This is a genomic window from Phocaeicola plebeius DSM 17135, from assembly GCF_000187895.1.
Lineage (GTDB): Bacteria > Bacteroidota > Bacteroidia > Bacteroidales > Bacteroidaceae > Phocaeicola > Phocaeicola plebeius.
In genome coordinates this window covers 1-57,671 of sequence record NZ_DS990130.1, presented here as the reverse complement: position 1 = coordinate 57,671, position 57,671 = coordinate 1, and the positions used below count along the sequence as shown (strand labels likewise).

57 protein-coding genes, 1 tRNA gene and 2 rRNA genes (1 of these 60 running past the window's edge) are annotated in these 57,671 nt (G+C 45.7%); 14 read left to right on the top strand and 46 right to left on the bottom strand.

Features of this window, described 5'->3' with window-relative positions:
• The 9 genes from BACPLE_RS08475 to BACPLE_RS08430 form a co-directional block, all read left to right on the top strand.
• A protein-coding gene (locus BACPLE_RS08475) for a DUF4141 domain-containing protein (protein ID WP_007560883.1) crosses the window boundary here: on the top strand, nt 1-16 show its final stretch. Its footprint begins 614 nt before the window's first position; only the last 16 of its 630 coding nucleotides appear in the window; its start codon lies beyond the left edge, outside the window; the stop codon is at nt 14-16.
• Between the two features lie 3 nt (nt 17-19).
• Nucleotides 20-1,033 (top strand): conjugative transposon protein TraJ, encoded by a 1,014-nt coding sequence (gene traJ / locus BACPLE_RS08470; protein WP_007560881.1) that lies wholly within the window; start codon nt 20-22, stop codon nt 1,031-1,033.
• Nucleotides 1,034-1,065: 32 nt separating this feature from the next.
• Nucleotides 1,066-1,689: a conjugative transposon protein TraK gene (gene traK / locus BACPLE_RS08465; protein WP_004326315.1), complete on the top strand. Its 624-nt coding sequence runs from the start codon at nt 1,066-1,068 to the stop codon at nt 1,687-1,689.
• A gap of 252 nt (nt 1,690-1,941) precedes the next feature.
• The gene (traM, locus tag BACPLE_RS08455) at nt 1,942-3,246 is read left to right on the top strand and encodes a conjugative transposon protein TraM (protein ID WP_085930677.1); all 1,305 of its coding nucleotides are present in this window, start codon (nt 1,942-1,944) and stop codon (nt 3,244-3,246) included.
• A gap of 46 nt (nt 3,247-3,292) precedes the next feature.
• A complete protein-coding gene (gene traN, locus BACPLE_RS08450) occupies nt 3,293-4,207 on the top strand; it encodes a conjugative transposon protein TraN (RefSeq protein WP_005776862.1) in 915 nt (304 codons plus the stop codon).
• A complete protein-coding gene (locus BACPLE_RS08445; protein ID WP_007560874.1) occupies nt 4,204-4,761 on the top strand; it encodes a conjugal transfer protein TraO in 558 nt (185 codons plus the stop codon). The genes traN and BACPLE_RS08445 overlap by 4 nt, the downstream gene beginning before the upstream one ends.
• 6 nt (nt 4,762-4,767) lie before the next feature.
• Nucleotides 4,768-5,628: a toprim domain-containing protein gene (locus BACPLE_RS08440; RefSeq protein WP_007560872.1), complete on the top strand. Its 861-nt coding sequence runs from the start codon at nt 4,768-4,770 to the stop codon at nt 5,626-5,628.
• Nucleotides 5,625-6,128: a DUF3872 domain-containing protein gene (locus BACPLE_RS08435; protein WP_007560870.1), complete on the top strand. Its 504-nt coding sequence runs from the start codon at nt 5,625-5,627 to the stop codon at nt 6,126-6,128. The genes BACPLE_RS08440 and BACPLE_RS08435 overlap by 4 nt, the downstream gene beginning before the upstream one ends.
• Nucleotides 6,129-6,175: 47 nt before the next feature.
• A complete protein-coding gene (locus tag BACPLE_RS08430; protein WP_007560868.1) occupies nt 6,176-6,631 on the top strand; it encodes a glycoside hydrolase family protein in 456 nt (151 codons plus the stop codon).
• A 44-nt stretch (nt 6,632-6,675) separates the two neighbouring features.
• Here BACPLE_RS08430 and BACPLE_RS08425 read toward each other — a convergent pair whose 3' ends face one another.
• From BACPLE_RS08425 to BACPLE_RS08300, 26 genes are all read right to left on the bottom strand, one after another.
• A complete protein-coding gene (locus BACPLE_RS08425) occupies nt 6,676-7,023 on the bottom strand; it encodes a hypothetical protein (protein WP_007560866.1) in 348 nt (115 codons plus the stop codon).
• Nucleotides 7,023-7,328, bottom strand: coding sequence for a helix-turn-helix domain-containing protein (locus BACPLE_RS08420; RefSeq protein ID WP_004326306.1), 306 nt, complete (start codon nt 7,326-7,328; stop codon nt 7,023-7,025). Before BACPLE_RS08420 ends, BACPLE_RS08425 begins: the two co-directional genes overlap by 1 nt.
• A complete protein-coding gene (locus tag BACPLE_RS08415; protein WP_007560861.1) occupies nt 7,312-7,647 on the bottom strand; it encodes a type II toxin-antitoxin system RelE/ParE family toxin in 336 nt (111 codons plus the stop codon). Before BACPLE_RS08415 ends, BACPLE_RS08420 begins: the two co-directional genes overlap by 17 nt.
• A 56-nt stretch (nt 7,648-7,703) precedes the next feature.
• Nucleotides 7,704-8,462, bottom strand: a complete 759-nt coding sequence (locus BACPLE_RS08410) for a hypothetical protein (RefSeq protein ID WP_007560859.1) — start codon at nt 8,460-8,462, stop codon at nt 7,704-7,706.
• Nucleotides 8,463-8,464: 2 nt separating this feature from the next.
• Nucleotides 8,465-10,399, bottom strand: a complete 1,935-nt coding sequence (locus BACPLE_RS08405) for a hypothetical protein (RefSeq protein WP_007560857.1) — start codon at nt 10,397-10,399, stop codon at nt 8,465-8,467.
• A complete protein-coding gene (locus BACPLE_RS08400; protein WP_004326298.1) occupies nt 10,396-10,989 on the bottom strand; it encodes a hypothetical protein in 594 nt (197 codons plus the stop codon). Before BACPLE_RS08400 ends, BACPLE_RS08405 begins: the two co-directional genes overlap by 4 nt.
• 43 nt (nt 10,990-11,032) lie before the next feature.
• A complete protein-coding gene (locus BACPLE_RS08395) occupies nt 11,033-11,299 on the bottom strand; it encodes a hypothetical protein (protein WP_007560854.1) in 267 nt (88 codons plus the stop codon).
• Nucleotides 11,300-11,385: 86 nt separating this feature from the next.
• Complete coding sequence (locus tag BACPLE_RS08390) at nt 11,386-12,276, bottom strand: hypothetical protein (RefSeq protein ID WP_007560852.1); 891 nt, start codon at nt 12,274-12,276, stop codon at nt 11,386-11,388.
• 25 nt (nt 12,277-12,301) lie between these two features.
• Nucleotides 12,302-13,021: an N-6 DNA methylase gene (locus tag BACPLE_RS08385; RefSeq protein WP_007560850.1), complete on the bottom strand. Its 720-nt coding sequence runs from the start codon at nt 13,019-13,021 to the stop codon at nt 12,302-12,304.
• A 21-nt stretch (nt 13,022-13,042) separates the two neighbouring features.
• The gene (locus BACPLE_RS08380; protein ID WP_007560847.1) at nt 13,043-13,855 is read right to left on the bottom strand and encodes a DUF4121 family protein; all 813 of its coding nucleotides are present in this window, start codon (nt 13,853-13,855) and stop codon (nt 13,043-13,045) included.
• Nucleotides 13,852-14,121 (bottom strand): hypothetical protein, encoded by a 270-nt coding sequence (locus BACPLE_RS08375; RefSeq protein ID WP_004294953.1) that lies wholly within the window; start codon nt 14,119-14,121, stop codon nt 13,852-13,854. Before BACPLE_RS08375 ends, BACPLE_RS08380 begins: the two co-directional genes overlap by 4 nt.
• Nucleotides 14,118-15,056, bottom strand: a complete 939-nt coding sequence (locus tag BACPLE_RS08370; protein ID WP_007560843.1) for a hypothetical protein — start codon at nt 15,054-15,056, stop codon at nt 14,118-14,120. Before BACPLE_RS08370 ends, BACPLE_RS08375 begins: the two co-directional genes overlap by 4 nt.
• A 299-nt stretch (nt 15,057-15,355) precedes the next feature.
• Complete coding sequence (locus BACPLE_RS08360) at nt 15,356-15,649, bottom strand: DUF4120 family protein (RefSeq protein WP_004326290.1); 294 nt, start codon at nt 15,647-15,649, stop codon at nt 15,356-15,358.
• A 33-nt stretch (nt 15,650-15,682) separates the two neighbouring features.
• Nucleotides 15,683-16,660, bottom strand: coding sequence for a hypothetical protein (locus BACPLE_RS08355; RefSeq protein ID WP_007560836.1), 978 nt, complete (start codon nt 16,658-16,660; stop codon nt 15,683-15,685).
• Between the two features lie 18 nt (nt 16,661-16,678).
• Nucleotides 16,679-17,023 (bottom strand): hypothetical protein, encoded by a 345-nt coding sequence (locus BACPLE_RS08350; RefSeq protein ID WP_007560834.1) that lies wholly within the window; start codon nt 17,021-17,023, stop codon nt 16,679-16,681.
• A gap of 15 nt (nt 17,024-17,038) precedes the next feature.
• A complete protein-coding gene (locus BACPLE_RS19440; RefSeq protein WP_004326287.1) occupies nt 17,039-17,194 on the bottom strand; it encodes a hypothetical protein in 156 nt (51 codons plus the stop codon).
• A 15-nt stretch (nt 17,195-17,209) separates the two neighbouring features.
• Nucleotides 17,210-17,827 (bottom strand): DUF4313 domain-containing protein, encoded by a 618-nt coding sequence (locus tag BACPLE_RS08345; protein ID WP_235777915.1) that lies wholly within the window; start codon nt 17,825-17,827, stop codon nt 17,210-17,212.
• Nucleotides 17,828-17,883: 56 nt separating this feature from the next.
• A complete protein-coding gene (locus BACPLE_RS08340; protein WP_040312726.1) occupies nt 17,884-18,765 on the bottom strand; it encodes a hypothetical protein in 882 nt (293 codons plus the stop codon).
• 3 nt (nt 18,766-18,768) lie between these two features.
• A complete protein-coding gene (locus BACPLE_RS08335; RefSeq protein WP_007560826.1) occupies nt 18,769-19,938 on the bottom strand; it encodes a hypothetical protein in 1,170 nt (389 codons plus the stop codon).
• 225 nt (nt 19,939-20,163) lie between these two features.
• Entirely contained in the window at nt 20,164-21,384 is a 1,221-nt protein-coding gene (locus BACPLE_RS08330; RefSeq protein ID WP_004326283.1) for a site-specific integrase, read from the bottom strand.
• Between the two features lie 243 nt (nt 21,385-21,627).
• Nucleotides 21,628-21,700: transfer RNA gene (locus BACPLE_RS08325), tRNA-Lys, on the bottom strand.
• A gap of 124 nt (nt 21,701-21,824) precedes the next feature.
• Complete coding sequence (locus BACPLE_RS08320; protein ID WP_007560820.1) at nt 21,825-23,468, bottom strand: ABC-F family ATP-binding cassette domain-containing protein; 1,644 nt, start codon at nt 23,466-23,468, stop codon at nt 21,825-21,827.
• A 62-nt stretch (nt 23,469-23,530) separates the two neighbouring features.
• On the bottom strand, nt 23,531-24,490 hold the full coding sequence (locus BACPLE_RS08315) for a hypothetical protein (protein WP_007560818.1): 960 nt from the start codon (nt 24,488-24,490) through the stop codon (nt 23,531-23,533).
• Nucleotides 24,487-26,328, bottom strand: a complete 1,842-nt coding sequence (locus tag BACPLE_RS08310; RefSeq protein WP_007560816.1) for a peptidase U32 family protein — start codon at nt 26,326-26,328, stop codon at nt 24,487-24,489. The genes BACPLE_RS08315 and BACPLE_RS08310 overlap by 4 nt, the downstream gene beginning before the upstream one ends.
• A complete protein-coding gene (metA, locus tag BACPLE_RS08305; RefSeq protein WP_007560814.1) occupies nt 26,328-27,251 on the bottom strand; it encodes a homoserine O-acetyltransferase MetA in 924 nt (307 codons plus the stop codon). The genes BACPLE_RS08310 and metA overlap by 1 nt, the downstream gene beginning before the upstream one ends.
• A gap of 101 nt (nt 27,252-27,352) precedes the next feature.
• The gene (locus BACPLE_RS08300) at nt 27,353-28,246 is read right to left on the bottom strand and encodes a LysR substrate-binding domain-containing protein (protein ID WP_007560812.1); all 894 of its coding nucleotides are present in this window, start codon (nt 28,244-28,246) and stop codon (nt 27,353-27,355) included.
• Between the two features lie 212 nt (nt 28,247-28,458).
• On the opposite strand from BACPLE_RS08300, the gene BACPLE_RS08295 reads away from it, so the two are divergent.
• Nucleotides 28,459-28,893 carry a hypothetical protein gene (locus BACPLE_RS08295; RefSeq protein WP_040312893.1) on the top strand — a complete coding sequence of 145 codons (435 nt, stop codon included), beginning with the start codon at nt 28,459-28,461 and terminating at the stop codon, nt 28,891-28,893.
• 18 nt (nt 28,894-28,911) lie between these two features.
• Complete coding sequence (locus BACPLE_RS08290; RefSeq protein WP_007560808.1) at nt 28,912-30,366, top strand: catalase; 1,455 nt, start codon at nt 28,912-28,914, stop codon at nt 30,364-30,366.
• 77 nt (nt 30,367-30,443) lie between these two features.
• On the opposite strand, the gene BACPLE_RS08285 is transcribed toward BACPLE_RS08290, so the two are convergent.
• The 9 genes from BACPLE_RS08285 to BACPLE_RS08245 form a co-directional block, all read right to left on the bottom strand.
• Nucleotides 30,444-31,619, bottom strand: a complete 1,176-nt coding sequence (locus BACPLE_RS08285; protein ID WP_007560806.1) for a TolC family protein — start codon at nt 31,617-31,619, stop codon at nt 30,444-30,446.
• Entirely contained in the window at nt 31,616-34,729 is a 3,114-nt protein-coding gene (locus tag BACPLE_RS08280; RefSeq protein WP_007560804.1) for an efflux RND transporter permease subunit, read from the bottom strand. Before BACPLE_RS08280 ends, BACPLE_RS08285 begins: the two co-directional genes overlap by 4 nt.
• Before the next feature lie 12 nt (nt 34,730-34,741).
• Complete coding sequence (locus tag BACPLE_RS08275; protein ID WP_040312888.1) at nt 34,742-35,896, bottom strand: efflux RND transporter periplasmic adaptor subunit; 1,155 nt, start codon at nt 35,894-35,896, stop codon at nt 34,742-34,744.
• Nucleotides 35,897-35,977: 81 nt separating this feature from the next.
• Complete coding sequence (locus BACPLE_RS08270; protein WP_007560800.1) at nt 35,978-36,400, bottom strand: DUF6769 family protein; 423 nt, start codon at nt 36,398-36,400, stop codon at nt 35,978-35,980.
• A gap of 409 nt (nt 36,401-36,809) precedes the next feature.
• The gene (locus BACPLE_RS08265; protein WP_007560796.1) at nt 36,810-37,484 is read right to left on the bottom strand and encodes an FKBP-type peptidyl-prolyl cis-trans isomerase; all 675 of its coding nucleotides are present in this window, start codon (nt 37,482-37,484) and stop codon (nt 36,810-36,812) included.
• Between the two features lie 14 nt (nt 37,485-37,498).
• Nucleotides 37,499-39,040 carry a glycine--tRNA ligase gene (locus BACPLE_RS08260; RefSeq protein WP_007560794.1) on the bottom strand — a complete coding sequence of 514 codons (1,542 nt, stop codon included), beginning with the start codon at nt 39,038-39,040 and terminating at the stop codon, nt 37,499-37,501.
• A gap of 108 nt (nt 39,041-39,148) precedes the next feature.
• Nucleotides 39,149-39,946 (bottom strand): MBL fold metallo-hydrolase, encoded by a 798-nt coding sequence (locus BACPLE_RS08255; RefSeq protein WP_007560792.1) that lies wholly within the window; start codon nt 39,944-39,946, stop codon nt 39,149-39,151.
• Nucleotides 39,943-40,968 (bottom strand): UDP-N-acetylmuramate dehydrogenase, encoded by a 1,026-nt coding sequence (gene murB / locus BACPLE_RS08250; protein WP_007560790.1) that lies wholly within the window; start codon nt 40,966-40,968, stop codon nt 39,943-39,945. Before murB ends, BACPLE_RS08255 begins: the two co-directional genes overlap by 4 nt.
• A gap of 6 nt (nt 40,969-40,974) precedes the next feature.
• The gene (locus tag BACPLE_RS08245; RefSeq protein ID WP_007560788.1) at nt 40,975-41,829 is read right to left on the bottom strand and encodes a DUF4348 domain-containing protein; all 855 of its coding nucleotides are present in this window, start codon (nt 41,827-41,829) and stop codon (nt 40,975-40,977) included.
• A 145-nt stretch (nt 41,830-41,974) separates the two neighbouring features.
• Here BACPLE_RS08245 and pheS point away from each other — a divergent pair, with 145 nt between their 5' ends.
• Entirely contained in the window at nt 41,975-42,994 is a 1,020-nt protein-coding gene (gene pheS / locus BACPLE_RS08240) for a phenylalanine--tRNA ligase subunit alpha (RefSeq protein ID WP_007560786.1), read from the top strand.
• Between the two features lie 111 nt (nt 42,995-43,105).
• The gene (locus tag BACPLE_RS08235; protein WP_040312722.1) at nt 43,106-44,305 is read left to right on the top strand and encodes an MFS transporter; all 1,200 of its coding nucleotides are present in this window, start codon (nt 43,106-43,108) and stop codon (nt 44,303-44,305) included.
• Nucleotides 44,306-44,311: 6 nt separating this feature from the next.
• Here BACPLE_RS08235 and BACPLE_RS08230 read toward each other — a convergent pair whose 3' ends face one another.
• Nucleotides 44,312-45,451: a hypothetical protein gene (locus tag BACPLE_RS08230; RefSeq protein WP_007560779.1), complete on the bottom strand. Its 1,140-nt coding sequence runs from the start codon at nt 45,449-45,451 to the stop codon at nt 44,312-44,314.
• 78 nt (nt 45,452-45,529) lie between these two features.
• Complete coding sequence (locus BACPLE_RS08225; protein WP_040312721.1) at nt 45,530-46,351, bottom strand: tetratricopeptide repeat protein; 822 nt, start codon at nt 46,349-46,351, stop codon at nt 45,530-45,532.
• Nucleotides 46,352-46,459: 108 nt separating this feature from the next.
• Here BACPLE_RS08225 and msrA point away from each other — a divergent pair, with 108 nt between their 5' ends.
• A complete protein-coding gene (msrA, locus tag BACPLE_RS08220) occupies nt 46,460-46,945 on the top strand; it encodes a peptide-methionine (S)-S-oxide reductase MsrA (protein ID WP_040312719.1) in 486 nt (161 codons plus the stop codon).
• Between the two features lie 61 nt (nt 46,946-47,006).
• Here the strand turns inward: msrA and leuB are convergent, their stop codons facing one another.
• The 9 genes from leuB to BACPLE_RS08175 form a co-directional block, all read right to left on the bottom strand.
• Complete coding sequence (gene leuB, locus BACPLE_RS08215) at nt 47,007-48,068, bottom strand: 3-isopropylmalate dehydrogenase (RefSeq protein ID WP_007560772.1); 1,062 nt, start codon at nt 48,066-48,068, stop codon at nt 47,007-47,009.
• Nucleotides 48,069-48,080: 12 nt separating this feature from the next.
• A complete protein-coding gene (locus tag BACPLE_RS08210; protein WP_007560770.1) occupies nt 48,081-49,613 on the bottom strand; it encodes an alpha-isopropylmalate synthase regulatory domain-containing protein in 1,533 nt (510 codons plus the stop codon).
• A gap of 18 nt (nt 49,614-49,631) precedes the next feature.
• The gene (leuD, locus tag BACPLE_RS08205; RefSeq protein ID WP_040312887.1) at nt 49,632-50,228 is read right to left on the bottom strand and encodes a 3-isopropylmalate dehydratase small subunit; all 597 of its coding nucleotides are present in this window, start codon (nt 50,226-50,228) and stop codon (nt 49,632-49,634) included.
• A gap of 12 nt (nt 50,229-50,240) precedes the next feature.
• A complete protein-coding gene (gene leuC / locus BACPLE_RS08200) occupies nt 50,241-51,638 on the bottom strand; it encodes a 3-isopropylmalate dehydratase large subunit (RefSeq protein ID WP_007560766.1) in 1,398 nt (465 codons plus the stop codon).
• Between the two features lie 19 nt (nt 51,639-51,657).
• Entirely contained in the window at nt 51,658-53,154 is a 1,497-nt protein-coding gene (locus BACPLE_RS08195; RefSeq protein WP_007560764.1) for a 2-isopropylmalate synthase, read from the bottom strand.
• A gap of 310 nt (nt 53,155-53,464) precedes the next feature.
• The gene (gene pncB / locus BACPLE_RS08190; RefSeq protein WP_007560762.1) at nt 53,465-54,637 is read right to left on the bottom strand and encodes a nicotinate phosphoribosyltransferase; all 1,173 of its coding nucleotides are present in this window, start codon (nt 54,635-54,637) and stop codon (nt 53,465-53,467) included.
• 97 nt (nt 54,638-54,734) lie between these two features.
• On the bottom strand, nt 54,735-56,057 hold the full coding sequence (locus tag BACPLE_RS08185; protein WP_007560760.1) for an alpha-L-fucosidase: 1,323 nt from the start codon (nt 56,055-56,057) through the stop codon (nt 54,735-54,737).
• A 118-nt stretch (nt 56,058-56,175) separates the two neighbouring features.
• Nucleotides 56,176-56,284 (bottom strand): 5S ribosomal RNA (rrf, locus tag BACPLE_RS08180).
• Nucleotides 56,285-56,389: 105 nt separating this feature from the next.
• A 23S ribosomal RNA gene (locus BACPLE_RS08175) occupies nt 56,390-57,671 on the bottom strand; the annotation flags it as partial.

Genomic DNA, 57,671 nt, shown 5'->3' with positions numbered 1-57,671 from the left:
CTCCAAATACTGGTAGCCTATGGTATTGTTATCCGTGGATTTCTCGAATCTCCATACCATTCTGGAGAGCCTTTACAATGAAATGATGCCCCTTTGCGGAGATATGCTGGATGTGGCCAAGGGACTTGCCGGACTCGGTGCCCTGTTCTATGTGGCCGTCCGTGTCTGGCAGTCGCTTGCCCGTGCCGAACCGATTGACGTGTATCCGCTTCTGCGCCCGTTTGCGATAGGCATCTGCATCATGCTTTTCCCGACTCTGGTACTCGGAACGATGAATACGGTGCTGAGTCCGATTGTGCAGGGAACCCACAAGATGCTTGAGGGGCAGACGATGGACATGCAGCAGTACCGTGAGCAGAAGGACAGGCTGGAACGGGAAGCCATGCTCCGTAATCCGGAAACGGCCTATCTGGTCAGCGATGAGGAGTTTGACCGTCAGCTGGACGAGCTCGGATGGTCGCCCGATGCCATGGCAACCCGTATGGGCATGTATCTGGAAGTGGGCATGTACAATCTGGAAAAGAATATCCGTGACGCTTTCCGCAGTCTGCTGGAACTGCTTTTTGCCGCGGCATCCCTGCTGATAGATACGGTAAGGACCTTTTTTCTGGTGGTATTGTCCATCCTCGGTCCCATTGCCTTTGCCTTCAGCGTGTGGGACGGTTTCCAGTCCACGCTCAGCCAGTGGTTCACACGTTACATTTCCGTCTATCTGTGGCTTCCCGTGAGTGACCTTTTCAGCTGTATGCTGGCCAAGATTCAGGTACTTATGCTGCAGAACGACATCCTGGAGCTCCAGAACAATCCGAACTATTCGCTGGACAACTCCAATTCGGTATATGTGATCTTCATGCTGATAGGTATCATCGGATACTTTACCGTGCCGACCGTGGCCGGATGGATTGTGCAGGCAGGCGGTGGCGGAAACTACAACCGAAACATCAACCGTACCGCGACCAAGGCCGGAGGATTTGCAGCCGGTGCCGCAGGTTCCGGACTGGGAAATATCGGAGGGCGTCTGCGTGGAAAATAAACAGAACAGGAACATTAAAATCATGAAAACAGATGGAATTCAAATCACTGACCAATATTGAAAGCAGCTTCAGACGGATACGCCTGATGCTTGCGGTCTTTGTCGGATGCTGCACGCTCGTGACCGTCTTTGCCCTGTGGAACTCATACCGCTTTGCGGAGAAACAGCGTGAGAAAATTTATGTACTCGATGGCGGCAAGTCACTGATGCTTGCCCTCTCACAGGATCTTTCACAGAACCGTCCGGCTGAAGCCAGGGAGCATGTAAGAAGGTTCCATGAGCTATTTTTCGGGCTGTCGCCGCAGAAGGATGCCATCGAGCACAATATCAACCGTGCTCTGCAGCTGGCGGACAAAAGCGCCTATCATTACTATGTGGATTTTGCCGAGAAAGGATATTATAACCGTCTCATTTCCGGTAATATCAATCAGGTGGTACGGGTGGACAGCGTGGTCTGCGACTTTTCCGGATACCCCTACAGGGCCAGGACGTATGCCCGCCAGATGATTATCCGTGAGAGTAATGTGACGGAACGTTCGCTGGTGACTGACTGCCAGCTTCAGAATACGTCCCGTTCCGATGACAACCCCAACGGCTTTATCATCGAACATCTGACCATACTGGAAAACAAGGACATAAGGAGCGTAGAGCGATGAAAAGGAACCTGACGAGACAGGCAGACCTTCAACTCAGGAGGTTCTGCCACAGACTTACCGTTAAACAGCGCAAGGCCGTTCTCTGGATACTGTTTGTCCCGTTTGCCGCCGCATGTGTCTATACGGCATGCAGACCGTTTATAGGCAGTAAGAACAGGGAGTCCGGAATGGAATTTATGGAAAAGGATTCACTCCGTATGGAGTTCATTCAATCTATTGTAAGAAATGGAGAAAGAAAAAGTCAAGAAAGTAATGGAACGGCTGATGAAACCGTTCAGGCTCCGGTCCTCAAAGGACAGGAAGCCGCTGAGTGAGGAACAGAAACGCAAACGCGCCAGATTTGTTGTGTATCCTCTGATGTTCCTGCTGTGTCTGGGAAGTTTCTATCTGATATTCTCACCTTCCGGGCAGGAACGGGAGCGGCAGGATAAAGGACAGGGATTCAATACGGAAATCCCTTCTCCCGAGGACAGCCGCCTGGAAGGAAACAAGAAGGATGCCTATGAAAAGGCTCTGATGGAACAGGAAAGCAGGAAAAGGAAGACATTCTTTGAAGCTGCGGAGTCCATGTTTGCCAAAGAGGAACGGAAAGACAGTGTCCGTCTTCCCGATAACATTCCACCGGAGAGGCAAACAAACACGGAAACGGAAACAGAAAAAGGCAATGCCGGACCGGTCAGTTCCTCGGCCGGAGCCTACCGTGAGATGAACCGTACGCTGGGAAGCATCTATGAACCGCGGACCGATCCGGAAAAGGAAAGGCTTCTGGAAAGGATTGAGGAACTGGAGCGTATGCAGCAACAGCAGCAGAAACAGGAGCCACTGTCAGGCATGGAGGAAAAGATGGCCCTGATGGAAAAATCCTACGAACTGGCCGCCAAATACAATAACCGTCAGGCAGTGGAGACTCCTTCTCCCGTCAGAAAAGCGGAGGACAAAAAAGCCATACCGGTGAAACAGGTTCACAATGAGGTGGTATCCTCGCTTTCCAGACCTATGAGCGACGAAGAGTTCATATCCGCTTTTTCGGGAGAACGCAATGCCGGTTTCAATACGGCTGTCGGCAGGAAGACAGTAACGGAAGGCAATACCATTGCTGCCTGTGTACACGGTACGCAGACCGTATCCGACGGACAGGCCTTGCGCTTGCGGCTTACCGAGCCCATGTCTGTTGCCGGACGTTTCATACCGAAAGGGACTGTACTGGTAGGTGGCACACGCATACAGGGTGAACGGCTGGAAATCATGGTCAATGCCGTGGAATACAAGGGAACTATCCTGCCGGTGGAACTGGAAGTCTATGATCTGAACGGACAGCAGGGAATCCTGGTGCCGGGTTCACTGGAATATGACGCTGCCAGGGAGATTGCCGCCAACATGGGAACCTCGATGAACAGCAGCATCAACATTTCCACCGATGCCGGGGCGCAGATTGCCTCCGATCTGGGAAAAGGTGTGATACAGGGCGTTTCCCAGTACATATCCAAACGGATGCGTACGGTAAAGATTACTTTGAAGGCCGGACACCGGGTACTGCTCCATTCACCGGAGAAATGAAATACAGGAAACTATGAAAGAAAAGACAACCATTAAACAAAAGCACATGAAGAAGATTCTGATGATGTTTGCCCTTTTACTGGGCGTATCGGCTGCCTGGGCGCAGCAGAGTAGCGGTGATTATTATGAGGGGCTGACCCGCAAGATCGGTTTCAGCCAGATGATTCCGCCGCACGGACTGGAAATAACGTATGACAAGACCGTCCATGTCATTTTTCCGGCTCCGGTCAAATATGTGGATCTCGGTTCTACAAACCTGATAGCCGGCAAGGCCGACGGTGCCGAGAATGTAATCCGAGTAAAGGCCACGACACGCAATTTCAGGGAGGAGACCAATATGTCTGTAATAACCGAAGACGGGAACTTCTATACCTTCAACGTGAAGTATGCCGATGAGCCGTTACTGCTGAATGTGGAGATGTGTGATTTTATCCATGACGGAGAATCGGTGAACCGTCCCAACAATGCCATGGAAATCTATCTGACCGAGCTGGATAACGAGTCACCCCGTCTGGTACGTCTTATCATGAAATCCGTGTATGAGAATGACAAGCGCCGTATCCGTCATATCGGCTGCAAGCGTTTCGGTATCCAGTATCTGCTCAAAGGGCTGTACACCCATAATGACCTGCTTTATTTCCATACCCAGGTAAAGAACTCCTCGAATGTTCCCTTTGACGTGGATTTCATTACGTTCAAGGTGGTGGACAAAAAGGTGATGAAGCGTACGGCCATGCAGGAGCAGGTGATTTATCCGCTGCGTGCCTATAATTATGTGACACGTGTAAACGGCAGGGATTCGGAATGTACGGTATTTGCCCTTCCCAAGTTTACAATACCGGACGACAAGAAACTGGTTGTAGAGATGTATGAGAAACAGGGCGGCCGTCACCAGAGTTTTGAGGTGGTCAACGAAGACCTGGTGCGTGCGGAAACCATCAATGAACTGAAGGTACGATGAGAACGAAAGTATTGTATATGCTGGCATTGCTGCTTGTCCTTTCCGTGGGACAGGCAGAAGCCCAGCGGATTCTGCCAAGGATGCAGGGTGTGGAAATGCGTGGAGGTATGGCTTCCGATAACGGATACTATATGGGAATGACACTTTCAAGTTATGCCAAAGGCGGGAACAAATGGGTATATGGAGCGGAATACCTGCATATGAAACACGGTTACCGTCATGTGACCATCCCTTCGGCGCAGTTTACGGCAGAAGGTGGATATTACCTGAATTTCCTTTCCGATGCGGGAAAAGTGTTCTTCCTCAATCTGGGAGGATCGGCACTGGCCGGATATGAGACGGTAAACTGGTCCGATAAAAAACTCTATGACGGGGCCACTCTGAAAAACGGCGATGCCTTTGTGTACGGCTGTGCCCTGACGCTGGAGATGGAACTGTACCTTGCCGACCGTGTGGCATTGACGGCTTCCTTGCGTGAGCGTTTCCTGTGGGGCGGAAGTCTCGGACATTGCCATACCCAATATGGAATCGGCATTCGTTTTATGATAAATTAGCGGGTTATGGAACTGGAACAGATTAGACGGATTTCTCTTGTCGGTTTTCTTGAAGATCTGGGGCATATGCCTGTATCCCGTAAAGGAAATGATGTCTGGTTCAGATCCCCTTTCAGAAATGAGAGAACCGCATCCTTCAAGGTGGATACGCAGCGGAATGTCTGGTTTGATTTTGGCCTCGGAAAGGGAGGTGACATCTTCCATCTTGCCGGAGAACTGACCGGAAGTACCGGTTTCATGGAACAGCTGGAGTTCCTTTCAGGGAAATCCGGCATCCTTCCCCTCCGGCCTTTACAGGAACGTAAGAAGATACCCCGCGTTTCCGGATTCGAGGACGTGAAAGTGACGGAACTGAGTCATGAGGCATTGAAAGGTTACCTGAAAGAGAGAGGCATTGATCCGGCCATAGCCGGGAGATTCTGCAAGGAAGTGGCATACGGAATACGGGGCAAACGGTATTTTGCCATAGGCTTCATGAACCGGAGCGGCGGCTATGAACTCCGTAACCCGATGTTCAAGGGATGCATCTCTCCCAAGGACATTTCCTGTGTGTCCCTGTCCGGAAAGAAACAGGATACGTGCTGTGTGTTTGAAGGATTTGTGGATTTCCTTTCGGCATTGGTATTGCGGATTGTGAAGGACGAGGACTGCCTGGTGCTGAACTCTGTATCCAATCTGGAACGGTCGTATGCCGTTCTGGAGGGTTACGGTAAAATCCTGTGCTTTCTTGACCGTGATCGGGCCGGGATTACTGCACTGGAGACTTTGAACATACATTTCGGGAATAAGGTTATGGACTGTTCCGGTCTGTATGATGGATTAAAGGACTTGAATGAATATCTGACAAAAACAAAGGAAAACAAATGAAGACAGAAAAGAATATGAGAAAAGGATTTGGGCTGGCAGGCAAGATTGCCATGTTCTGCATAGGTCTGGTCAGTCTTGTACTGACCTCGTGCGAATCCGAGCTGGAAATCCAGCAGAGTTATCCGTTTACCGTGGAAACAATGCCGGTTCCAAAGGAACTGAACAGGAATGAGATGGCGGAAATACGATGTGAACTCAAAAGTGAGGGCGATTTTGACGGTACAGTCTATACGATCCGTTATTTCCAGTATGACGGGGAGGGTTCCCTGAAACTGGACAACGGTCTTGAATTCAAGCCGAATGACCGTTATCTGCTGGAGGACCGGAAGTTCAGGCTGTATTATACTTCACTATGTGACGAGGCGCAGAACTTCATTGTCGTTGTTGAAGACAACTGGGGAAACATGACGGAAATGGAATTTGATTTCAACAATGCGGGCGATGAAGAGACAGATGCTACGGAAGATTCAGTGTCAGTTCAGGAAGGAGGTGTCCTATAATAACCGTAAGGTCTCTAAGGTCAGTACTGCCATTGGTGGTACTGGCCATGACGGTAACTTCCCTGCGTGCACAGGAGAATGTGGAAGACTCACGTTGGGAAACGGCTGTCAGGTGTATCAAGAAATACGAAGGATGGCATGGTCCGGAACATTATCCGTATGTTGCATACGGTCACCGTATCAGAAAAGGGGAAAAGTTTCCCGTCAGTCTGACAGAAAGTGAGGGAGACAGTATTCTGAGAAAAGACCTGAAGGAAATGTGTGCGTTGTTCCGTCATCTGGGAAAGGATTCGCTTTTGGTTGCATGTCTGGCATACCAGGTGGGACCATATAGGTTGCTCGGTTATGGCAGGATGCCCAAAAGCACGTTGATAAGGAAACTGGAAGCCGGTAACCGGGGCATTTATGCGGACTTCATACGATATTGTCACTATAAGGGAAAGAAAATTCCGTCAATTGAAAGGAGAAGAAAAGAAGAATACAGATTACTGTTTATGCCATAGAAAACAAGACAGCCGTGAATTTATCATGATTCACGGCTGTCTTGTTATAATATCCTGTCTAAAAAAAGTGACAGGGGATAAATGAACCGATTATACTGTTTCAGAGCATCCATATCCAGCTTCATGTTTTTGTAAGGATTTGAATCGTCTGTATAGAAATAGATGTCTGTTGTCTGGTTACCATTTTTTATAATTTTCCCGTTCAATGGTATCGCGTCCACATCCTCGAACTTTTCAAGGGGAAGGCCTTCAATAGAACCGGTTTCCTGTTTGCCGAGACTATTTGTATAGTGATTGAACAGTACAAATCCTTTTCGGGCATAATCAATGTGAATGCCGTATGGACGGTTGCGGTAAAAGTTTTCTCTGGCTTTTTCCTGATAATTTTCCATTATAATACCGGTTTGACAATTTCAATCTTCAATCCGAGTGCATCAATGATACGGCAGAACGTACTGATACCCGGATCTACAATACCTTTTTCTATTCTGGAGATATAGGACTTGTTGGTCCCGATTTTTTCAGCCAGTTCGGACTGGGTCATCTTTTCCTTCTTTCTGGCATCGCATATAATCTGTCCCATGCAGTAGGCGTATGCCTCCTTACGGAACTCCTCACGTTCAGGTGTTCCCGGCTTGCCGAATTCCGCATCCATGATAGCATCGATGCTGGTCAGGTTTTCATTTCTTGCTTTCATAATACTCCTCCTTTATCTTTAATGCTTTTTCTATTTCAGAAGGCGGTGTCTTCTGTGTCTTTTTCTGAAATCCGTTGAACAGGATTACGATGTTCCCGTCATCAAATATGAAGAATACCCTGAAGATATTGCCTCCATATTCAGCACGGATTTCATAGAGCTCTTCACGCAGATACTTTACGAACTTGCTGCTTACCCTTTCCTGTACTTTCAGCATATCAAGAATGTAGTATATCTTACGGGCTTCCTCTTTTCTGAGAGATGAGATAAAGTCCATGAAATAATTCTTGTAGGCTGATATGGTCCTTTCCTGTTTCATGCTGCAAATATATATAAAGTTTACATATCAGGCAACTTTGAAAAGATGAAAATAAATTATTCCTCGTTTTCCAAGTTGGTAAAGTTAAAACATTCCGTAACGATGAAGTCTTCTCCTCCGTATTCTGCCAACGCCATGAAATCGGACAGGCTGTCGCAATAGAAGAAGATGGTATCATCATGCTCTTCCGGAATGTTTTCGAGTGCTATGGAAACTTCCGTTTCTTTCATATCATCTTTCCAGATGATACGGCATAAGGCCAGTTGCGGTTCGGTATTGTAAGTCTCTGTAAACTCTTTATATTTCTGAGATATTCCCTTCTTTACTTCAGATGTGTCGCTTATGACTACTCCAGTTTTACAGTTGTCGCACCACCCATACTGAAAAGAGTCATCTGTATAGTGGTCAAAGTCCTTTGTATTGGGATTTATCATCGCTTCACAGGTTACGTCTGTACTTCCGCATTTGCAGCATATGACATTATCTTCTTTTATATGGAAGATATTTGTCATGGCTTCCAGAATGTCGTTAAGCCATACCGGATTGGCCAGAGCCGCCTCATGGCGGCTTGTGACCTTGTAGTTTTCTCCGGTTATCTTATCATGGACTTCAAGTATGATTCCTTCTCCGACGGCAGTTACCTTGTGTACGGAGCATTCGCACGGATCACCTGTCTTGTCAAACAGGATTACGAAAACCGGATTGTCATTGTCTGTCAATATTACTTCGGAAACCGAGTTTGCCTGCATCAGTGCAAGTATCCTGCCGACGATTTCATCGCACAGGTTTTCAATTCTTTTTTGGAGAATATTCATATTCAGATAAGATTTAGATGTTGGACTTCTTTTTTGTATTTCTCCAGTGAAGGCTTGTATCCCTGTTCATGGATAACGTCCTTCAGCTCTTTCAGGGTATAGGTCCGGGCTATGTCCAGTCCGTAGTCTTCCGCAAAGGCTTCTATTCCAATTAGACAATACCCCATATTGCGGTGTACCGTTTCTGCATTGATTTCCATAGAGTCATCTGTTCCTTTGGGGAGTACAGCCTGCTCCTTCAATTGACGGATCTTGTATTGCAGGCCGGAGGCGAGCCTTTCCATGTTCCTGTCATGGTAGGTCAGCCCGTCCTTGCGGATACAGTATTCCACTGTCTGCCCCATGAAAGAGTTGCGGAATATTTCGCAACCCAGTATGGTACGGATATGTTCCACCTCATAATACCGCATGGCCTGTACATCCTTCAAATCCTTTTGAATCTTCGGAATCCGGAATTGCGGGTCGTTGTCACATATTGTCTTTTCCAGCCATGTCCGGTGGAATGTAGTAATCTGTTTTCTGAACACTGTCTTGGCAGGCATATATCGGTTGGGATGGCGTGTCATGATAAGATAGTATTCACTTTCATGCCATCCGCGTTTACATTTTTGTAAGGCGATGTAAGCGAGTCCTATACGGCAGTATCGGCGGCTGTCATCACGGTCCCTGATATGCTTGAAATCCGTTTCACATCCATAGAATTCGGCTGGAAGCCCTGTATATTTTTGGAATTCCATGACCCGTTCCTTGAAATACCGGATATTATCCTGGTCTTTTTGACATAACAGCCTGGACATTTCAGGTGTGATGAATTCCATCCGCAGATAATGGAAGTATTGAGGCTTCTCCTTGAGAACCTTCTGGGCAAGTTTTCTGGTCTGTAGTTTCTTCGGCAGTTGAGGGAGCCAGCGCAGACTATGGCCGTATTCGGTGAAATATTCCACAAGTTCCCTGTTCCAGCATTCCGATGGAATATCAGGGTAGAACGAATCCCTCCTGGCCAGTGCCATACAGACCTCTTTCGTCATCAGGTTCGGTTCAAGAATGAAGTTGTAACTGTTGATTTCTCTTTTTACTTCAAGTGTATGAATAAGTCTTTCCGGTGTCCGGAACCGTCTGGGAAGTTTGTTAAACAGGTTAGGTTCCAGCTCCATTGCTTTGTCAGTCATGGCATCATCCGCATGTTTGGAGAACCACTCGTAATGTCCGTATGAATCGAAAATGCCATGCAGGTTGCCTGTCTTGTGACAGATGGCCTTCCATACGGTGTCATAGTCAAGCCAGCGTGTATCCACTTCCTTGATACAGCGTATGGCCCATTCCTTGTAGTATGCTGCCTGTTTGAAACATTTAGGCATCATTTTGTCGATAGTCATGGTTGCGATACGTCCGTCATGGATCAGTTCTTTCCAAAGTCTGAAATCCTTGGCTTGTCGCGGAACGAAAGAAAGCATGACGCTTGTTTCATATAAGAACTGCTGTTCATACCTCTCTGAACAGTACCGGTAACCTCCGTTTTGCTGTACGTCACGGTAAAGGGAGTATATTGCATCACGGACTGTTCCGTTGTTCCATGAGGATGAAGGTATCAGATGCAGGTAGTGCATGAAATTCCTGTGTGCGAACAGCGATTCAAGTATGTCACTGTTCCTGTATTTTTCCGGTATGTCAGGAAAATTACTCTTTTCGGCCTTTATTGCCCTTAGACAAATCTGGCGGTTACGTTTTTCTTCAGGTATCTTCGAAAGCTGCCAGGAACGCCATCCGTAATCATCTGTTTTGAATATACTGTCAAGTATTTCAGAAGTAATATATTTCTCCGGCAGATAGTTGACCAGTTCCGGACGGTGTTCGGTCGCGGCCAGTTCAACCATTTCCATTGTGATGAATTTGTCCGGCATACATGATATAGCCTTTGTCATATTGATTTCTTTCATGATTCCAGTTTTTTAGGTTTGATGACTTTTATAAGTTGTGTTTTGCGGAATACATATACCGTTTTCCCTTTTTCACTGACTCTTTTGGGAAGGCTTTTCCAGGTATCCCATCCGTTGACAATTTCCGGAGTGAATTCCAGTTTTCCCGTTTCGCCGATTACGGCAAAGGAAAGTCCTTTGTCCAGAGGGGAAGGTGTATGGTCCTTGTCGGGAACAAAGACAGAAAATTCAGGATTGCTGATTTCATAGATTTTTCCTTCATAGCCCAGAAACCATCTGCCATTTTCATACAGGTAAGTCCAGTCACCGAGCAGGAAGAACTTTTCCTTGCCTGATATTTCCTTTGCTTCGTGAATGGGATTCCCATTATTCAAAGGCCAACAGCTTGTCTTGTTTTCATTTGATGAGAGGCTGCCTCCCAGATGGAGCAGGTTTCCCAAAGCGAGCAGTTTTCTCACCCTGTCTTCCGTGCGGTAGAATGTCCTGAGTATTCTTCCGCAGTTTTCAAAATCCCCTTTTTCAAAAACGGTGATGTACCGTATTCCTTCCGGCAGGGACATTCCGATGTAAGTGTTTTCATCATTTGTCATAGTCGTATATTTTTATATGATTGTTTATGAATGCGATTCTTTGTCATTCCAAGTCTCTTACGCGGACTGGATTATAGGGACAGGACTGTACTAGGTAATTGGTATTTCTGCCCTGAGTCTGACTGTATTGTCTGAAACATTCGATGTCGTTTTCCTCCAGTTTCAGTTTTCTTCTGTTCCTCTGCAGAAAGTCTGCTGCCTTTTCTATGGAAGAGAAGACCGCCTTTGGCTCGAATGAACTGTATTCGTGCCATGCGTTGCAGCTGAAAAGGATATACATTTCAGCCTTTATTCTGTTACTTGCAGCCATATCTTATCTGATTATTCGGGTTGATAAATGACAAAACCCGATTCCGCTGGTGACGGAACCGGGCTTGTCGTATTCGGTTTCAGGTTCTAATTCTGGTTATATGAAAGCAGGAAATCGGCCATTGCTCCGTTCTGTGGAATCATGGCAGGAAAATCAGTCTTTCCCGGTTTATAGATTTCTGTCGCTACATTGTAGACATCCCACGCTGTAATGCGTGGCTGTTCAAGTGAGAGTTTGAGCAGTTCTTCCGTAAACACGGAAATCTGTCCCTGGTTAAGTGGATAGGTGTCCACCTGTGATGCCAGTCTTTTGTCTGCACTGTCATGGGATACACGCATAGCCGTCAGCATACCGATGATCATGTACAATTCACCGGGTGTCAACACCTTTTCCTTGAGCCTTTGGATTCGGCTTCTGTCCGCATCCATGTCACGCTCAAAATTGCGCATCCAGTCATCTACCTTCCCGAACAGTTCCTCGGTAGTCACCTTGTCCTTGCCGTAGTTGGCAACGCTTCGTTCGGGTGAAAGGATGCACTGGTTGTGGCAGATACGTACACAGGGACCTATTGCCGCCTGGATACCGTCCTGATGGTAGGCTACCACGAGTGTAGTTGTCAGTTCATCGGTATCCCCGTTCAGAATGCGGATGGTCGTGAAGATCCTGCGCAGTACATGTGCCTCTACCGCCTTCTCTCCATAGGTCTGTTCCACCTGTGGCAGGATGACCACTCCGGGCTGTGTACGGTTCTTGTTCTGGGCGGCGAAGATTTCCTCCACCTCGTAGTTCAGGTTGTGACGGCGGCAGATGTCCGTCATGCGCTGGATGACCTGGTAGTGGTAGATTCCCCTTACCGGATTGCCGTAGATGTCGTTCTCCTTGTAGGTACGCTGTAGTGTTTCAAGGTCCATTACTTCGATTCCGTTGTTCTGGAAATCAAACTGTCTCTGATTGTTCAATGTTGCTAAAGCTTCCATAATTATATTTTTAAATGGTTGGTAATTATTTGTCCAATAGGTTGATGATACGGACTGCCTCTTTGAAGCGTCCGATATTTTCCGGAAGAGGATTCCTGTATTCCTCTTCCTTCATGCGTCTTATAGAAGGTATTCCCGTCAAGGGCAGAGCCTGGTTGACTTTCCATCCGTCGGTGAATGCCTTCGGCTGGAGACTGTCATGACAGATCACTTCCCCGACACATCCGTGGACGAGCATGTTGCATACGGTCATCATGCAACAGGTCCGGCTGATGTCTTCTCCGACCAGATAGTTTCCCGGATTGTGCGCATGGTATGCCAGCAGGAGTCTTCCGCTGCCGCATGTGGGGTCTCCCATCCTCTGTCCGGTCTCTTTTTTACCTGCCGCGCACATGACCATGAGTTCACAGATATGTGACGGCGTGAAGAACTGTCCGTTTGCCTGCTGTCCCGGTTTTGAGCAGTAGGCCATGTGGAGTTCACCGAAAGCGTCGAACCAGCCCGACCTGCCGATTTGTTTCTGCATGATACGTGTCCATTCGGCTGTCATTTCCATGAACGAGGCGTTTTGCTGACGTTTGTATTTCCAGTTGCTTATTGGCGGTGCTCCAGGAGAGAAGCCGTGGATGATGAAACGCAGCAGGTCGTTGAATACGGTCTGTATTTCATAGCCGCATGAGGAGGCAAAGCCTGTGATGAGCCTGTCGAGCGGCCTGACTTCGTTGGAGATTTCATATCGTGCCATATTCCTTTATATTATAATTGGTTATAGACTGTCGTTGATTCTGTATACTGTTACGGTATGGTTTTCATTGTCCGTGTGGATTCTGACGGGACCGTATCCCATGAATTTCATGCGGATTTGTCCGTGCTGTCCCATACCGTTCCATTGCTCACGTGATATTTCCTTAATATCCATGCGGTATCCCCAAAGTACAAGAGAGTCAGGCAGGATTCCCTTGTAGAGTCTGCCTTTCAGGATTGCGGCCAGCTCGTCCAGCTCGCTCCGGCTGTACAGCGTAAATGAATCGCTGCGGAAGGTGTATTCGCCTGTCCTTTCCCTGTCCCGGTGTTTCATGATATGATAGCGGAACCAGTTACGGGTAGTGTAACCGTCATACAACGGATTCGGTTCTCTGTATTCCCATTTCCTGACCGGAACGTCGAACCTGAGACTACCCGTATTGCTGCGCTTCCCGAATCCCCATGTCCTGAATATGCGGATTTCTGTACCTGCGGGTTTCATGTTCCGGATATTGACCTGCGTCCAGGGACTTCCGGTGGTATCATAGGCGGCTTTTCCCATGTCATCGAAACAGAATACTGTTTCCGGTATCAGGCATATATCCGCATATTTTCCTGTTATCCGTTCTATATGAGCTTTTCCGAAATAGTCACCAGAACGTGAGACAAATTCCACGCAGTCTCCTTCTGTCGGGCACATCTGCCTGCTTCGGACATTCTCCATCAGTTCCAGCATACGGTTCACTTTCCGTACTTCCTTTTCTGTAATGGGATACCCGAAGTCACCGTTTGCCAGTTCAAGACTGTCAAGGTCATATCGTATCTTTGTATTCATCCTGTTCTCCTCCTGTTTTGTGTATAGCGTTCAACCTGTCGGGTGATCATATCACAGAATTTCTGGCCGTTTTCTTCCTCACCCCTGAAATAGGCGGCCATCATCAGCAGGTTCTTGTTGTAATAATGCACCCATTTATCATGGAAATGTGCGCCGGGAACCTGTCCGAATGTTTCCTGAAACAGTTCCAGGGTCAGATCCTCGTCCTGTCTTCTGTTGTATTCCCATATTGCCAGAAGCAGTATGTCATTGTAATTCAGTCTCATATTGCGTTGGTATTTGAAATGGCCATTATGATGTTGCAGCAACCGATTTCCCGGACATTCTCCTTCAGCTTTCCGTTGTTTACCAGTCTGTCGTATGCCTCATGCACAAACCTGTATGCAGGCGAATCATATCCGACACCGTGCAGATGTGATGTCGTCGCCACATTTATCCGTGATGCCATCATGGAAAGTATGTCCTCTTTCCCTGCCCGGCGGTTGCTGAAGGCATCCAGTATATTCCTGTGGATGCACATTCCGTATCTGGCACGGTAATATTCCATTTCTTCTTCATCGGTGAAGGAATACACCTCTTCCGCTATCGTATCCTTTACAAGACGGAATGTACGGCCTCCTTTTTTCAGTATGGCTGTAATCTGTGGAATATGCAGTATTTCACAGTAGCCGCTTATTTCCATCGGATGCACGTACAGGCGTGTCTTTCCTTTTACAAGATACATGGCCTGTGATGTACAGCCGGTTATGTCCGTGTCGAATCCCTCTCCATGAAATTTCTCTTTTATTTCCTTGTAGAATGCGTCCGTTTTCTCATGGGAAAGACCTTTTCCCCATTCATATCCGCTTTCCAAACTGAAAAGCAGATGGAAGAGGGTTGTCCGTCCGGTCTTGCTTTCCCAGTAGCCGTAAAGGTCAGTCGTGCCGGATTTCGGTCCGAACCTGTATCCGTCCGGAGTATAGCTTTCCATCACTTCCAGGAGTGAGTTCGTGAAATTTTCCGATTCTTCCGAATTCCACCATTCTGACGTATCGTCATCCATGGCATAAGCCGGTATATGGTTCATAACCTGCAGGTATTCCGGAGTTTCTTTCAGAATGTCCAGCATCCTTGTGACGGCTTCCTTCCTTTGTCTGATGGAGAACAGTTCCGTTCCGGTATCCGCGTGAAGCCTGTTCTGTGTCTTCTGGTCTGTAATCATGACTTCTGATATTTATTGTTATACATTGTCTGCCTGTAAGGTACAGGCATTCTTATTTCTTGTTGTCCCTGTTGTCTGTTTGCCCGTATCCCTGCAAGGCTTGGCGGAAAAAAATACCGGAGCGAAGCGAGGATGATTTTTTTCCAGACAACCAGCCCGGCAGGGCCGCCTTGCGGGAGTTGCGCGGCAAACAGCTATTTTTGCAGCAAGAAATGAGGATGCTGTCATCATGTCTGCGGCATAAAAAAAGGGAACCCCATATTGCATGAGGCTCCCCAATACAGACTGTCGCATATATGTCAGGTATGTATGCTCCATCCGTGGAAACGTTCCATGGTGACGGCAAATGACTCGTCCGGATTTCCATGATACAGCAGTCCTCCGACAATGCCTGTATTCCCGTCCGGATAACGTTCGCAGAATCCGAACGAATAAGGCGCATGGTCGTAATAGAGTTCGATTTCGCATGGACGGTTCTCGTTCTTCTCCCATTGTTTTAGACGTTCAAGACAGTTTTCCAGGGTCTTGTCATTGATTGATTTTGCATACTGTACGACCTTGTCGTAATGCTCTTGTGAACAGCAGATTTTCATATCGTTTGAATTTATTGGTTGGTAAATGTTTTTTCAGTCAATCCAGAAAGTACCGCAATGAGGGCATCTGCATCCGGCAGGATACTCATTCGAATACCGCACGTCACGGTGGCGTTTGTAGTTCATGTCACCGAAGGTGCATTTCCCGTCTCGGAATGTCTGCTCATAAGCGGCTTCCTGTTTCTTGTATTCAGCCATCCGGCTTTTTCGGACAGATCCGGTAAAAGGTATCATGCCCGTTTCCCATTTTGTGGAATCACACCAGTCATTGGTCATGCCGCAGACTTCATTGGCATAGGAATAGTGTACCTGTGAATCGACAAACAGGTTCTCTCTTCGGAAAGGGAAAGTGATATCCAGCGGAATCCGTACATGATGTCCGGAACCGTTCCGGCTGTCGGCAATGGCCACCACTACATTCCCGTGGAAACGGATGCTTTTGAAATCGTTCTCAGGGTCTTTGCTGATGAGCCTGTCAAACATGGCGTTGAAGTAGATGCGCAGTTCTCCGCCGTATGTGGCATTCTCTACCAGTTCTTCAATCTTCTCGTCAAACTGCCCCTTTTTCAGATGCAGTGCGCGGCGTACCTTATGGCAGGCCATGGCGACTGATTCTCCCCGCAGTGAACAACCGGTCAGATATCCGCTGATTTCCACTCCAAGCGAATAGAAGAAATTAGTGACGGACGAGTTGCGTATCAGGTCCTTTACCGGGTCGGAATCGTTCCGGTCGTAGATAAGTTCCCTGATTTCATCTTCATGCTCTTCAAACTCTCCGGCTAAATTGTCCGCTTCCATGTTCTTTCTTGTCTCCTCCAGATAGTCGTGCATGTTTGAGCTTTCCTGTTCCTCATACCATTCGTATGCCTTTTCATAGAGTTTTTCCATATTGTTGGAACGGACGCATTCCTCCTGGATGTCTTCATGCTCATCAAGGTCATCCCGGTAGTCCACGTAGTAGAGGCTTACATACTGTGGAATATAGTCTGTAAGTTGCAATGTCTGGTTCATGATTCCTGATTTTAAGAGTTATACAAACGAAAAAGCCCTGCTTGTCGTGCAGGGCCTGATTCTTGTGGAACTGAAACCTTTGGAATGTCTGTTTGTATGGTATCTCCATGTCTCAAGCAGATAATCCTTGGTTCCCTTGATACTTCCGTGTACCATACATCCTTTTTCATCATACAGGTAGCAGGTGTTAAGGAGAACCGGTATGCCGTCATGCACCTTGTACATGTGCAGCTCAATATCATTCTTTATGGCGGCAGACTTTTCCTTTTCCACTTTTCTGTGTATGGCTTTTCTGACCTCGCCGATATGGGTAGAGGTATAGCCGATTATTTCCGAATGGAATGCAAACTGATATTTTTCCATAACACTTTATCCGTATTAAAATTCTGATATAAGTTCATCTTCATATACCTCCAGTTCAAGACCGCTCTCAACAATCCTGACCAGCCAGCGGCATTCCAGTCTTTCCATCAGTTCGACGGCACGGTATCCCTTATAGGGACGTCTCAGAAATACAATGTCTCCGGTTTTCATATTTGTTCCTCCTCTTTATTGTGCGTAGATTGTTTCTATCAGTTCTGCATCCGTAAGATAGCGCAGTTCCTGTGTGGAGCAGAACAGGCAGATGCCATCCAGCAGTTCATTTGCCGCAGCATCCAGGTTTCGTACTCCTTCGATCAGATATTCTTCCAGTTCCTTGCTTGAAACAAGATATATTCCGTGAATGTCTTGAACAGTTCTCAAAGGGAAACGTCTTTCCTGATAGATGATGTCCTTTATCATGTCATCCTGTGGTGGCAGCTTGGCGCTGATTGTCTTGAACTGTTCGGGTGCGAGTTCCTTCAACCTGTCAGGATTGAAGCGGAACATTCTGAATCCCTGATATTCAAATCCGGCAGGTTCTGCTATTCTGTTACTGGTCAGGAAATCATGTACGTGTCTGTTGCAGTCCCGGTTGTCCACATAGGCATGGAACGGGGGAAGGGAATTGAGGTTGACGGTGATGTCCGTGTAGGATTCCCAGCATTCCGGATTCTCTTTAGACCGGGATTCAAGTCCTACATACAGATTGTCATTGTCGATATAACTGTTAAGGACGAGTCTGACCTCAATGCACTCAGCCGGATCTGTGGCTGTTTTCCAGTATAGAGTGTTCGATTTGTTCATACTTGTATTGTTTTTATGAGGGAATACGGCAGTCATTCTACCGCATTCCCCGAATATTATGATTTGATATTTATTTGTCCCTGTGCCGATTCCTTTTTCACGGTCCTCAGTCTTTTAAGGAGATACAGGAAATATTCACGGTCATAGATCCGGAAAAGAAATTCCTCTGATGTCTCCTTGATGTGTCCGATGAAAGTTGCGGATTCCCTGCCGGGAGGATATTGAAAGAAATGTCCGTCAGAAACAAGGGTGAACTTCTTTCCTGATACATGGTCTATCAGTTCGTCCGGAGTTTCGTAATGCCCTTTTCCTTTATAGAACTGATAATGGTTCCGGCGAAGACTTTTCAGGGTATTCGCCATGTCCGTCCTTGCTTGTCTGGAATCTGATTGGATGACAAGGTTGCAGATGAATACGGACTGTTTTCCGTCCAGTGAAAAATAATAGGGAATGAGTCTGGTTCCGGTTGTGACCATTTTGCTTGTTTCCTCTTTTAAGATCACGGCTTTTCGGTTGATGATTTCCATGTGACGGTCTATCTGACTGTCCAGTTCGGATTGCGGAGTAAGTACGGAGCGCAGGCCCTTGAAATATCTTCCTTGACGGGTAAAGCAGAAAGAGTACATATTTCCGTAATACGGTTCTCCCACAAAGAACGAGTTTTGTCTCATGCGCAAGGGTGGCAGTACATCCAGCAGGTCATAGTAGTCTTCTTCGGTGATTTCCTTGAACGGTTCGGACAGGGACTTATGGTAAAGCCGCAGCTTCTTATCTATATCAGAAGGTGTTACGGCTTTCAGATAGGGATTGTTTTCCCGTATGCGCAGTTCTTCGATTGTTTCCCCACCATAGTCATTGTGGAATCCGTCACTCATACTTGTCAGGCATGTCCCGTTGAAGTAGCGGGAATCGATTACATATTTCAATCGGTCTTTCATGTCTTATAGGTTTTGAAGGTTCAACACTCTTTTGACTGCATATACGGCATTCTGTGTAAGTTGCCGTTGCCATGCCTGGTATCTCGGCGACCATTTGAAACCGTATGATTTCAGTTCCTTGCGCCTCTGGTCATCCGGAATATTGTCAAACTGGATTTGCAGGCGGTCTGCCTCATAGTTCCATACCAGCGTTCCGCCTTCAAATTTCAGTTCACGGTTTTCCCGTTCTCTGATTTCCTGAAGTTTCAGTCTGGCCTGGCGTGCCATTTCCGGCAGTTGGAAGAAACGGTTCCGCGGAGTGATAACCGGTTTCTTGCATTGCGCATTGAAGTCTGTAATGAAGTCTACCGCTTTCTGTACGATTTCCACTTCTCCTTTTCCTGCATAGGTGCTTACTTTATTAAGGATACTGCTGACAAACAAGGCACGGCTGTATCCTCTTGCTTTACCGGTATCAATATCATGAATGGTCTGTGCGCTGCTTGCAATGTCACGCTTCAGGCGGTTCCATGCCTCTTCCTGCTTCTGTTCTTCCGGTTTGGCAGCCTCTTTCATCCTTTCCATGGCAGCCTTGAAGCGGTTACGCCAGTCATGAAATTCATCAAATCTGTTCTGGTATGCGTCCAAGGCCTTGTTGTTGCGCTGACAGTTGAATTTGGCAGGCCCTGTCACCATCGGACTGGCACATCGTGAGAGACTGCCCAGCAAGGCGGAGAACTTGCTATGGTATGCACTGACATACTCGTTCTGCTTTTCTTCCGGAATCTGTTTCAGATCCTCTACAAGTTGTTTTTCATATTGCATGATGTCTGTTTCCGCCCTTGCTTCAGGTTCGAAGGAACTCCATCTGTACGCGTTGTATGCAGCATCAAGCAGGTCTTCCAGATAGCCGGGATACAGGAATTCCACAGCTTCCCATTTTTCAAATTCAGACGGATGAAGTTCTGTTTCTCCGTCTGCCGCTTCGATGGTGTGTACATAGGACCCCATTCCCGTACAGCGTTTACGGAAATGAAAAAGGACGGCTTCGTCATCCGTCCCTTGTTCTCTGATTTTCTTCACTCGGTAAGCATTCTTTCTTGTCAACGTGATAACCGTCTGTTTTCCGGTCTTGTCCTTCATGAGGTCTGCTACTGTACCTTCACATACCTTCTTTCCAACTTCTTCAGTCATATTCTTTTATTTAAATTAGACATGACCGGCTCCGTGGAGCCAGTATTTCAATTTCTTACTGGCCCGGCTGTTCTTTGCCAATGACCGGTGCAAGGCTTGGCGGAAAAAAATACCGGAGCGAAGCGAGGATGATTTTTTTCCAGCCAACCAGCCCGACAGGGCCGCCTTGCACAGTCAGTGGCAAAGGGCGATATTTGCTGTAAGAAATGAAATAATGGTTGAAAATTATATTGCGAACTTGTTTTGCAGTACTTTCATTTCATTGGCAATGGTAGAATTCATTATTTTGGCATAAATACGAGTTGTACGAATGTCCGTATGTCCTAACATTTTGGCAATGGATTCCAAGGAAACCTTATTTGCAATAGCCAGTGATGCAAATGTATGTCTTGCAATATGTGTGGAAAGATTCTTCTGAATACCACATACATCAGCTATTTCTTTCAAATAACTGTTCATTCGTTGGTTGCTGGGAACAGGAAGTAATAATCCTTTTTCATTGCAGATTGGATTTGATTGATATTTCTCTAAAATAAGTCTTGGTATATCCAACAATGGAATGTCGCACATATTATCGGTCTTTTCCCTTGCTTTTCTTATCCACCATTCACCATTATCAGCCTGTACAAGGTGTTCCTTTTTCAGATTCTTTACGTCTGTGAAAGCCAAACCGGTGAAGCAACAGAAGATGAATATGTCCCTTACGGTTTGTAATCGTTGAATATCAAAATCTTTATTGATGATTTTGCGAAGTTCCATTTCGTTTAAGAATTCACGGTTACACTTGGTCTGTTTGAAGTGTATTTCTGCAAACGGATCATCAGTTATCCACTTCTTTATCAATGCAGTTTTGATGATTTTCTTTAAATTCTTCAGATATTTCACTGTCGCATTTTGCGCACAGTTTTTCTGTATTTTAATGAAATGTTCGAATTTGGTTATAAATTCATAGTTGATTGATTTTAATGGAATATCAGCCAGTTTATACTGTTCACTGATAAACTCCTTCAAATATCTTGCTGTACGTTCGTATCGAAGTACAGTACCTTCGGCATATTCCTTGTTCATTAATTCCCGATATTCCGAATTGTGTTCCTGGAATACTTCAAGCAGCATTTTGGGAGTAGAGTGTTCTCCATAATAGATATTTTTTATAATATCTGCTGTAATAGGTTTACCGTCCTGCTCAAGTTCACGGTGAATTTGAAGGATTTTAGTTCTTATCGTATCAAGATAGTGGTTTATTTCTTGATACTTCTTTTCCCTGCCAATCGCGCATTCTTTTTGCGTATTCCATTTTGTAACATCTATACTTCGCTTGATTTGTACCTCTGCACGTTTTCCGTTTATTGTGATACGCATACAGATTGGTGCTTCTCCATTTTTAAGCAGCTTTGATTTCTTCAGGAAAAACAATACCGTAAAATAGTTTCTTTGCATTGCCATACTCTTCTTTTTTTGATGGTGTAAAAATACATGTTTTGAAAAGAGTTTGTTTTATGCAAAACGCAGAGAATCAGTGAAATATAATCCAATTAGGTGGACTTGTTTTTATGTGGAAATTAAGTCCACCTATTTCACCTCCAGTAAGATGCGGTATTCTGCTTCAATTTGCAGTATGGATAAAAAGAAAAACCGCTGATAATGATTGATTATCAGCGGTTTTCATTGTTTTGCTTTTTGTTTGAGTGATCCGCCTGGGGCTCGAACCCAGGACCCCAACATTAAAAGTGTTGTGCTCTACCTGCTGAGCTAGCGAATCAATCCTTTGTCGCATCGGTCATTTCCCGATTGCGAGTGCAAAGGTAGTAACTTATTTTAAACCTGCAAAACATTTGAGAACTTTTTTTCTCAAATCCCTGTTTTTTCTCTAAAAAAGGGTGATTTCAGGCATTTTTACGCTCTAGTTCCTGCAAATTCTCCATTTTTTTCGTTTCCAGGAACTCATAAATACCACACAAATGTTCTTTCACACGCTGATTTCCGAATTCATATACTTTCGTCACAAGCCCATCCAGGAAGTCACGGTCGTGAGATACGACAATCAACGTACCGTCGAAATCTACCAGCGCCTGCTTCAGAATGTCCTTCGTTTTCATGTCCAGGTGATTGGTTGGCTCGTCCAAAATCAACAAGTTGACCGGCTCCAGCAAAAGCTTTATCATTGCCAGACGGGTACGTTCTCCTCCTGACAACACTTTTACCTTTTTCATGGAAGCCTCCGGACTACCAAACATAAATGCTCCCAGCAGGTCTCTGATTTTATTACGGATTTCACCTTTGGCCACATCGTCAATGGTCTGGAACACCGTCAGATTTTCATCCAGCAAGGATGCCTGGTTCTGTGCAAAGTATCCGATTTGTACGTTATGTCCCAACGTCAGCGTACCTTCATGGTCTATTTCATTCATGATACATTTCACCAGCGTAGACTTTCCTTCTCCGTTCTTTCCGACGAATGCCACCTTATCCCCTCTCTCAATGGTCAGATTGGCATTTTTGAAGACAACATGATCGCCGTATGTTTTACCGACTCCTTCCATGATAACCGGATAGTTTCCACTACGCGGAGAGGGAGGAAACTTCAAGCGCAAGGCCGAAGTATCTTCTTCGTCCACCTCTATCAGTTCCAGCTTCTCCAGCATTTTTACACGGCTCTGTACCTGAAGCGTCTTGCTGTATGTTCCCTTGAAGCGTTCGATAAAATCCTTGGTTTCCTGAATCATTTTCTGCTGTTCCTCATACTGCTTCATCTGTTGCTCACGGCGTTCCTTCCGCAATACAAGATACTGAGAATAGTTCACTTTATAATCATAGATGCGTCCCATCGTCACTTCGATGGTGCGTGTGGTAATATTGTCGACAAACTTACGGTCGTGACTGATGACCACCACGGCCTTGGCACTGTTAATCAGAAAATCTTCCAGCCACTGGATAGATTCGATGTCCAGGTGGTTGGTAGGCTCATCCAGCAAAAGGACGTCCGGATTCTGTAGCAACAGCTTGGCCAGCTCAATACGCATGCGCCATCCTCCGCTGAAATCACTGGTCGGACGGTTAAAGTCTTCCCGCAAGAATCCCAATCCCAGCAAAGCCTTCTCCACATCTTCTTCAAAATGCGTCATGTCGATGGCATAGAACTTCTCGCTCATGGCTGCCACTTTCTCGATTAAAGCCATATAGGAATCACTCTCATAATCCGTACGGGTGGCCAGTTCGTTGTTCATCCGCTCTATCTCTTCTTCCATTTCTTTCAAATGGGCAAAGGCTTGAGAGGCTTCTTCAAACACCGTACGGCCATCCTCCGTCATCAGGTGCTGGGGCAGATAGGCAATCACACAGTCCTTCGGTGCCGTCACCTTTCCACGGGTAGGTTGCCGAACGCCTGCCAAAATTTTAAGAAGTGTCGATTTACCGGCTCCATTTTTACCCATCAGGGCGATACGGTCTTTCTCGTTAATCTGAAAGTTCAGGTCACTGAACAAGGTGGTCCCTCCGAATTCTACGGTCAGTCCATCTATACTAATCATATTTGGTACGTTTTAAAATTTTTGATTTTGGAAAATGCAAAATTACAAAATTCTGCCGATTCTTACTCATTCAATGCGCCACAGTGCGGGCAAATGCCTTTCGATCTCATTTTTGCGCCGCAAGAACCACAGGCATATGGATAGCCATGCGATTTCCGGAGCTGGCGAATACACCACAAGGTATATCCGATAAAGCCCACATAAGCGAGGTACACCCATAAATAAGTAAAGAAAATATAAAGAAATATGCAATAGGAAGCCAGTCCCAGCAGATAGAAGAAGGCTACTTCAAAAGAGGTCTGATGAAACAAATCATCCAGTAAAGCGACTCCTAACAGCAAAATAAAGAACACACTGAGCACAAACAGCCCTAACACAAAAGGCAGATCGAACGGATTCAGGGACGGATCATAATAATACCGCTCCCAGGTTTCCGGCACAAAATGCTGCATGCTGTTATAAAGTGTGGCGGCCGCCACAAGCAACCACGACAACGTAATAGGGAACACACTGTCTATGTCGTTCAGCCAGATGAGTTTTATCTGCTTGCGTCGTACGGCACGGTACACAAAGCAAAGAAAGAACACTGCCAATACCAGAAAGAACGGTAAAGTGTGTGAATTACTGAACAAATGGATGCAGCGTGAAATCGGATCTACAGGGACAATGTGCGTCAAAAGCTGATGTTCCGGAATCCAGCCTATGGTTTCCTGGTCGCGTGCCACCTTCACCCACACTGAATCATCCTGCATTTCCGTGCGCAGCGATATTTCTGCTACCACCAGTTCATCTCCTTCCCTTACCGGAATAGAGTCGAGCAACGGAAGCAGACGCAACCAGAGTGTATCTGCTGTCACACGGAAATTGCTGTTCAGTGCATACGGACGTTCTTTCTGTACCGACACGGCTACCGAGTCTTCCTGCCCATTCTTTACAGCCGAAGACAAGGTAGTGCGGTAATGACAGGCCGTCATACACAGCAACAGAAAGAGTATGCCCAGAAAATATTGTAAGTGCTTCATGAAGATGCCCGATTATCCAATGAAACTTTCATCTGACAAACCTTACAGTCAAAGTCAAGGCGGAAACGTCGTCCGTCCGTACTTACCAAGTAATACGGCTCACGATAAGGCGACTTCACCTTATGATGTACCGGACACCATCCCATGCTATAACGCAGGCAATGCTTGCAGAACATCAACACCGCATCGGCCTGTGCTTCCTTTTCAAAAGCCGGCTCCACTCGCTTCACTCCATGGTCATGGTAGAAAGCCTGTGCCTTTCCGTTCATCACATTTCCTAAATAAGTCAGTTCGCCTGCCGGAAAAGCATGAACTGTTTTCGGGAAACGAACTCTTTCCTGTGGATAGTTGATGCGACGAGCCTCCAGCAGTTTCTCTACTGCCGTACGACGTAAATCCGCAAGCACTGATGAAGGAATAAACCAGTCGCCCGATAAAGAAATATCCAAACTTTCCAGCTCAAAAGGCGTATTTCCCAACTTGCCCAACTGATTTCTCAGGTTTTCAGCCTGGGGTGTACGCGCCGGTGCTTTTTCGTACGGCAATGTCACGCTGATGCTATTATCGTCCTCATCGGTCAAAGTCAGTGTAAATCCGAAATTGTTTTCTTCCAATGCCATGGCCACGGCTATCTTCCGCTCTGCCGATTTTTTCTGCATCACCCGCTCAAACTCCTGGTCAAAGTTACGGTAAAGCCTGGTCTTCGGTCGAAGGCGTGGCATTTCCTGCGGATAAAGTTTATTGTTTTCTACGCGATTTACCCGGAATCCATGCAGTTTTCCCGCCTCATCCAGATAACAAAGTCCATCACCGTTACTGAAAGGTTTGACACCTGCCACGGTAAAATAGTTGCCGCGTACTTCCTTCACCACTCCCATTTCTTCACCTAACGACTTCGGCGTATGAAAGGAGAAAATATCCGGTGTACGTCCGTGCAGGAAATAATCAGTAAAACCCCTGCTGAAACTCTTGTCCAATTGCGGACGAAAAGCCAGCCGGACCGTGCCGGAAGAAGCACGTATATATTCTTTGCGGCGTTTGAATATCGCATCCAATTTCTGGCGATAGTAAGCCGTCACATTCTTTACATAGGCTACATCCTTCAAACGTCCTTCTATTTTCAGCGAAGAGGCACCGGCATCCAGCAAGGCTTCCAGGTTCTCGCTCTGGTTCATATCTTTCAAGGAAAGCAAGTGTTTACCACGGGCAATCGTTTTCCCGTCGGCATCTACCATATCAAAACTCAGGCGACAGAACTGTGCACATTCTCCCCGGTTGGCACTACGACCAAAGCAAGCCTGGCTGACATAACATTGTCCGCTATAGCTTACGCACAAGGCTCCGTGTACAAACACTTCCAGCGGTGTATCCGGACAGGCTGCATGAATCTTTGCAATTTCATCCAGCGTCAGTTCACGGGCCAACACCACCTGACGGAAACCTGCCTCAGCCAGGAATTTCACTTTTTGCGGAGTGCGGTTGTCCATCTGCGTACTGGCATGCAAAGGAATCGGAGGAAGATTCAGACGGGTAATCCCCATATCCTGCACAATCAAGGCATCCACCCCAATCCGGTACAAATCCCAAATCATTTTCTCCGTTTCTGCCAGTTCTTCATCTTTCAAAATTGTATTGACAGTCACGTAAATACGCACCCGATATAAATGTGCGTAACGCACCAGGGCTTCAATGTCTTCCAGAGAATTTCCGGCAGCTGCACGCGCGCCAAAACGAGGTGCACCGATATACACCGCATCGGCACCATGATTAATGGCTTCCATTCCACACTCCAAGTTCTTTGCCGGAGCAAGCAGTTCGATAGGACGTTGTCTGAGCATTATTTTATCTGATTGATGTCGTAAGGAGTTTCCTGATATACATAATAGTTCAACCAATTGGAGAACAAGAGGTTGGCCACACTTCGCCAGCGTACCAGCGGTCCTTTCTCCGGATTGTCCTCACGATAATAGTTTCGAGGCATTTCAATAGGAAGTCCCTTATCCAGGTCACGACGATACTCCGTGTCCAAAGTATAAGGAGAATATTCGGAATGTCCGGTCACGAAAAACTCACGTCCGCCGCGAGCCATCACAATGTGTACACCAGAGTCAGCCGATTCCGAAATTACCTGCAAACCTTCACACTTCTCGATGTCTTCCCGACGGACTTCCGTATGACGGCTATGAGGTACATAAAACACATCATCAAACCCACGGAAAATAGGCAACTGCTGGAATCCGTCGCAGATATGATGTTCAAAAATTCCAAACATTTTCTTTTCCAGCGGATATTTCGGAATGCCATAATGATAATACAATCCCGCCTGTGCCGCCCAGCATATATAAAAAGTAGAAGTCACATGCGTACGGGTCCACTCAAAAATCTCCGTAATTTCATCCCAATAATTTACATCCTCAAAATCGAGATGTTCCACCGGTGCACCCGTAATAATCATTCCGTCGAACTTCTCATTCTTCATCAGTTCAAAGTCGCGGTAGAAAGCTTTCATGTGTTCCACCGGCGTATTTTTTGACGTATGACTTTTCAGCTTCATCAGACTTACTTCTATCTGAAGAGGAGAGTTCGAAAGCAAACGAATCAAATCGGTTTCTGTAGTAATCTTGATGGGCATCAGGTTCAGCACCACAATTTTCAACGGACGAATATCCTGTGAGCTGGCACGAGAATTATCGATAACGAAAATATTCTCCTCCTTCAGCAAATCAATTGCGGGCAGTTTATCGGGTAAATTTAATGGCATAGCGCTGTGTTTCTGTTTTAATTTTTATCGACCGACAAAGTTAATAATTCAGAACGGATTAAGAGAAACAGGGGCCTGTCTTTTTTACATCTTATCATTATTTAGCTTCTCTCTTCACCCCCTGCCACTTTTCGGAGAAAATCCGCAAAAGCCAATGCTGATTTCTTACGGTAATCTCCCTGTGCCCAGAACAAAAAACCTTGTGAAGTCAGCTTGTCGGCACACAATATCGGAATTTGTACAAGGTTCTCTTCTCCCCGTACAGCCGCCTGCGTCAATATAGTTCCCCAATATCCTTCACGCAAGGTATGAATGATGGTATGCACGTCATTCATCTCCACGCCTACCGTCAACTCCAACTGATGCTTCCGGCACAGGTCGTCTACTCTTTTTCGGGTGGCAAATCCTTTTCCCGGCAAAATCAAGGGAGTTTCAGAAAGCCGCTTCAAGGTGATGGATGACAATTCGGCCAACGGATGGGAACAATGCACAATAAAGCGAAGCATGGAAGAGAACAAAGGCATGGTTTCCAGATGCTCTGACACGCCTTCCGGTTTAAAGGACAACACAAAATCCAACTGATTAGCCTCTAATCTGTCCAACAACTCTTCGGAAGTGCCAAAACTGACATTGACCTTTATTTTGGGATAAGTCTTGGAAAATAATCCCAACGCTGCAATCAATAACGGACTCATGCTGTAAGTCACTCCTACATGAAGCACTCCCGTTTCAATACCTTTCAGGTCGCGAATAATCTGTTTCCCGTTTTCTGCATCGCGTATTGCCCTGACAGCATAAGGCAGAAAAGCCAGCCCGGCCTCCGTAGGTACAATCCGCTTGCCAATACGGTCGAACAACAGCACATCCAGCTCATCTTCCAGCTGTTTGATTTGCTGTGAAAGGGTACTTTGAGAGATGTGCAGCACACGAGCTGCCTCTGAAAAGTTCTGTAGTTCGCAGGCTTCCTTAAAGTATTTCAATTGACGCAGTTCCATGTCCTTATCGTTTTTATCTATGGATATTATCGAAAAAATGAGTTTTGCAAATATAAATAAATATTCTCAGCCCACTTATCTTTGTTAAAAAAGAAACGCTATATGAAAAAAATCATCAGTTTAATGTGTGCCTGGCTGGCAATAACCGTCTCGGCACAAACCGCAAAAACAATGAACAAAAATTGCCCAAGAACCATGTTGTTACCAATAAGATGAAAGCCACTGTCTTATATTACAGCCACAAAGGAAAGACCGCCTTTTTCGCACGAGAGATAGCCATGTATCTCTGGTCAAAAGGGTTGAACGTCAGCCTGAGTGCCATTTCTGATTTTAACACCCAAAAGCTGAACGAGACGGACTTCCTTATCTCCGGATGCTGGACGTGTGGCTGGTTCGTCGTCGGACAGCACCCCCACAAGAAATGGAGAGCATGCAGCCGGAAAATGGCAGGACGCATATCTCCGCATCGTACACTACTTTTTACCACGTATAAATTCAGGACAGGCAGTATGTACCGGAAAATGAAGAAAACATTGAAGATTTCACGGAATACCCACATACCTTTTCTGAAATCCAAAAACGGATTGCTGACAGAAACAGACAAAAAGATATTAGACCAATTTATCAGTACATCCCTTTTTTATTAATTATAAATGTAATATTGTATGGAAAATAAAAAACTGACCAGCGCTTCAGGAGCACCTGTAGCCGACAACCACAATGTGGCCACCGCAGGACGGAGAGGCCCGATGCTTTTACAAGACGTATGGTTTCTTGAGAAACTGGCACATTTTGACCGCGAAGTGATTCCAGAACGGCGTATGCATGCCAAAGGCTCCGGTGCCTTCGGAAAATTTACGGTCACTCATGACATTACAGCCTACACCAAGGCAGCTATTTTCTCACAGATTGGAAAAGAAACAGAACTGTTTGTCCGTTTCTCTACCGTAGCCGGTGAACGAGGAGCGGCAGATGCCGAACGTGATATTCGCGGATTCGCCATCAAATTCTATACAGAAGAAGGCAACTGGGATTTGGTCGGTAACAACACCCCCGTCTTCTTCCTTCGTGACCCGCTGAAATTCCCCGACCTGAATCATGCGGTAAAACGTGACCCGCGCACCAATATGCGAAGCGCACGCAACAACTGGGATTTCTGGACGTTACTACCTGAAGCACTGCATCAGGTAACCATCACCATGAGCGACCGAGGTATTCCGGCCTCTTACCGCCACATGCACGGATACGGAAGCCATACATTCTCACTTATCAACGCAGAAGGAAAACGCACTTGGGTGAAATTCCACCTGCATACGCAGCAGGGTATCAAGAACTTGACCGATGCAGAAGCAGAAGCCATCATTGCCAAAGACCGTGAAAGCCACCAGCGCGATTTGTATGAAAGCATTGAGAAGGGTGACTTCCCCAAATGGACTATGTACATTCAGGTAATGACGGAAGAGCAGGCCAAGAACTGTCCGTTCAATCCGTTCGACCTGACCAAAGTCTGGTCGCAGAAAGAATATCCGTTGATTGAAGTGGGCGTAATGGAACTGAACCGCAATCCAGAAAACTACTTCGCGGATGTAGAGCAGGCAGCGTTCAATCCGGCCAATGTGGTACCGGGTATCAGTTTCTCACCCGACCGTATGCTGCAAGGACGTCTGTTCTCTTACGGAGATACACAGCGCTACCGACTGGGAGTGAACCATCACCAGATTCCGGTCAACCGCAGCCGTTGTCCTTTCCTGAACATGTATCATCGGGACGGACAGATGCGCGTGGACGGGAACCATGGGTCTACGTTAGGATATGAGCCCAACAGCTACGAAGAATGGCAGCACCAGACGGAATACAAGGAGCCGCCATTGGAACTCGATGGAGCCGCTTACCAATGGGACTACCGGGAAGATGATTCGGATTACTATTCTCAACCAGGCGATCTGTTCCGACTGATGACTCCCGCCCAGCAGCAGGTGCTCTTCGAAAATACGGCAAGAGCCATGGGAGATATTCCGGAAGAAATCAAGCTTCGCCATATACGGAACTGCATGAAAGCAGATGAGAATTATGGAAAGGGAGTGGCAAAAGCCCTGAATATTCCATTAGAAAAGATTTGAATAACAAACTGACTTGACCCAAAAATCATCCCCGGTAATTTATCGCTAATTACCGGGGATGGATTCTTTATGACCTATCAAAGACGGTTTTTATAAATATCCGCCATCAGTTTCTGATACTGGTTTTCAAGGGTAATATAACTTTGCAGGTTGCCGTACACGTTATCGGCCTCTACATAAAAGTCAATAATCGAAAGTTGTCCGGCAGTCACGGCATCATAAAGCAAGCGGAGGGTATGATGCATCAAAGGCACATCGTAGGCCTGCATTGCTTCCTGAAGCTGCTGCATTTCATTAAACTGTCCCTGTATTCTTGCTTCCACCTGCAAGCGGGTATTGTCCAGTTGCAGATTGGCACTCAAGGCCTGTGCCTTGGCAATCTTCAGTTTCTTCCGGTTAGAGAATATCGGGAAACTTCCTCCGACCAGGAAACCGTTGCTTTTCTCACCTACCGACGTATTGCGACGGTAACCCACTTCCAGCTTGGGCAGCCAGTTCTGCTTGTTCACGCTTACCTGTTCCGCAGCCGCACGGGAAGCCGCATCTGCCGCCTGAAGGTCTGCATCCTGCATCATTACCTCGTTGTACAATGTATGATAGTCACGAATGGCTTCCACTGCCGGATAACGGTCTTCTGCAAACTCCAACGGAAGGTTGCCGTTCATCGCCAGCAGTTGCTGAAGTGCCGTACGATGTGCTGCATGGTTCTGTGCCACTTCCGTCTGCACCTTCATGCGTTCCATCTTGATTTTATTCACCTCCAAGGCATTGGCATCTCCTTCTTTCAAACGCTTTTCAAACAACTGCAACAGGGCATCGGCATTTTTCTGTCGTTCCATGAGCAAAGCCTGTTCCTGATTCAGGCGAATCAGGTCGAGACACAGATTCTTGGCCTGCAGCAGAATATCGCGACGAAGCGCCTGCTGCTGACGGTCGAGCACATCTTTCTGCAGTTTTCCGGAACGATTGCGTGCCGCATACAAGGTCGGGAAATCAAATCCCTGTGTCACCACCAGTTCCGAACTGGCCATTCCGTCTACTCCTTTGGCAAAGAACGGACTGTACTCCACACTGGGGTCTTCCAGGTTATTCTGCGTCTGCACTTCCATCTTAGCTGCTTCCGTAGAATGAAAGACCGCCTGCAGTTCTTTGTTATTCTGCTCTACGGACTGCAACACTTCTTCTATTTTCTGTGCCTGCACGCTGCTGGCAAATGCCAGTCCTGCAAGCCACATCCATCCTATTTTTTTCATTCTTCTGTTCTTTTAAGGTTTTTCTTCCGGTTCATTAACTCGTACACAATAGGAATGACAAACGCATTCAGGAAAGTGGAAGTCAGCAGACCTCCCAGAATGACCTTCGCCATCGGACTCTGAATTTCATTTCCCGGCAAATCGCCGCGCAAGGCCAGCGGAATCAATGCAAAAGCAGAGGACAGAGCCGTCATCAGAATCGGATTCAGACGGTCGAGCGAACCGCGCACCACACTTTCACGCACTCCCAACTGCTGTTCTTCACGCAACAGATTGTAGTGTGTGACAAGCAGCATTCCGTTACGGGTAGCGATTCCGAACAACGAGATGAAACCGATAATGGCAGGAATGCTGACTTCACCCGTAGTCAGGAAGAGGGCAAAAACTCCTCCAATCAGGGCCAAAGGCAGATTCAACAGGATAACGCCACTTTCTGCCGCATCGTGGAACTGCATGTACAGCAGCAGGAAAATCACTGCAATACTCATCAGAGAAGTCAGCAACAAGGTACGACTGGCAGCCTGTTCACTTTCAAACTGTCCGCCGTATTCTATATGATACCCTTCCGGCAAGCTGATTTTTTCTTCTACCCTATGCTGGATGTCGTTCACCACACTGCGCAGGTCACGCCCGCTGGTATTGGCCGAGATTACAATTTTTCGTTTTACGTTCTCACGGTTGATGGTATTGGGACCCATGGAAGAAGTCACATCTGCTACGTAAGAAAGAGGTATCTTCCGGCCTTGTGCATCATCAATCATCAACTCCTTGACACGTTCCATCGTACCACGGTCAGATTCTGCGGCACGTACCACCAGGTTAAAGGTCTTTCCCTGTTCATATACCTGCGACACGACCTCACCGGCCATATTGACCGTGACAAACTCACTGAACTGCGGCAACGAGATACCGTATTTAGCCAGCATTTCACGCTTCGGCACAATCTTCAGTTCCGGACGCTCAATCTGCTGTTCCACATTCAGGTCAGCAATTCCCTCTACATCGCTCACTGCTTCCTTTATCTGGTTACCGATGGCAAACATCCGGTTCAGGTCGTCGCCAAACAGCTTGATGGCAATGCTGGCCTGTGTACCGCTCAACATAGCATCAATACGGTGGCTGATGGGCTGCCCGATTTCAATGTTGGCCCCCGTAATAACCGACAGTTTGTGACGTACTTCGTCCAGCAATTCGGCATGCGAACGGTCTTTCAGTTCAAAAGGTGCTTCTATTTCGGATACATTCACACCCAGCGCATGTTCATCCAGCTCCGCACGCCCTGTCTTACGGGCTACGGTCTGAATTTCAGGAATCGAAAGCAGCAGTTCTTCTGCCTGACGGCCTATCTTGTCGGATTCTTCCAGTGAAATACCCGGCAATGAACTGACATTGATGGTGAAGGAACCTTCATTGAAAGAAGGAAGGAAGCTGTGCCCCAACGTAAAGAAAATTCCCAACGCCACGATAAAGAAAGCTACCGTTCCTCCCAATACCGTCTTCTTATGTTCCAGCGCCCAAAGCAAGGCTCGTTCATAATATTTCTTCAACCATACGGCAAGGAAGGCTTCCTTGGGCAATCCCTCTCCCTTGGAAGTATTTTTACCCAACAGGTAGCTGCAAAGTACCGGAGTCAGGGTCAAAGCTACTATCGTTGAAGCAAACAAAGACACGATAAAAGAAATACCCAGCGGCACCAACATACGTCCTTCCATTCCGCTCAGGAAGAAAAGAGGAATAAAGCTGACAATGATAATCAACGTAGAGTTCAGAATAGGCATACGTACCTCACGTGAAGCCTGAAAGACAACTTCCCGTACCGGTTTCCGTTCCGCTAACGACAACTGACGGTTTTCACGCAGATGCTTCCATACATTTTCCACGTCCACAATGGCATCGTCCACCAGCGAACCGATGGCAATGGCCATACCACCCAGACTCATGGTATTGATACTAAGTCCCAGGTAATGCAAGGTCAGGATGGCTACCACAAGCGACAGGGGAAGGGTAATCAGTGAAATAATCGTAGTACGTGTGTTGGCCAGGAACAGGAACAGCACAATCACCACGAAAATGGCACCTTCGTAAAGCGAGTCCTGCACGTTGCTGATAGAGCTCTCAATAAAACGTGACTGACGGAAGATGTCGGTAGAGATATGCACATCCTTCGGCAAGTTCTTCTGCAAATCGGCCAAAGCGGCTTCCAGTTTTTCGGTCAGCTCAATGGTTCCGGTATTTGGTTGCTTGGTCACCGTAATGAGTACCGCCGGCTTTCCTTTTTCAGAAGCCAATCCCAACTTGGGTTGCTGCGACCCGATACGTACATCGGCCACATCCTCCAAGGTAATGGGTGCCCCGTCTGGAGTAGTCTTGATGACAGCACGTCCCAACTTACGCACATCGTCGGTAGAGATGACTCCACGCACGATGTATTCATTTCCGTATTCATAAATGACACCTCCGTTGGTGTTCTGGTTCATGCCTCGTGACACTTCCATCACTTCGCCCAACGTCACGCCATAGTGGCGCATACGGTCCGGATGAACCAAAATCTGATATTCCTTGATGTCGCCTCCCAGTACAGCTACCTGAGCCACACCTCCGGTAGACAGCAGACGCGGACGGATGGTCCAGTCGGCCATGGTACGCAAATCCTGCATGGAAGTGGAATCGGAAGTCAATCCCACAATCAATAGCTCTCCTAAGATAGACGACTGAGGGCCCAATGTCGGTTTACCCACATTGTCGGGCAAGTCCTCGCCTGCCGCCGCCAGTTTCTCCGACACAATCTGGCGCGCCAGGTAAATGTCGGTATCCCACTCAAATTCCACCCATACAACAGAAAATCCCGTGGTAGAGGAAGAACGTACCCTGCGTACATGAGTAGCCCCGTTTACGGCAGTCTCTATCGGGAAAGTAACCAGCTGTTCTACCTCTTCGGCAGCCATCCCGTTGGCTTCGGTCATCACCACTACGGTAGGCGCATTCAAGTCAGGGAACACGTCCACTTCGGTATGGAAAGCTGTATAGGTTCCCCCTATCAGCAACAACACCGAAGCCACCAGAACCAGCAAGCGGTTCTGTAGCGAAAATCGTATAATTTTATTCAGCATAGCGGGTCATTTTTAATGGTTGTGTGAATGAGCCGGAATAGCATTGGAAGCGGCAGCCAGTTTCACATGAATGGCACCACGAGTCACCACGGTATCTCCGTCTTTCAGTCCGGAAAGAATTTCTACCCGCTCTCCGTTGGAAGTTCCTAATTGTACCTCTTGTTTCTTATAACACTCGTCGTCGAGTTTCAGGTACACAAAATAAAGTCCCTGTTCTTCGGTCAGCGCCGATTCCGGCAAGCTGATGACTCCCTGACGTTCGCCCGACAGGAGAAAGACTTCCACAAATGCGCCTGGAACCATGTCGCCACGGTTGTCAAATTCGAATGTCACCGGTACATAATAAGACGTATCGCCTGATGATTTTCCAAACGAAAGTACTTTTCCGCCCAAGTTCTCCAGGCAGTAGACTTTATTATTATAAGGTGTCTTGAAGTTAGCCGACACAATGCGGGGAAGTTGTGTATAATAACGTTCCGACACATCGACCTTCAGCACCAAGCGGCGCATCTGAGTCACCGTCATCAACGGCTGTCCCACCGTTACGTAATCGCCTTCCTTCACCAGGCAGTTTTTCACGAATCCGCCGATAGGTGCCTTCACGGCTACTCCCTTACCCGACTTGCTGGGCAGCAAAGCCTCGTATGCCAGACGGGCATTCTGGTATGCCTCACGCAAAGCCGCAAATTCTTTCTGCGACACAATCTGGCTGCCTACCAGTTTTTCTGCACGTTCGTATTCTTCCTTGGCTTTTTCATAAGCCACCTTTGCCTTTCTCACGGGGTCACCTTCCTGAATGTGCTCGGCAGATACACTAAGCAGTTCACTACCCTGGCTCACTTCAATTCCTTCCGCAATTTTGCGGGAGAAAGACACCACTCCCGAGGAAGCCGCTACCACCGTTGCTTCCTGGCCTTGTGCCGACAGAATCTGTCCGCCAGCCTGTATCACTTCCCGAAAGGCTCCCGGGTGAATCACTTCAGCTTCCACCCCAGCCGCTTTTGCTTTCTCCGGCGTCAGTACGATTTCATCTGAATGAGCTGTTTTTTCCTCTGCATGTATTTCCGCTTCATGGTCATGACCTTCATGCTCATGGTCGTGTGCATGTTCTCCGCATCCCCCCAAAAGGAACATACACAATGTTCCTGTCAAAATATAGTTTTTCATTGAATACTGTTGTTTTTTGTTTGCAAAAATAATTTCCACACGTTGCAAACAGGTTGCAAAGTGCAGTAACATCCCGAAAAATCAAGCTACAACAGCAAAAGGAGGAGCACGGAAATTGCGAACAGCAGAAAAATGCCGGGCATGCAGTTTTTCTACGTAATAGGAAATCATATCCCCTCGCTCAACAGAAACAGATGGAGCTTCCAGACAAAGGGATGACAGATAAATCAAAGTATAGAATGTATAATCCGGGGTAAAATCCGGCAAATGATGAGGAACAGAAAAAGACAGATGCGTAACACAACTGATATCGCACGCATGCTTGTCAGCATCTCCTGTACAATGGTGCCGTCCTTCGCATCCGTCATGCGATGACGAGGCGCAAATCTCCATATCCGGACTGACACAAAACGCCTCATTGTGATGATGATGTGGAAACACACCTACCACCAGCACCCACAGGCTGACCAACAGCAAACAATATGTACCTAAGATTTGCTTCATTCTTTTTTCTGTCGGGCACAAAATTACAAAGAAATCTCCTAAAAAACAAAAGGCAGTCAACGCAGAACACGCTTACCAACTCTCTATTGAATCTCATACACACCTGAAAAGTTCTAAATATACCCGCGTAAATGAAATATCGAATCAAAACTTTTTATGTTTCCCGCCTGTAAGCCCTACGTTTTCCGACGCAGAGCCGTAAGTTTCCCGCATGAAAAACGTACATTTCCGGCAGGAGAAACATAAAAGGAGACAAACAGTTTTTCTAATAACTACCTGAGCTTTCGACTTCACTACAAAAAGCAATTATACTAATTCCAAAACTCACATCAACTATCACAAAAAAAGACGGTGAAGAAGTGTCTCAAAACCATTTCCTCACCGTCTTTTTTCTATATTAATTCTACAATCAGTCTACTTTCAAACTGTAGCTTTCTATGCCATCAGGATGAATTACTTTTTCCAGTTTCAAATCAAAAATCAAAACTGAATTTGCAGGAATTGAAGACTGATTCTGTGTGCCATATCCAAGGGCAGCCGGAATATATAATTCCACACGTTCACCCTCTTTCATCCACTGCAATGCAGTGATCCAACCTACAATCAATCCATCTGTCTGATTGGCCTGCAATGCAAAATGAGTAGGCACGTGGATTTTTTCATCCAAATCTCCTGTATAGTTTTGATCAAATACAGTTCCATTTATCAGTTTTCCACGATAATACACGCTCACACTATCCGTAAACAATGGGGTCAACCCTTCCTCTTTTCCAACCTCAATAATTCTCATATATACAGAATCACTCGCACTGGCAGGAGTTTCGTAAGGATTAGTAACAATTGTACCCCCCAATCCCGGAGTCGTACTTTCATTCGCAATTTTATAATTCCGATATATTTTCCATTTTCCCACTTCTTCTCCCAAATTTGCGCGAGCCACATCCGCAATGGAATCGATATAGTGTTCATTACGAACTTGCCAGTTCGCATACGGATCTTCCACAGCTGTGTCTTCTGCACACGACACAAAACCGAAAGAAAGAGGGAATAACAGGGCAATCAGCCAAAATAGGTTCTTGTTCATGTAGGTTTAATTTATTACTGCAATGTTTTCAGCAAGCTGGTGATGCTTACCTTGTCTGCAATGATATTATTCAAATCTGCAATAGCCACACGTTCCTGTTCCATGGTGTCACGGTTACGCAGAGTTACGCAGTTGTCTTCCAATGTCTGGTGGTCGATGGTAATACAGTACGGAGTACCGATAGCATCCTGACGACGGTAACGCTTTCCGATAGAATCTTTTTCATCGTACTGGCAGTTGAAGTGGAATTTCAGGTCGTTCACGATTTCACGAGCCTTTTCAGGCAGACCATCTTTTTTCACCAACGGCATGACAGCCAGTTTCACCGGTGCCAGAGCTGCAGGCAATTTCAATACCACACGAGTTTCACCATTTTCCAGTTTTTCTTCATGATAAGCCGCACTCATCACGCTCAGGAACATACGGTCTACACCGATAGAAGTTTCGATGACATACGGAGTATAGCTTTCGTTGATTTCCGGATCAAAGTACTTGATGCTCTTTCCTGAGAATTTTTCGTGCTGACTCAAGTCGAAGTTAGTACGTGAGTGGATACCTTCTACTTCCTTGAATCCGAACGGCATCAGGAATTCAATATCAGTAGCAGCATTAGCATAGTGAGCCAGTTTTTCATGGTCATGATAACGATAGTGGTCGTCACCGAATCCCAGTGCCTTATGCCATTTCAAACGGATTTCTTTCCATTTCTTGAACCAGTCGAGTTCTGTTCCCGGTTTTACGAAGAACTGCATTTCCATCTGTTCGAACTCACGCATACGGAAGATGAACTGACGAGCTACAATTTCATTACGGAAAGCCTTACCAATCTGTGCAATACCGAACGGAATCTTCATACGTCCTGTTTTCTGCACGTTCAGGTAGTTCACGAAAATACCCTGAGCAGTTTCCGGACGCAGGTATACCTTCATAGCACCGTCTGCAGTAGATCCCATTTCAGTAGTAAACATCAGGTTGAACTGACGAACTTCTGTCCAGTTCTTTGTACCAGAAATAGGACATACGATTTCTTCATCCAGAATAATCTGACGAAGTTCGGCTAGGTCGTTGGCATTCATAGCCTTTGAATAACGTTCATGCAATGCATCACGTTTTGCCTGATGTTCCAGCACACGTGCATTGGTGCTACGGAACTCTTCTTCATTGAATGCTTCTCCGTATTTCTTGGCAGCCTTCGCTACTTCCTTATTGATTTTCTCGTCGTATTTAGCAATTTGATCTTCAATCAAGACATCGGCACGGTAGCGCTTCTTTGAATCACGATTGTCAATCAAAGGGTCATTGAAAGCATCTACGTGACCAGAAGCCTTCCAGATAGTAGGGTGCATGAAGATAGCAGAGTCAATACCTACGATGTTGTCGTGCAACAGCACCATGCTCTGCCACCAGTATTGTTTGATATTGTTTTTCAGTTCCACACCGTTCTGACCGTAATCATATACGGCTCCCAGCCCATCATAAATATCACTTGACGGGAATACAAAACCATATTCTTTACAATGTGAAACAAGTTTCTTGAAAACGTCTTCTTGTGCCATTTTTCCTATTATTTTGATTTTTTCTACTTAAATGTCTACTTAATAGGGCACAAAGATACAGATTTATCAATAAAAAAGCATGATAGGTGTATTAATTTATCTTATGAGTTATTTCTTCTCCCTCGTCTCATCCAGTTCTATCACAAGTCCATCGTATGCCAAAAACACATTTTCCGGCAACTGTTCCTGCACTTCCGCATGCAAACCTATCTGATGGCTCATGTGGATAAAGTAAGTTTTCCCAGCTGCAATACGGACCGTCTGCTCCAATGCCGCGGACAAAGACTGGTGCGTCCAATGGTATTCAATACGCAAGGCATTCATCACCAGACAATCCAATCCTTTCAGGTAGTCGTATGAACTTTCAGGAAGATGCAGCATATCTGTAATCCAGGCCATTTTTCCAATACGAAAACCCATAATCGGAAGCTTTCCATGCATCACGCGGAAAGGAATTACTTCCACCTGATTTCCAGCCACATTAGAAACCACGAACGGTTCGCCTTCTTTAATATAATTCAATGGAATATGAGGCACACCAGGATAAAGGTTTTCCGTAAAGCAATAAGGCATGCGGTTCTTCAAGCGAGTGGCAGTATAATCTTCCGCATACACCGGAATGTCACGAAACTTACAGAAAGGTCGCAAATCGTCCAGACCACCCACATGGTCATAATGTTCATGGGTAATCAGCACTCCGTCTATCGCACGAAAATCATTCAGCCGAAGCATCTGTTCGCGAAAATCCGGACCACAGTCGATAAGAATGCGTACTCCATTTACTTCTACCAGACCGGAACAGCGCAAACGGTTGTCACGCGGGTCAGAACTTGTACATACTTTACAAGTACATCCCACCTGAGGCACTCCCGTAGACGTTCCACTTCCTAAAATTGTTATTTTCATTGTTTTACTCCAATAAAGTTCACTTCCGGATGAATGGCCACTCCAAATTTTTCTTTCACAGAACGAACGACTTCTTCTGCCAGCTTGACCACTTCACTTCCGGTAGCTCCTCCCAGATTCACCAACACCAATGCCTGCTTGTCATGTACTCCGGCATTTCCCAGCCGTTTGCCTTTCCATCCACAACGGTCAATCATCCATCCTGCAGGAATTTTTACACGGTCGTCACCTACTTTATAAAAAGGCATATCAGGATATTCCTTGAGCAAATCTTCAAATTGTGCAAGCGGTACAATGGGATTCATAAAGAAACTACCAGCATTTCCAATCTTTTCCGGATCAGGAAGTTTCGCCTCACGGATACGTATAATCACACTACGAAGTTTTTCCAGTGACAATTCTCCTCCCTCCTTCTCCAGCTCGGAGCGGATATTTCCATAATCCAAATGAAACTCCGGCTGTTTTTTCAGGCGATAAGTGACATAAGTCACAATGTAAAGCCCTTTCAACTCTCGTTTAAATACACTTTCACGGTACGCATATCCACACTCATCTTGCTTGAAAAGACGAGTGGTTCCATCATTCACCGCTACCGTTTCGACCGACACAATCAAATCCTTGGCCTCTACTCCATACGCTCCGATATTCTGAACGGCCGAAGCCCCTACCTCTCCAGGTATTAAGGACAGATTCTCCGCACCATACCATCCTTGCTTGACTGTATAATCTACAAAGTCATCCCACACCTCACCAGCACCGACGCGTATTTCTACCCATTCATCGGTTTCACCTACCATCTGCATTCCTTTAATACCAGAATGCAAAACAGTTCCTTGATAATCGGACACAAACAACAGATTACTTCCCCTTCCTACATGTAAAAGAGGAGTCTTTTGTGCTTTCCACTCTTTCAAAAAGCAGAGCAGTTCATTCACTGATTCATATTCCACGAAACGAGCTGCCTTTACATCCATTCCGAATGTATTATAAGGAAGCAATGAGTAATTTGTATAGTCTTTCATAATGCATCAATCGCTCAAATCTTCAAACCGGATAAGTTGCCAGATATTTTCACGCCGTTCAAAATAGAGTGTATTACTAAAGCCGTTTCCAAATCCTTTGAATTCTACTACCTTATAATCGGAATGTATATTTTCAGGCTGGCCATAGTGTACATTAGTCATCTTTCCTTTCATCATCGGGGGACGAAAAGCAAACCATTGCCCCGGTTCCAGCGTGGTTTCCAATATCTGGAATTCATCTTCGGGATCGGCCGTTACAAAATACAGAGGTTCATGCAAACGTTCCTGCTGGAAAAGCGAATCACGTGAAAAACGTTCATAAAAAGTATAGAAATCTTCTTTACCATCGTGTTCCTCTGCCATTTTCTCCACATTAATAGCCTCGAGGAACCAGGAATCTTTTTTCCGTTCAAAATAATAACGCTTGATTTTTTTCTCAGTCAGAAAAATCCAGTCTACCTGTACGCTGTGCATACTGGTATCCTTTTCCATTTCCATATCTTCTTCCTTATCGAAAAGCACCGTGTACGCTTGCTCCCGACTAAATAAAGGATCGTGCTTCCAGTCCTTCTTTTGGATACGATTCACCTGTTTGCCTTTATACAATGAAAAAGGAAATAGCACGCGCGACCGCTGAAACTTTGCATCCGACGCGAAATTGTAGAAAAAATCGGCAAAACTCTCATCTGCCGAAGCAGGTATTTGTTCTTCCACCACAATGGTATCCTGAATCGAATCAGGCAGAACTTTCATAGAATCAATTTGTTCTGTCAATGCGGCAAAAGGATCCACTTTCTTTTTTCCTCCTCCGCAAGATGCCATCAGCGCCAGCAAACAGCATCCAATGATTAATTTCTTCATCTGGTCTCCTCAAATATCGCCGCAAAAATACCTTTTTTTTCTTATCATTGTTTCAGAAACAAGAGTTTTCTTTTTTGTTGAACGAAAAACTGAATTTTTCAGTTTAAATCCTTACCTTTGCAAACAAAATAATTAAAGAAGAGATATGTTAGCAAAAATAGAACAGTTGCTTCAGGAAGTAAAAGGACTCACAGCGCAGAATCCAGAAGAACTGGAAGCGTTACGAATCAAATACCTGAGCAAAAAAGGTGCCATCAACGCACTGATGGCTGACTTCCGTAATGTACCTGCTGAACAGAAGAAAGAAGTAGGTATGAAATTAAATGAGTTGAAGAACCTTGCACAGGAACGGATTGCAACCTTAAAAGAAGCATTCGACAATCAGGACAACGGAGCTGCCGAACTTGACCTGACCCGTACAGCTTACCCGGTTAATCTTGGAACACGTCATCCGTTGACGATTGTCCGCAATGAAATCATCGATATTTTCAGCCGTATGGGCTTTACTATTGCCGACGGTCCGGAAGTAGAAGATGACTGGCATGTATTCTCTTCCATGAACTTTGCAGAAGACCATCCCGCACGCGACATGCAGGATACATTCTTCATTGAAAGTCACCCTGACATTATTCTTCGTACACACACCTCTTCTGTACAGAGCCGCGTAATGGAAGTGTCACAGCCTCCTATCCGTGTAATCTGTCCGGGACGTGTATATCGTAATGAAGCTATCAGCTACCGTGCACACTGCTTCTTCCATCAGGTAGAAGGTCTGTATATCGACAAGAACGTTTCGTTTACAGACTTAAAACAGGTGTTGCTGCAGTTTGCACAAGAAATGTTCGGCCCGGAAACTAAAATCCGTCTTCGTCCGTCTTACTTCCCGTTCACAGAGCCCAGTGCTGAAATGGATATCAGCTGTGACATTTGTGGTGGCGAAGGCTGTCCGTTCTGTAAATATACCGGATGGGTAGAAATTTTGGGATGCGGTATGGTAGACCCGGCTGTACTGGAAGCAAACGGTATCGACAGTAAAGTCTACACCGGTTATGCATTCGGTATGGGAGTGGAACGTATCACCAACCTGAAATACAAAGTTAAAGACTTGCGTATGTTCTCTGAAAATGACACACGCTTCCTTGAAGAATTTGAATCAGCGAACTGATTTATAGCATCATCATAAGAACACGGATTACACCGGAGGTATCGACTTCCTTAGTGTAATCCGTGTTTATCTATTCAAACCAGCCATCTCCCCTTTTTCTTTCGGCGAAATATGGAAAAAGAAAAACTTGTCACCCCGAGTTTCTGTGCCATCCTGGCTGCCAACTTCCTGCTCTATTTCGGATTTTGGCTTCTTACCCCCATTCTTCCGTTTTACTTGTCGGAAGTATTCCACACTTCACATACCGCTATTGGAGTCATTCTTTCCTGCTATACGATTTCCTCTTTATGTATCCGCCCCTTCTCCGGATATATTCTGGATACATTTGCCCGAAAACCATTATACCTGCTGGCTTATTTCATTTTCACACTGATTTTTGCCGGCTATATGACTGCAACAGCACTGACCTTATTTATTATCTTCCGCATTGTGCACGGATTTTCGTTCGGTATGGTTACGGTAGGAGGAAACACGCTGGTTATCGATATCATGCCGTCTTCCCGACGAGGAGAAGGGTTGGGCTACTATGGACTTACCAACAACATTGCCATGTCAATCGGTCCCATGTTCGGTCTGTTCCTGCACAGTGGAGGAGCTTCTTATACGACTATCTTCTCGTATGCGCTCGGTTCGTGTGTAATCGGATTTATAGCGGCCTGGACCGTTCGTACACCTTATAAGGCTCCAGTGAAGCGTGCTCCTATATCGCTCGACCGCTTCATTCTGCTGAAAGGACTTCCTGCGGGATTCACCCTCCTGCTGCTCTCCATTCCTTATGGAATGACTACCAACTACGTGGCCATGTATGCGCAAGAAATAGGTATTACAGCAGAAACCGGATTCTTCTTTACGCTGATGGCTGTCGGCATGGCAGTGAGCCGCCTATTCAGTGGCCGACTTGTCGACAAAGGATTAGTCACCAAAGTAATTGCGGCAGGATTGTATCTAGTAAGTGGATGTTACTTCGCTCTGACTGCATGCGGATGGCTGGTCAAGTGGAATTTAGAAGTGACTACGGGAATTTTCTTCCTGATTTCACTACTGTTAGGAATAGGATTTGGTACTATGTTTCCAGCTTACAATACCCTGTTTGTAAATTTAGCCCCCAACAGCCAGCGTGGCACAGCCACCAGCACTTACCTGACTTCATGGGATGTAGGCTTGGGAATAGGTATGCTTACAGGAGGATATTTGGCCGAAATTGCTACCTTCAAAATAGCCTACTTGTTCGGAGCCTCACTGACAGTAGTATCACTACTTTATTTTCACCTCAAAGCAGGTCCTCACTTTGAAAAGAACCGATTAAGATAAATCCAATCACTCTTTATACGTAAACACAAAGATATGCGACAAGCGATTGTTTACTTCCGTAAACTGTATAGAAAGAATAAAAGAACGGAATAAATCAGCATGACGAATAAGGAATGGAGGAAGATATGAAACAAACTGTTCAGGTGAAGCTGCCACTTTTTCCATATCAGTCACCATAATATAGGAAGCATCACGCGATAAATTTGACACACACTCATCAAACAGGGTGTGAGAGGGAGAGGCAATCACCTTAGAGATACAAGAGTCTACTCGCTCACGCCCCGATACCACCAGTAAACTGTCTTTATCAGAAACTACAGGAACTGTATTGACAGCCTGCAACATACGGTCCAGACAATCGGCTTGCTCTTCTTTCATCTGCCCACTCAAATAAAAGACTTCGCTGTTCAAATGAATATCATATTCACTCCAACTATGGCAGGACTCTTTTCCTAAGAATGGGACTGAAGGTGTACGCCCATAAATCGTAATAAAGCTAGCCGGCTGAGGGTGATGAATAGAAGTAAAAACCGAATCTTCACGGAGTGAACTATTGTCCTTCACTGCATCAATCACCTGCTCTATCAATTTTTTCTGATAGCTGACTACTACCAAACCATCTGTAGTATACACTGACAGATATTTCGTAGAACTAAGTGGATAAATTTCTATTTTCTTGCCCCGATAAATTTCTTTTTTCGGCACAAAATCAGCTCCATGTTTTCCTTTTACCGCCTCAATAAGCTGATGCTTTCCTTCTTTCCCAATACGGAAATAAGCCACCACATCCATGGCTGTATGGGGATAATGGAAACTGAATACCACATGATTCATTTGATAGGAAAGTCCATGGGCTGCCGCTGAAGAATACCGACTCAAATCGCTCAATATATCATTCATCAAACCAGCACGATGAAGCGTATCCAACTGAGAAGAGTAGGCTGCCTGTGAAAAGCCATGCATAAAATTATCAATGTTATCCGTTTCAAGAATACCCGCACAATCTTTAGGAATAAATTCAAAAACATCTACACGGCTTTCCTTATCGGCCATACTTAAACGGGCAAAACCATAAAAAGCAATCCCGATACAAAAAAGTACCACGGAAAGCACTACTCCCAATTTTATAACCGAACGAATTTGCATCACACGTCACCTATTTTAGGCAAAGATAGCAAAAACTTTTTAAAAAGTACAAACAAAAACGAAAGTTTTTATCAAATACTATTTACATTGTTTCAGTTTTTCAGCCAATTCAGCCCGAGATACTCCCAATTCCAACGCCTTCTCATATGCCTCTCGGGCTTCTGCTTTTCTTTTCTGTTGTAAATAAATATCTCCCTTCATCACATAGCAAGATGCGTCCCGCGAGTCAAGCTTCAAGACTTCATCCAAATCGAACAAAGCAGCCTCAGCCTGTCCGTGTTCCCACTCCATATTGGCACGCATCCGAAGTACGGATACATCACGAGGATAGTCTGAAACCAGCAGATTCATAGCGTCCATCGCTGACTGATGTCGTCCTTCCTTCTCGTCCAACATGATAATCCCGATACGTGCCGTCTTGTTTTTCACATCCTGCTCCAGCACCACATTGTAATCTACACGTGCTTCTTTATATTCGCGACGTTGCATATAAATATAGGCACGAAAAAGACGAGCTTCCAGATTCTTGGGCAAAAGGTCGATTACATTACAATAATCCAGATACGCCTTTTGTATCAAGTCTTTTTCCAGATAGAGAGCAGCCCGGTTCAATAACATGGTGGTGGAATAGGGTATGATATTCAATGCCAGCGTGTAAGATTCAATGGCCTCATCTGTCTTTCCCATACGCTTCTGCACCGTACCTAAATTCGAAAACAGCAGGGCATTCCGGGCATTATCCGGTTCCATTTTCAGTGCCTGCCGGAAAAGACGTTCCGCCTGCACAAGACTGTCCTTTTTCACACAGTCCATTGCCTGCTCTACCACATCATTATATGACTGGGCCTGCAAAGGAAGACTGAGTACCCATACACAAAGAATACACACAATGTATTTCATTTCTTCTTTCGTTTGAATTTGCGACGAAGGTAGTATTTCTTCCTCTAACTCAGGAGGGATTACAATATTTTTTTGTAAGTTTGAACAATCATTAAACAGACGATTATCATGAAAATAGAAAAAGCCATTTTTGCCTGCGGATGCTTCTGGGGAGTACAACACCAGATGGAGAGAGCCAAAGGAGTCGTGGGCAGCACAGTAGGATATACGGGAGGAAAAGAACAGCACCCAACTTATCAGGAAGTAAAAGCACACTCTACGGGACACGCAGAAGCCGTATTAGTGGAATACGATGCGGAGCAGACCACTTACAAGGAATTGTGCAAACTTTTCTTCGAGATACACGACCCGGCACAGACAGACGGACAAGGTCCTGACATAGGTCCGCAGTACCGAAGTGAGATTTTTTATCTGAACGAAGCGCAGAAAGCAGAAGCTGAAGCAATCATCCAGCTGTTAAGAGAAAAAGGCTACGAGGTAAATACCCGCCTTACTCCGGCATCAGAATTCTGGCCGGCTGAAGATTATCACCAGCACTACTATGACAAGACAGGAGGAGAACCCTACTGCCACATCCGAATCAAGAAGTTCTAAACATAAAAAGGGAGGCCTGCCATGAAGCGACCTCCCTTTCTTTTTAATAAGATATTTCGTCTTATACCTTCTTAATATAGTCTACAATCCAGGCACCAACTTCTTTTGTTCCATATTTTGCTCCGCCTTCTACCTGAATTTCCGGAGTGCGTACATTGGCATCCAAAGAAGCATCTACTGCACGACGGATAAGCGCACCTTCTTCCTTACAGTCAAAATATTCAAACAACATGGCTACGGAAAGAATCTGTGCCAGCGGATTGGCAATGTTCAATCCCTTTGCTTGTGGCCATGAACCGTGAATCGGTTCAAACACCGGTGTGCTCTCTCCTGTAGAAGCCGAAGGCAACAAGCCCATTGAACCGCTGATTACTGAACCTTCATCTGTCAAAATATCGCCGAACGTATTTTCTGTAACCATTACATCGAAGAACTTGGGTTCCTGAATCATCTTCATGGCTGCATTATCCACAAACATATAGTCGGTAGTCACTTCCGGGTACTGAGGAGCCATCTCCTGTGCAATCTGACGCCACAAACGAGAAGAAGCCAATACATTGGCTTTATCTACTACGGTCAGGTGTTTACGGCGTTTCATTGCATATTCAAAGCCGACTTTCAAGATACGTTCAATTTCCGGACGAGTATACATGTTCGTATCGTATGCCTTGTCATTATCCTGGTATTTTTCACCGAAATACATACCGCCGGTCAGTTCGCGGATACAGAGAAAATCTGCACCGTCTACCAGTTCGGCTTTCAATGGAGATTTGTGTACCAGACACTTGAAGGTCTGTACTGGACGAATATTGGCAAAAAGTCCGAGTTTCTTACGCATAGCCAGCAATCCCTGTTCCGGACGTACCTTTGCGGTCGGGTCATTATCAAATTTCGGGTCGCCTACTGCAGAGAACAGTACGGCATCGGCATTCTTACAAATCTGGTAAGTTTCTTCAGGAAACGGATCACCCACTTCATCGATGGCATGTGCTCCACAAAGTGCATATTTATAATCTACCTTATGACCAAACTTCTCACAAACGGCTGTCATAACGTCTACTCCCTGAACGGAGATTTCCGGTCCTATTCCGTCGCCGGCTAATACTGCTATTTTAAAATCCATAATTGTATGCTTTTAATTTAAATCTTCTATCATGTTCAACATTTTAATTGTCGCCTTGATGGCTGCCTCTGTCTGGTCGGCATCAAACCCTCTTGTACGGAACTCCTTATCCTCATAATTCCAGGTGATAACGGTCTGCACAAAGGCATCCGTACGACCACCAGGAGGAATGGTCACAGCATAGTTCAGCAACATCGGGAATTTTCTTCCTAAAGTTCCTTTATATATCTTACGCAACGCACGTACAAAAGCATCATACTGTCCGTCACCGCTGGAACTTTCCTGATAGGTCTTCCCGTTAATCTCAATACTAAGCGTGGCCATCGGCTTCAATCCTTTGGCAAGGGTCACAAAGTAACTAAGCAGTCTTACCTTATTTTGTATGCCATCGTGCTTCAATACATCACTGATGATATACGGCAAATCCTCAGGAGTGACCAGTTCTTTGCGGTCGCCTAGTTCAATGATTCGTTCGGTGACTTTTCGCATGGATTCTTCATCCAGTTCCAGTCCCATACTTTCCAGATTCTTGCGGATGTTGGCTTTCCCGGAATTTTTTCCTAAGGCATATTCACGCACACGTCCGAAACGTTCCGGAAGCAGGTCGTTGAAGTAAAGTTTATTCTTATTGTCTCCATCAGCATGTACGCCAGCCACCTGTGTAAACACACTTTCTCCCACAATAGGTTTGTTGGCAGGAATCGTCACACCGGAATAAGATTCCACTACCCGACTGACATCATTCAAGCGACTTTCATCGATGCGCGTAATGGCATGGAAATGATCCTTCAAGATAGCTTGCACACTGGCCAGAGGAGCATTGCCTGCCCGCTCTCCCAACCCGTTGATGGTGGTATGCAGTCCTTTCACCCCACTCAATACAGCTGCCAACACGTTACTTACAGCCAAATCATAGTCATTGTGCGCATGAAAATCAAAGTGAAGGTCAGGATAACGCTTCTTCATTTTACGCATGAATTCGATGACCTGCAAGGGATTGAGAATTCCCAAGGTGTCAGGAAGCATGAAACGACGGATACCGCTGTCGCGCAAACCATCTACCAAACCGAATACATAGTCCGGTGAATCCTTAATACCATTACTCCAGTCTTCCAGATACAAATTGACTTCAAGCCCTCTTTCGTGCGCATAGTCTACCGTATTCCGTATGTCGGCCAGATGTTCCTCCAAAGTCTTCTTCAGCTGATAGCGGCAATGCTTTTCAGATCCCTTCGAAAGCAGGTTGATTACCTGTCCTCCTGCATCATGAATCCAGTCGACCGACATCTTTCCGTCAACGAATCCCAGGACTTCTACCCGCTGCAGTAAACCTCTGCGTGCAGCCCAGTCACAAATCATTTTTACTGCATTGAATTCACCATCCGACACGCGGGCTGAAGCAACTTCGATTCGGTCTACCTTCAAATCCTCCAGCAACAAACGGGCTATCATCAACTTCTCGTGAGGGACAAACGATACGCCACTGGTCTGTTCCCCGTCGCGTAACGTAGTGTCCATTATCTCTATTCTCGGATGATTATTCATAATCACTCTTTTTTACGGTCAGTTGCGTGCCTTTTCAAAAGCCTCTATCTTATCTTTATTCTCTACCAAGAAGTCTATGTCATCCAGTCCGTTCATCAGACAATGCTTCTTATAGGCATTGATTTCGAATGTTTCAGACTTTCCAGTTGCCTTGTTGGTAATGGTCTGTGCCGGTAAGTTCACTTCTACTTCCATCTGAGGGTCGGCTTCAATCGAAGCAAACAGCTCTTTCAAGAACTCTTCGCTCACCACCACCGGCAAAACAAAGTTATTCAGTTCATTGTTCTTATGAATATCGGCAAAGAAGCTTGAAACTACCACCCGAAAACCATATCCGGCAATAGCCCATGCAGCATGTTCACGGCTGGAACCGCTACCAAAGTTCTTTCCAGCCACTAAAATCTGACCGCTGTATTTAGGATTGTTCAGCACAAAATCCTTGTTCAACGAACCATCCGGATGATAACGCCAATCGCGAAACAAATTGTCTCCGAAGAATTTTTCATCGCGTGTAGTTGCTTTCAGAAAGCGTGCCGGGATAATCTGGTCAGTATCCACATTTTCCAATGGCAAAGGGATACAAGTACTTGTTATGATATTGAATTTCTGTTTCATGACACTCATTTTTTACATTAACGTTCTTGGATCTGTTATCACACCGGTTACGGCAGCCGCAGCAGCAGTCAACGGACTTGCCAGCAAGGTACGTGAACCCGGTCCCTGGCGTCCTTCAAAATTTCTATTACTTGTAGATACTGAATATTTTCCGGCAGGAATCTTGTCGTCGTTCATAGCCAGACAAGCGGAACATCCCGGCTGACGGATTTCAAATCCAGCTTCCTCCAACACTTTGTCAAGTCCTTCCTGACGAATCTGCTCGTCTACCATCCAAGAACCCGGAACCAGCCATGCAGTGATATTATCGGCTTTCTTTCTTCCCTTCACGATAGAAGCAAACGCACGGAAGTCCTCAATACGTCCGTTAGTACAAGCTCCCAAGAACACATAATCTACTTTTTTGCCCAGCAAACTTTCCCCCGGCTGGAATCCCATGTATTGCATGGATTTTTCGAAAGAACCTTTTTCTACTTCGCTCATGCCTTCCGTAGTAGGAATATGCGATGTAACAGCCATGCCCATGCCCGGATTGGTTCCATAAGTAATCATCGGCTGAATATCTGCAGCGTCATAACGTACTTCCTTATCAAATACCGCATCGTCGTCGCTCTTCAATGTTTTCCAGTAAGCCAGAGCCTTGTCCCACTCTTCACCTTTGGGAGCATATTCACGTCCTTTAATATATTCAAAAGTCACTTCATCCGGAGCAATCATACCTCCACGAGCTCCCATTTCAATCGACAAGTTACACAATGTGAGACGGCCTTCCATTGTCAGACTGCGAATGGCTTCACCCGCATATTCCACAAAATATCCGGTTGCACCGCTCGTAGTCATTTTCGACATCATATACAATGCTACGTCCTTTGCCGTAACACCCTTACCCAGCTTACCGTCAATCGTGATACGCATGGTCTTAGGACGTGCCTGAAGGATACACTGTGAAGCCATTACCATTTCCACCTCACTGGTACCAATACCAAAAGCTACTGCTCCCATCGCTCCATGAGTAGAAGTATGTGAGTCACCACACACAATCGTCATGCCCGGCAGCGTCAGTCCTCGTTCCGGACCTACCACATGGATAATACCGTTTTTCTTGTTCATCATTCCGAAATGCGTCAACCCGAAATCAGCTGCATTCTTTGCCAGCGCATCTACCTGTGCCTTAGATACCGGGTCTTCGATAGGTTTGTCCTGGTCATGAGTCGGCGTATTGTGGTCCGGCATACAATAGATACGTTCCGGACGGAAGCACTTCAATCCACGGGCACGCATTCCGGCAAAAGCCTGCGGACTGGTTACCTCATGACAGTACAGACGGTCGATATACAACTGGGTAGGTCCGTCTTCCACCTTCTGCACGATGTGTGCATCCCATATTTTGTCGAATAATGTATTAGCCATACGTTTCTCGTTTAATTTATTATTTTCTGAATTTATTGATACAATCGATATATGCTTCTACTGATGCGGCGATGATGTCGGTATTGGCGCCAAAACCATAATACATCTGGCCGTCGTATTCCACCTGCATGTGTACTTTACCCACATCGTCACTACCCTTGCTGATGGCCTGAATGGTAAACTCTTTCAAAGTCATCTGGCGCTTGATAATCTGTTTCACAGCCTTGATAGCAGCATCCACCGGTCCGTTACCTGTAGCAGCTGCTTCAAAATGTTCTCCGCTGATGTTCAGTCCAAGACTGGCTACCGAACGAACACCTACCCCACTTGTCACTTGCAAGTATTCCAGTTTGATATGGTGATTCACATTGCGGTCAGCTCCTGCCAATACCAAGATGTCATCGTCTGTAATATCCTTCTTCTTGTCAGCCAGTTTCAAGAAATCTTCATATACCTTATCCAGTTTTTCCTGAGTCATTTCCACTCCCAGCACATGTAAACGATGCTTCAAGGCAGCACGTCCGCTACGTGCAGTCAGCACAATGGCATTATCATCGATACCCACATCCTTAGGGTCAATGATTTCGTAAGTCTGCACATTTTTCAGCACACCGTCCTGATGGATACCCGAAGAATGCGCAAAGGCATTACGTCCCACGATAGCTTTGTTAGGCTGTACCGGCATGTTCATCAAGCTGGACACCATACGGCTGGTAGGATAGATTTTCTGTGTATTGATGTTGGTATCAATCTGAATGTCATGGTGGCAGCGTAAAATCATGGCTACTTCTTCCAACGAGGTATTTCCGGCACGTTCACCAATACCGTTAATGGTTACTTCCACCTGTCGGGCACCGTTCAGCACTCCGCTGATGGTATTGGCTGTAGCCATGCCCAAGTCGTTATGACAGTGAGTAGAGATAATTGCTTTGTCTATTCCGTCGACATGCTCCATCAGGTACTTGATTTTTGCACCATATTCATCAGGCAAACAATAGCCTGTGGTATCCGGAATATTTACTACCGTAGCTCCAGCCTTGATTACTGCTTCTACTACGCGTGCCAGATATTCATTGTCCGTACGTCCGGCATCTTCTGCGTAAAATTCCACGTCATCTACGTAACGTCTTGCATATTTCACGGCAGCTACTGCACGTTCAATAATTTCTTCACGGGTTGAATTGAATTTATATTTGATATGCGAATCAGAAGTACCGATTCCCGTATGAATACGTTTATGCTTGGCATATTGTAAAGCTTCTGCCGCCACGTCAATATCTTTCTGTACGGCACGAGTCAGCGCACAGATAGTCGGCCAAGTCACCGCTTTCGAAATTTCAATCACGGAATTAAAATCACCCGGACTTGAAATCGGAAAACCGGCTTCAATTACATCCACACCTAATGCTTCCAACTGCTTTGCTACCTGAATTTTTTCTACAGTGTTCAACTGACATCCCGGTACCTGCTCCCCGTCGCGAAGAGTCGTATCAAAAATAAATAATCTGTCACTCATAATATTATCTTTTTATTTCTTGTTATCTCAAAAAAAAGCCTTTCGCACAAGGAAGTGAGAAAGGCTTGATATAATTTCATTTTTACTATCAGTATGCGCACGACTCACTTCCCACTGGGCTTTCCAGCAGATTAATCAGACCGCATAGCAAAATATGTAAAAACAAGTTATTCATAATCGTTCGTTTTATCTATTTCATTTTAGATGCTGCAAAGGTATACAATATTTTGAAATAAGAAAATAAAAAGAAAGTTTTTTCACTATTTAAACAACAAATTCACACAAACAAAAGCAACAGACTATAAATCTATCATTCTGTAAGCAAACGTAGCTCATGCAGACAGGCTTCTACCTCTGTCATGCTTCCCATATGCTTGCCCATATCGTCCGAAAGCTTGACACATTCACGCCATTCCTGACTCTGACTCATCTTGCAGCGTGATAATTTCATCACAATGTTAGATGGCTGATAACCTGTGTCGTTCGTCAAGTTGGTACCGATACCAAAGGAACAGCGGATTTTTCCCTGGCAATACTGATAAATCTTCAGTGCCTTCTCGAAATCCAAGGCATTACTGAAGATAATCGTTTTGGTAGTCGGGTCTATTCCTAATTCCTTATATCGGGCGATCAACCGCTCTATAAATTCGTATTCATCGCCGGAATCACAACGTACACCGTCAAACAACTTTGCCTGCTTCCGGCTAAAATTGCTGAGGAATGAATCAGATGTATAAGTATCCGACAAGGCTGTTCCCAAATCACCATCGTACACGTTTACCCAGTTCTCCAATGCCATATAGTTGGCATGCTTGTAACCAAACTGAGCCCCATGAAACATAAACCATTCATGAGGATGGGTACCCATAGGACGCATATCATATTTCATAGCCAAGTGACAGTTGGATGTACCGGTACAATACTGTGCATGTTCCTTCAGATATTCCACCACCAGTTTCTGCACGTCAAAAGAGAAGCGTCGACGTGTACCAAACTCTGAGAAAGGCATCTGGTGTGCATTCGACATATTCACCTTTTCAGCCAGTTTTGCCAATATTGCCTGCTTGTCAGGAATACGATTCAAGAATTGATTTTTTATTTCAGAAACAATGGCCAGTAGCGGCACTTCATAAAGAGTCACCTTATACAGATAATCAGTCACCGTCATTTGCAAATGATGCTGGTCGTCCAACCATACTTCTATTTTATTCGGATCAAACCGGAAGGAAGAAAGCCACTCCCAATACACACTGGGCAGAAAGCGACAATGTGTCGTCATGTATTCCTGCTCTTCCGATGTCAGCTTCACCATTTCCAGATTATGGATTTCGTTTTTCAAAGCTTCCAGAAATCCTTCCGTATATTCAGTCTCATCCCTATCTTTAAAAGTAAAGGTTCCAATGGCATAAGGGAATAACTTTATATAAGCGTATGAAGTAGTAAACTTATATAAGTCTGTATCCAAAATTGTTTTTATCACCATGATATTTAATTTTTCTTGTGGTAAATATAAACAAGAAAAAGGATTGTCACAACTATTGAAGTGTCAGACAATCCTTTTTTCTTATTTTAAATTCAAATTATTTCAGTTTTAAGACCACAATACAGTCTACAGAAGGTTTCAGATTTTCTGTATGCAATACGATTCCACCTTGAATTTTCTCCCATTTTACTTTTTCATCGGTACCGAACAAAGTAGAAGAAATGACTTTTTCCGTCACTGGCAAAGTCACAAACTGAGGCATGTGGTCCGCTAGTAAATGTACATAAAGCATATTATCCTTACGGGTAGTAGTCCCCCACGAAGCACTCATCACATTTCCTGCAGTAGTGCCATAAATGGTTTCCCCATATTTCGACATCCAGTCTCCTACTCCCCTCAAACGTTCTACAGCTACAGCCGGAAGTTCACCATTAGGCTGAGGGCCGATATTCATCAGCAGATTAGCTCCTTTACCTGCCGCACGTACCAGCAGACGAACTAAATCAGTAACCGACTTATAATTCTGGTCTTTTATTTTGTACCCCCACATGCCATTCATCGTTTCGCAAGTTTCCAACGGAAGAGCACTCACTGACTGCCCAGACAACCCAGCTTTATTCTCACCGGGAAGGTCACGTTCAAACATCTGAAAGTCTTCACCTGGGTAAGGTGTTTTATGATGATTGTTTCCAATCAGACATGCAGGCTGTAATTTGTGAATCAGTTCATACTGTTCCTCTAACTTCCAGTCAAACCCATCGGGCTGGTCCCACATCCCATCAAACCAAATAGCACCAATCGGACCATAGTTAGTCAGCAATTCCGTAAGCTGATGATTCATGAACTGATAATAAGTTGCCCATTCCCCATGTGAAGTACGTCCAGTTCCATGCCCCGTATTTCCCAACGGATAATAATCTTCACGTGTCCAGTCCAGATGCGAATAATATAAATGCAATCTTATTCCCTGCTTGCGGCACTCTTCGGCCAGCTCCTTTATCACATCCCGCTTAAAAGGAGTCGCATCCACGATGTCATAGTCTGAATATTTCGTATCAAACATAGAGAATCCATCATGATGGCGGGAAGTAATGCAGATATATTTGGCTCCGGAAGCTTTGATTGCAGCTACCCACTCCTGCGCATTAAAACGTGAAGGATAAAATCCTGATGCAGCTTTCGCATACTCATGGCAATCAATGTTAGCGGTATTCATATACCATTCTCCTTGGCCAAACATGCTATAGATTCCCCAATGCAGAAATATACCAAACTTACCATCTTGAAATTCTTTTCGGGCTTGCAGATTCTCTGGAGTTGGTGTATAGTCAGCTCCCTCTGCCTGTGCCGACAATGAAGATATTCCCAATAATCCCCCTAGAAAAACCGTTTTCCAACGGTGTAAGATGCGTGTTCTCATACTTATTCGATAATTTAAAAACAATATAATCAGATTTAATCAGTTACAAAGATACAATAAAATCTGAGTTACGGATACAAAAAAGCCCCGAAGCGTTTCCGCTTCAGGGCTTCCGTTAAGACGGCGACTACCTACTCTCCCACTTGCGCAGTACCATCGGCGTGACGAAGCTTAACTTCTCTGTTCGGAATGGGAAGAGGTGGAACCTTCGTGCAATAGTCACCTGAATATCTTTATATATTCATGACTCACAAGCAAGCAATTTCAGCACTTCATTCATGCTAAACGTATATATCATCCTTCCGATGACTTTTCCATCCGCTCCGCGCGGATAAGGAAAGCTGACGGGCAATTAGTAATGCTCGGCTTTGCTGTCTCCAGCTTTACACCTGCATCCTATCAACGTTGTCGTCTTCAACGACCCTGAGAAATCTAATCTTGTGGCCGGCTTCGCACTTAGATGCTTTCAGCGCTTATCCGATCCCGACTTAGATACCCGGCGATGCGCCTGGCGGCACAACCGGTAAACCAGAGGTCGGTCCAACACGGTCCTCTCGTACTAGTGTCAGAGCCACGCAAATTTCATACGCCCACGATAGATAGAGACCGAACTGTCTCACGACGTTCTGAACCCAGCTCGCGTGCCACTTTAATGGGCGAACAGCCCAACCCTTGGGACCTTCTCCAGCCCCAGGATGTGACGAGCCGACATCGAGGTGCCAAACCACTCCGTCGATATGAGCTCTTGGGAGGGATCAGCCTGTTATCCCCGGAGTACCTTTTATCCTTTGAGCGATGTCCCTTCCATACGGAAACACCGGATCACTATGCTCTAGTTTCCTACCTGCTCGACTTGTCTGTCTCCCAGTCAAGCGCCCTTATGCCATTACACTCTGCGGACGGTTACCGATCGTCCTGAGGGCACCTTTAGAAGCCTCCGTTACGCTTTTGGAGGCGACCACCCCAGTCAAACTACCCACCAAGCAATGTCCTTCAACCCGAAGTTAGAACTCAAACAAACGAAGGGTCGTATTTCAACAGCGGCTCCACAAACACTGGCGTGCCTGCTTCAAAGCCTCCGACCTATCCTACACATCGCGTGCCCAAATTCAATGCTAAGCTATAGTAAAGGTTCACGGGGTCTTTTCGTCCCATCGCGGGTAATCGGCATCTTCACCGATACTACAATTTCACTGAGCTCACGGTTGAGACAGCGTCCGGATCATTACACCATTCGTGCAGGTCGGAACTTACCCGACAAGGAATTTCGCTACCTTAGGACCGTTATAGTTACGGCCGCCGTTTACTGGGGCTTCAATTCAATGCTTCTCTTGCGATGACATCTCCTCTTAACCTTCCAGCACCGGGCAGGTGTCAGGCTGTATACGTCTACTTTCATATTAGCACAGCCCTGTGTTTTTGTTAAACAGTTGCCTGGACCTATTCTCTGCGCCCTCCCATTTCTGGGTAGGGACCCTTTATCCCGAAGTTACAGGGTCAGTTTGCCTAGTTCCTTAACCGTGATTCACTCAAGCGCCTTAGTATATTCAACCCGACTACGTGTGTCCGTTTGCGGTACGGGTACCTCTGAAGTTATGTTTAGCGGATTTTCTC

Bases quoted from the DNA above. Each gene is read 5' to 3' on its own strand.
- traJ (WP_007560881.1), top strand. From the start codon at position 20: ATGGTATTGTTATCCGTGGATTTCTCGAATCTCCATACCATTCTGGAG.
- traK (WP_004326315.1), top strand. From the start codon at position 1,066: ATGGAATTCAAATCACTGACCAATATTGAAAGCAGCTTCAGACGGATA.
- traM (WP_085930677.1), top strand. From the start codon at position 1,942: ATGGAACGGCTGATGAAACCGTTCAGGCTCCGGTCCTCAAAGGACAGG.
- traN (WP_005776862.1), top strand. From the start codon at position 3,293: ATGAAGAAGATTCTGATGATGTTTGCCCTTTTACTGGGCGTATCGGCT.
- BACPLE_RS08445 (WP_007560874.1), top strand. From the start codon at position 4,204: ATGAGAACGAAAGTATTGTATATGCTGGCATTGCTGCTTGTCCTTTCC.
- BACPLE_RS08440 (WP_007560872.1), top strand. From the start codon at position 4,768: ATGGAACTGGAACAGATTAGACGGATTTCTCTTGTCGGTTTTCTTGAA.
- BACPLE_RS08435 (WP_007560870.1), top strand. From the start codon at position 5,625: ATGAAGACAGAAAAGAATATGAGAAAAGGATTTGGGCTGGCAGGCAAG.
- BACPLE_RS08430 (WP_007560868.1), top strand. From the start codon at position 6,176: ATGACGGTAACTTCCCTGCGTGCACAGGAGAATGTGGAAGACTCACGT.
- BACPLE_RS08425 (WP_007560866.1), bottom strand. From the start codon at position 7,023: ATGGAAAATTATCAGGAAAAAGCCAGAGAAAACTTTTACCGCAACCGT.
- BACPLE_RS08420 (WP_004326306.1), bottom strand. From the start codon at position 7,328: ATGAAAGCAAGAAATGAAAACCTGACCAGCATCGATGCTATCATGGAT.
- BACPLE_RS08415 (WP_007560861.1), bottom strand. From the start codon at position 7,647: ATGAAACAGGAAAGGACCATATCAGCCTACAAGAATTATTTCATGGAC.
- BACPLE_RS08410 (WP_007560859.1), bottom strand. From the start codon at position 8,462: ATGAATATTCTCCAAAAAAGAATTGAAAACCTGTGCGATGAAATCGTC.
- BACPLE_RS08405 (WP_007560857.1), bottom strand. From the start codon at position 10,399: ATGAAAGAAATCAATATGACAAAGGCTATATCATGTATGCCGGACAAA.
- BACPLE_RS08400 (WP_004326298.1), bottom strand. From the start codon at position 10,989: ATGACAAATGATGAAAACACTTACATCGGAATGTCCCTGCCGGAAGGA.
- BACPLE_RS08395 (WP_007560854.1), bottom strand. From the start codon at position 11,299: ATGGCTGCAAGTAACAGAATAAAGGCTGAAATGTATATCCTTTTCAGC.
- BACPLE_RS08390 (WP_007560852.1), bottom strand. From the start codon at position 12,276: ATGGAAGCTTTAGCAACATTGAACAATCAGAGACAGTTTGATTTCCAG.
- BACPLE_RS08385 (WP_007560850.1), bottom strand. From the start codon at position 13,021: ATGGCACGATATGAAATCTCCAACGAAGTCAGGCCGCTCGACAGGCTC.
- BACPLE_RS08380 (WP_007560847.1), bottom strand. From the start codon at position 13,855: ATGAATACAAAGATACGATATGACCTTGACAGTCTTGAACTGGCAAAC.
- BACPLE_RS08375 (WP_004294953.1), bottom strand. From the start codon at position 14,121: ATGAGACTGAATTACAATGACATACTGCTTCTGGCAATATGGGAATAC.
- BACPLE_RS08370 (WP_007560843.1), bottom strand. From the start codon at position 15,056: ATGATTACAGACCAGAAGACACAGAACAGGCTTCACGCGGATACCGGA.
- BACPLE_RS08360 (WP_004326290.1), bottom strand. From the start codon at position 15,649: ATGAAAATCTGCTGTTCACAAGAGCATTACGACAAGGTCGTACAGTAT.
- BACPLE_RS08355 (WP_007560836.1), bottom strand. From the start codon at position 16,660: ATGAACCAGACATTGCAACTTACAGACTATATTCCACAGTATGTAAGC.
- BACPLE_RS08350 (WP_007560834.1), bottom strand. From the start codon at position 17,023: ATGGAAAAATATCAGTTTGCATTCCATTCGGAAATAATCGGCTATACC.
- BACPLE_RS19440 (WP_004326287.1), bottom strand. From the start codon at position 17,194: ATGAAAACCGGAGACATTGTATTTCTGAGACGTCCCTATAAGGGATAC.
- BACPLE_RS08345 (WP_235777915.1), bottom strand. From the start codon at position 17,827: ATGAACAAATCGAACACTCTATACTGGAAAACAGCCACAGATCCGGCT.
- BACPLE_RS08340 (WP_040312726.1), bottom strand. From the start codon at position 18,765: ATGAAAGACCGATTGAAATATGTAATCGATTCCCGCTACTTCAACGGG.
- BACPLE_RS08335 (WP_007560826.1), bottom strand. From the start codon at position 19,938: ATGACTGAAGAAGTTGGAAAGAAGGTATGTGAAGGTACAGTAGCAGAC.
- BACPLE_RS08330 (WP_004326283.1), bottom strand. From the start codon at position 21,384: ATGGCAATGCAAAGAAACTATTTTACGGTATTGTTTTTCCTGAAGAAA.
- BACPLE_RS08320 (WP_007560820.1), bottom strand. From the start codon at position 23,468: ATGATTAGTATAGATGGACTGACCGTAGAATTCGGAGGGACCACCTTG.
- BACPLE_RS08315 (WP_007560818.1), bottom strand. From the start codon at position 24,490: ATGAAGCACTTACAATATTTTCTGGGCATACTCTTTCTGTTGCTGTGT.
- BACPLE_RS08310 (WP_007560816.1), bottom strand. From the start codon at position 26,328: ATGCTCAGACAACGTCCTATCGAACTGCTTGCTCCGGCAAAGAACTTG.
- metA (WP_007560814.1), bottom strand. From the start codon at position 27,251: ATGCCATTAAATTTACCCGATAAACTGCCCGCAATTGATTTGCTGAAG.
- BACPLE_RS08300 (WP_007560812.1), bottom strand. From the start codon at position 28,246: ATGGAACTGCGTCAATTGAAATACTTTAAGGAAGCCTGCGAACTACAG.
- BACPLE_RS08295 (WP_040312893.1), top strand. From the start codon at position 28,459: ATGAAAGCCACTGTCTTATATTACAGCCACAAAGGAAAGACCGCCTTT.
- BACPLE_RS08290 (WP_007560808.1), top strand. From the start codon at position 28,912: ATGGAAAATAAAAAACTGACCAGCGCTTCAGGAGCACCTGTAGCCGAC.
- BACPLE_RS08285 (WP_007560806.1), bottom strand. From the start codon at position 31,619: ATGAAAAAAATAGGATGGATGTGGCTTGCAGGACTGGCATTTGCCAGC.
- BACPLE_RS08280 (WP_007560804.1), bottom strand. From the start codon at position 34,729: ATGCTGAATAAAATTATACGATTTTCGCTACAGAACCGCTTGCTGGTT.
- BACPLE_RS08275 (WP_040312888.1), bottom strand. From the start codon at position 35,896: ATGAAAAACTATATTTTGACAGGAACATTGTGTATGTTCCTTTTGGGG.
- BACPLE_RS08270 (WP_007560800.1), bottom strand. From the start codon at position 36,400: ATGAAGCAAATCTTAGGTACATATTGTTTGCTGTTGGTCAGCCTGTGG.
- BACPLE_RS08265 (WP_007560796.1), bottom strand. From the start codon at position 37,484: ATGAACAAGAACCTATTTTGGCTGATTGCCCTGTTATTCCCTCTTTCT.
- BACPLE_RS08260 (WP_007560794.1), bottom strand. From the start codon at position 39,040: ATGGCACAAGAAGACGTTTTCAAGAAACTTGTTTCACATTGTAAAGAA.
- BACPLE_RS08255 (WP_007560792.1), bottom strand. From the start codon at position 39,946: ATGAAAATAACAATTTTAGGAAGTGGAACGTCTACGGGAGTGCCTCAG.
- murB (WP_007560790.1), bottom strand. From the start codon at position 40,968: ATGAAAGACTATACAAATTACTCATTGCTTCCTTATAATACATTCGGA.
- BACPLE_RS08245 (WP_007560788.1), bottom strand. From the start codon at position 41,829: ATGAAGAAATTAATCATTGGATGCTGTTTGCTGGCGCTGATGGCATCT.
- pheS (WP_007560786.1), top strand. From the start codon at position 41,975: ATGTTAGCAAAAATAGAACAGTTGCTTCAGGAAGTAAAAGGACTCACA.
- BACPLE_RS08235 (WP_040312722.1), top strand. From the start codon at position 43,106: ATGGAAAAAGAAAAACTTGTCACCCCGAGTTTCTGTGCCATCCTGGCT.
- BACPLE_RS08230 (WP_007560779.1), bottom strand. From the start codon at position 45,451: ATGCAAATTCGTTCGGTTATAAAATTGGGAGTAGTGCTTTCCGTGGTA.
- BACPLE_RS08225 (WP_040312721.1), bottom strand. From the start codon at position 46,351: ATGAAATACATTGTGTGTATTCTTTGTGTATGGGTACTCAGTCTTCCT.
- msrA (WP_040312719.1), top strand. From the start codon at position 46,460: ATGAAAATAGAAAAAGCCATTTTTGCCTGCGGATGCTTCTGGGGAGTA.
- leuB (WP_007560772.1), bottom strand. From the start codon at position 48,068: ATGGATTTTAAAATAGCAGTATTAGCCGGCGACGGAATAGGACCGGAA.
- BACPLE_RS08210 (WP_007560770.1), bottom strand. From the start codon at position 49,613: ATGAATAATCATCCGAGAATAGAGATAATGGACACTACGTTACGCGAC.
- leuD (WP_040312887.1), bottom strand. From the start codon at position 50,228: ATGAAACAGAAATTCAATATCATAACAAGTACTTGTATCCCTTTGCCA.
- leuC (WP_007560766.1), bottom strand. From the start codon at position 51,638: ATGGCTAATACATTATTCGACAAAATATGGGATGCACACATCGTGCAG.
- BACPLE_RS08195 (WP_007560764.1), bottom strand. From the start codon at position 53,154: ATGAGTGACAGATTATTTATTTTTGATACGACTCTTCGCGACGGGGAG.
- pncB (WP_007560762.1), bottom strand. From the start codon at position 54,637: ATGGTGATAAAAACAATTTTGGATACAGACTTATATAAGTTTACTACT.
- BACPLE_RS08185 (WP_007560760.1), bottom strand. From the start codon at position 56,057: ATGAGAACACGCATCTTACACCGTTGGAAAACGGTTTTTCTAGGGGGA.